The organism is Chryseobacterium angstadtii, assembly GCF_001045465.1.
Taxonomy (GTDB): Bacteria; Bacteroidota; Bacteroidia; order Flavobacteriales; family Weeksellaceae; genus Chryseobacterium; species Chryseobacterium angstadtii.
On the sequence record NZ_LFND01000009.1, the window covers coordinates 57672 to 112836 of the forward strand.

Genomic DNA, 55165 nt, shown 5'->3' on the forward strand with positions numbered 1-55165 from the left:
TAACGAAATATTCAAGACCTTTCTCTTCATAATCTGCTACATTCTCGAAAGTAGGTTTTCTAGGTTCGAAAGTTCCCAGACCTCCTGCAATAGCAATCGCTTTACATCTGTGTACCGTTCCTTTGTTGGTGATCACTTCAAACCACTCATCATCTACCTTTGTATAAGAAACTGCAGTTTCTCCCAAAGTGAATCCCGGCTGGAACTGCTTGATCTGCTCCATCAAATTATCTACTAATTCTCCTGCATTCACAGAAGGATATCCCGGAATATCGAAAATAGGTTTTTTAGGATAAAGCTCAGCTAGCTGACCTCCCGGCTGTGGAAGTGCATCAATAATATGACACTTCATTTTTAATAAACCTGCTTCAAAAACAGCGAAAAGCCCGGTAGGTCCGGCACCTATGATCAATATATCAGTGGTTATCATAATAATAAGATAATTTAATTATACATATAACTGCAAATTTACTAATTTTAATGCGAAGCATATTTAATTGATTCTAAATAAAAACCTGAGATTTATCAAATCCCGGTTAATACAATAAGAATCTTAAATTTGGCAGTGTTTTTGTTAAATTTCATATCATGAAGAAAATTTTAAGTTTTTTTGCAGTTTGTATGTTCCTGCTGAGTTATGCTCAGATCGACAATGTTGCTGATGGAGAGTCTATTACCTTTAGAATTCACTATGGAATTCTGAATGCCGGAACCGCCAATCTTACTGCAAAAAAAACAACCTATATGGGGGCTCCTCACCTCTATGTAAAAGGCACCGGACAGACTACCGGAGCCGTAAAAGCTTTTTTTAAAGTGGAAGATCTCTATGAAAGTTTCATCAACACAGAAACCGGATTGCCAAGTTTCTACGTAAGAAATGTACGGGAAGGAAGCTACCGCCAGCATTTTGAGACAGTTTTCAACCACAATGATCATACGCTCATCCTGACAGACAAAAAAACACCTGCCAACGGCTCTAAAGTACTGAAATCCGTAAAAGGGGTTCAGGATATGCTTTCCTGCTTTTATTATCTGAGAAGCAAAAGCACCAACGAACTGAAAGTAGGAACCGTAATCAATATGAATGTATGGATTGATGATGAAATGTTTCCGTTTCAGCTGAAAGTAACGGGCACGGAAGATCTGAAAACAAAATTTGGTACCATTAACTGCCTGAAAATTATTCCATCCGTTAAAAGCGGAAGAGTTTTCAAAGAAAAAGAAGGGGTAACCATGTGGGTAACGAACGATGCCAACCACATTCCTATGCTTTTGAAAGCTGAATTGGCCGTAGGTTCTCTGAAAGCCAGTATTGATGATCTTAAAAATGTAAAATATCCTTTAAAATACATCAAGTAAAAGAAAAATAATCAGTTTTTTACTATAATAAATGACCGGCGAAGAAATTTTGCCGGTATTTTTATGTTCAGGATGTAATATATATCAATTTCTGGTTGTCTTATTAATAACAGCAGACATAAGGAATTATAAAACGCTTCAGCTCCGCCCAGCGTGACAGAGTTTCAGAAAACTATGTTAAGATTTCTCTGCTCATAAATAAGACAATACACGTTGTAAATTTTCAATACAATCCGTTTTTAATTACGTTTTGTTTCTTAGGTCAGTAATTAAAAACAAAACCTCCGGAAATTCCGGAGGTTTATTTTTTATAGTGATTTAAACTGTTCTAAAGTTCTGATATCATTTTCGAAGAACATTCTGATATCGCTCATCTGGTAAAGAAGCATGGTGATTCTCTCAATCCCCATTCCGAAAGCATATCCTGAATATTTCTCAGCATCAATATTTACATTTTTCAAAACAGCAGGATCTACCATTCCGCATCCCATGATTTCCAGCCATCCTGTTCCTTTGGTAATTCTGTAATCGGTTTCAGAGTTTAATCCCCAGTATACATCAATTTCAGCACTTGGCTCTGTAAACGGGAAATAAGAAGGTCTCATTCTGATCTTAGACTTTCCAAAAAGTTCCGTTGTAAAGAACTGAATCGTCTGTTTAAGATCTGCAAAACTTACATTTTCATCGATATACAATCCTTCAATCTGATGGAATATACAGTGCGAACGTGAAGAAATAGCCTCGTTTCTGAATACTCTTCCCGGAGAAAGGATTCTGATTGGCGGCTGGTTTTCTTCCATATAACGGATCTGTACGGAAGAAGTGTGCGTTCTTAAAAGGATATCCGGGTTTTGTTCAATGAAGAAAGTATCCTGCATATCTCTTGCCGGATGGTATTCAGGAAGATTAAGCGCTGTAAAGTTGTGCCAGTCGTCCTCTATTTCAGGACCGTCTGCCACTGCGAAACCTATTGATTTAAAAATTTCAATGATTCTGTTTTTCACCAGATTGATTGGATGTCTTGATCCAAGATCCAATGGAAAAGCAGGTCTTGTAAGATCTTCTTTTTCTGTAATAACAGCAGATTGGGAAGCATCCTTCAGATCTTCCAGTTTCCCTGCAACAGCCTGTTTCAAAGAATTGATCTTCTGTCCGAATTCTTTTTTCTGATCGTTTGGTACTTCTTTAAATTTTTCAAAAAAATCATTCAGAACCCCTTTTTTACCATTATACTTAATTCGGAAGTTTTCAATTTCTTCTTTAGACGTAGCACTGAAGCTGTTTACCTCGGTAAGTAGTTCTTCTATCTTTTCTATCATTGTTTTACCCTTTCAAAATGTTTTGCAAAAATACGATTTTTAAGTTTAATAATGAATCTGTAATAAAAAAATCTGCCCCTTTATGGGAGGCAGACTTCAATCACTTATTTCACTTAAATAAAAAAATTATTTCTTTTCCAGAGCTTTAACGTTGATCTGAAGAGTTACCTCATCCTTGATCACTCCGTTTTCAGCAGGAGCCTGGAACTTTACGCCAAACTCTTCTCTTTTAATATCCTTAGGCTCAGTAGCTACACTTACTTCTCCATCTTTTACAGAAACATTGGCTTTAAACTGAACAGGTTTTGAAATGCCTTTGATCGTTAAATTACCATCAAGAAGCGTGTTGTAATCTCCTTCCGTAGCCGGAGTAACTTTTGTCACTTCAAAAGAGGCCGTAGGGAATTTTTCCACTTCAAAAAAATCGCCGCTTTTAAGATGACCATTGAGTTTACCTAACTGCTCTGCATCATCTTTCAGGTCTACTGAGGTAAGAGAATTCATATCAGCAACAAATTTTCCGCTTTCCAATTTTCCGTCTTTTACCGTAACATCACCACTTTCAAATTTAATGGTTCCGAAATGGCTGGTACTTTCAGATTTGAATATTTTATATCCTTTCCACTCCACTTTACTGTTCAATGTATCCAATGTATACTGATTCCCCTCTTTTGTAGTTGTTACTTCATTGCTTTCGTTGGTTACAGGTTTATCTTTTTTACAAGAAACCATTACAGCAGCAATAAATAAAGCAGGAATAGTTAATGAAAACAGTTTTTTTCTCATTTTTGATATATTTTTATTACTTCCGCTAATATAATAAAAAAAATTATTTTTTCATAAAAACCTTACATTTGTATTATGCTTTTAGAAATAAACAATTTATATTTTTCCCACACTCAAGATAAACCTCTGTTTCAGAACCTCAATCTGGCGTTTGAAGAGGGTAAAATCATCGCTCTTGCAGGAGAAAGCGGCTGTGGAAAGTCTACACTTCTCAACCTGATTTATGGACTTCTTGACTGGGAAAAAGGGGAAATTATTTTCAACGGAACGCACCTTTTGGGACCCAAAGGAAATCTTGTTCCCGGAGAAGCAGAGATGAAGCTGGTCGCTCAGAACTTTGATCTGATGCCTTATGCCACGGTTGCTGAAAATGTAGGAAAATTTATTTCTAATATCAATTTAGCACAGAAAAAAGAAACAGTTACGGAACTTCTGGAAGTAGTAGGACTTCAGGAATTCGCCCATATTCTGCCTAAATATTTAAGTGGTGGCCAGCAGCAGAGAGTAGCTATTGCCAGAGCACTTTCCGTACTTCCCAAACTGCTTATTCTGGATGAACCTTTCAGTAATCTGGATTTTCCCCGGAAAATTGAACTTCGTGAGCGGCTGTTCAGATATGTGAAGCAACATCAGATTTCCCTCATTATTTCAACGCATGAACTACAGGAAATTATGCCGTGGCTGGACCAGATTGTGGTTTTAAAAGATGGAAGACTGATACAGAACGACAGCCCGGAAGAAACCTACAGAAATCCTTATAATTCCTATGTGGCCAAACTTTTTGGTGAAGTGAATATTTTCAGTGAGGAAGAAAAAGCAGAGTTCCAGCTTGCAAAATTTTCATATTATCCTAAAGAAATAAAAATTACCGAAACCGGCCATGAAGTCCATCTTCTGGAAAGCCGGTTTGCCGGAAACCACTTTTGGAATAAAGTGAAATTTCATCATAAGGAAATCGTCATCTATACCGATGAGAAGATAGAGGGCAACATTAAGATATCATTTCTGTAAAGGCTAAAGGGCAAAGAAAGCTGAGAAGGCTTATAAGCAAATTGGCTTTCTAGGCTCTCTCAGCTTTCTTTGCCATCTTCACTCAAACATTTTGGCCATTTGACCCTTTCGCAATTTCACCATCCAACCCCATAACTCCTACATTCCCTTATACTTATTGTTAATTTGTGGATAAAAAAATACAAATCTAAGAAGCTGTATAAAACTTTTTCTTACATTTGTACTTCCACAAAATAAGGAAATTTTTGGTTAATTCTCTTTCTGCCTTGAGACGGACATTAGCATCTCCCTGCAATTAAGTCTTTCGAAAGATTACACTGTCCAATCTTTTCCTTTTTTTATTTTCTGCAGCCGGTCATATACTTTTTTAGGCCTTCTTTACAAATTCTGATTTCAAAGCCATAGAACCGAAACCGTCAATTTTACAGTCGATATTATGATCACTGTCCGGTCTTAAACGGATATTTTTTACTTTCGTTCCTGCTTTTACAGGTTTTGGAGCTCCTTTCACAGGAAGATCTTTAATGACCACTACAGAATCTCCATCCTGAAGCTCATTTCCGTTGGAATCCAGTATTTTTCCTTCATTAGCTGTTTCAGCAGCTGTTTCTTCGGGGCTCCATTCATAAAAACATTGAGAACAGACCATCATATTATCACTCGGATAGGTAAATTCGGAGCTGCATTTCGGACAAAGTACAGTATCACTCATATTTTTGATTTTTGCAAAGGTAGGATTTTTGGGATAAACGGAGGTTTTGAGTGCATGTGTTATGACTCTCTGGTGGCTGTGGCTCTCTGGTGGCTGAGGTTCTCGAAGCCACCAGAGGTCTGTACTTCATTGAATGTTTTCGAATTTACAGTTTTAAACTGGGTGGTGGCTTCGAGAACCTCAGCCACCAGATGCTTGCCCTTTATTTAATATTCCCATATTCACAGCCTGCGATCCTCAAAACCAATAATTCACATAAAAACTTATAACTCACCCAATCCCGAACCCCGAAACTCAAAACCCTCCCCCAACTCTCAACTATAATTCGTACTTTTGCAGATTCAAACAGCGAAGCAAATTTATGGAACTTATTCACAGAAACTTAGCGATCGGAATTCACGATGCTTTACAGGAAACATTTTTCGAGAAAAATAAATACGCCGATAAGGTTATCGAAAGACTTTTAAAAGCCCACAGAAAATGGGGCAGCCAGGACAGAGCCGTTGTTTCTGAGATTTTCTATAATATTATCCGCTGGAGAAAACGTCTTGAATATTATATGGGAGAAGGCGTAAAACCCAATAATATCTATAAACTGATCATCGCCTATTTGCTTTGGAGCAAAACCAATTATAAAAAGTTTGAGGAATTCGACGGAATTAAAATCGCAGACATCCTTACCAAACTTAAAAAGAACACCGTTCCTACAAAAGCGATCGAGCATTCTCTTCCTGAATGGCTGGCTGAAACTTTAGAAAAAGAATTAGGTCCAGGCTGGGAAAAGGAAATGCATGCTTTAAATGAGCAGGCTCCTACGGTATTAAGAGCAAACAGTCTGAAAACAACTCCTAAAGAATTGATCTCTGATCTTTCCGACGAAGGTGTAGTTGCATATACGGTAAGAAACTATCCAGACGCTGTACAGCTTGAAGAAAAGAAGAATGTGTTTCTTACCACTGCTTTTAAAGAAGGTTTATTTGAGGTTCAGGATGCTTCTTCCCAAAAAATCGGGTATTTCCTTGATGTAAAAGAAGGACAAAGAGTGGTGGATGCATGTGCCGGAGCAGGCGGAAAAACGCTTCACCTGGCGGCATTGATGGGAAATAAAGGACAAATCGTAGCATTAGATATTTTCGAATGGAAACTGGCTGAATTGAAGCGTCGTGCAAAAAGAGCAGGTGCCCACAATATTGAAACACGTATGATTTCTGACAATAAAGTAATCAAACGTCTTCATGATAAAGTAGACCGACTTCTGATTGATGCTCCTTGTTCAGGTCTTGGTGTTTTAAAAAGAAACCCGGACAGTAAATGGAAGATTGACCAGGATTTTATCGACAGAATCAAAAAAGAGCAGCAGCAGATCCTTCAGGACTATTCCAAAATGCTTAAAGTAGGAGGAAAAATGGTCTATGCAACATGTTCTATCTTACCCTCTGAAAACAATTTACAGGTAGAAGAATTTTTGAAAAACAATTCAGGTTATAAATTAATTAAGGATGACAAAGTAATGCCAAGTCAGGGTTACGATGGATTCTACATGGCTCTGATTGAAAGAGTTTCTTAATTTAAGATCACAATAAAATATCAAAACTACTCTGTTTTCAGGGTAGTTTTTTTATTGAAAAATTTAAATCACATCTATATTTTGAAAACATATTATTAATTATTTGTAACAAATAACAATCTAATCCCTACTTATTAAAGGACAAACCGTTTAAATCTTTACAGAATATTGCATCACAGATATTACCATTATCTTTGTCAAAAACCTGTACCTATGTATACAAAAGCTCTATTCAATTTTCTGGCCTTATGTTTATGCTGTATTGCGTACGCACAAACTTATGAGATTCAATACACGAGTTCTTACAACGGAAAAACTCTTACGGATCAGTCCCCTACTCTTGTCTGGGCAGATGGAAAAGAGAATTTCATCCTGAACAATACCATCAGAGAACAGAAAAGCAGCTATCCATTTGAAATCACTAAAATTGAAAAGCCTTCCAATACAGTAGTTTCCTATGCTTTCCTCAAACCCGGCGAAATTATTTCTTCTTCCGATGCAGAATCGATAGGAAAACAGACATTTGAAATGACCAATGAAACGAAAAAGATCCTCGGCTACACCTGTAAAAAAGCCGTTACCAAAATCAATTCTAATACCATTGAGGTTTGGTACACCGATGAATTGAAAATAAAGGGCGGACCTTCTGTTTTAGGACAAAACTTAGGCTTCGTTTTGGAAGTTGAAAGAAATAAAAATTCAGTCATCACAGCAAGTTCCATTAAAAAAGTAAAAAAAACGGATATGGATCAGCTTATAAAAGGTTCCATACAGTCTACTGATCTTTTAGGATATAAAGATCTCCTTTGGAAAAGCAGATTTACTACATTAAAGGTTTTTGAAAATGAAACCATCAATTTTTCAGAGGCATCAAAATCGGATGAAACCATAAAAAGATTTGCCAACGGAACCATTATTCTCAAAAAAATAAAATTTCCGGCCATCAAAGAAGGTGAAAATATATTTGTTGAAGTGAAGCAGCAATCCAACGGTGACGCTTATGACAGAACAGGAACAGTATTTTTTATTCCTCAGGATAAAACCTCTTCTTTTTTTGACGGCTTGGAAAAAGGAGCTAAAACCCTTCCGGTTTACGAGAATGGAAACGGAAAGCAGTATTATGGGGTAACCGCAACGGAAAACTACAGCCCGGCAATAGAAATGATGAGATTCTTTACGGCCTTCGGAATTCAGAAATTCAATCATATTCAACTGAAAGGAAAAGACTGGCAGACCATAAGCCCGTACCGTCAGGATATTACGGAACTAAAACCATCTCTATCCGAAAAGGAACTTTGGGTAGGAGCTTTCATCGGAAACTATGATAAAGGCGGCCACAAGATAAGCCTTGAAATTACTATTCATAAAAGTGATCAGACGGTTTATAAGAACAATACGGTAATTCCTCTGTTCAATACCTTAAATATTATGGAAATGGCGGGGCAGGATTATTCAACGATGTTCAATCAGGATAAAGGTCTTTTTGTAGAATTTACCTTAAAAAAAGATCTGAAAAACGCTCAGCTTAGATACATCACTACAGGACACGGAGGCTGGGAAAACGGGGACGAGTTTGTTCCTAAAGCCAATTCTGTATTTTTAGACGGAAAAATGACATTTTCTTTCATCCCGTGGAGATCAGACTGTGGCTCTTACCGACTTTACAACCCTGCATCCGGAAATTTCCCGGACGGGCTTTCATCATCAGACCTCAGCCGATCCAACTGGTGCCCGGGAACGGTAACCAATCCTAATTTCATTTCACTCGGAGATTTGAAAGCTGGAAAACATACTCTACAGATAAAGATCCCTCAGGGAGCTTCGGAAGGAACAAGCTTCAGTTCGTGGAATGTTTCCGGCGTTTTGTTAGGGTCCCAATAAAACAAAACCTTCTTGCAAAGAGAATTGCAAGAAGGTAAAAACACAAATGATGAAAAAAAATTATTTCGAGCCACAAAGTAAGGGCTAAAATTCATATAATAAATTACCATATATTAATAATTATTTCATTTTAATTTTGTATAGGATATAGGCCCGATTTTCCGTCAACGAAAAAAATTAATTAAATACGTGATAATTAGCTCAAATAATTAATATTTTTAATCAATTTAAATTATTTAATTAAAAATTTTAACTTTTATTTATTTTTTATTGTTATTTATAAACATCAAATCTATTTTTGTTTCAAATAAGTAACAATATGTGTGGAATTGTATGTTTGTTTGACGCCAAACAAAAGACCGAAATATTAAGACCTCAGGTTTTAGAAATGTCAAAAAAAATCCGTCACCGCGGTCCGGACTGGAGCGGTGTATTTCAGGATGACAAAGTTGTATTTTCTCATGAAAGATTGGCCATTGTAGATCCTACTTCAGGAAAACAGCCTTTATTCACTAAAGACGAAAAAATAGTTCTGGCAGTGAATGGCGAGATCTATAACCATAGAGAATTAAAAGAAGAATTTCCAGAATTTGAGTTTCAGACTCAATCCGACTGCGAAGTGATTCTGGCTCTGTATCAAAAATACGGAAAAGATTTTATTGAAAAACTCAACGGAATCTTTGCATTTGCCTTATATGATATAGAGAAAGGAATTTATCTGATTGCCCGCGATCATATGGGAATCTGCCCTCTTTATCAGGGTTGGGATAAAAACGGAAACTATTATGTGGCTTCTGAATTAAAAGCACTGGAAGGCATCTGCAAAACAATTGAGACATTTTTACCGGGACATCTTCTGTACAGCCCGGATGGGACAGAGCTTCAACAATGGTACACAAGAGACTGGGAAAGCTTCGACAGCGTAAAAGATAACGAAACCGATATTTCAAAAATAAGAAAAGGCCTTGAAGATGCCGTTCACAGACAGCTGATGAGCGATGTTCCTTACGGAGTTCTTCTATCTGGGGGGCTGGATTCATCTGTTATTTCAGCAGTGACTGCCAAATTTGCAAGACAGAGAATTGAAAGTGGTGATACTCAGGAAGCGTGGTATCCAAGACTTCACAGTTTTGCCGTAGGGTTGGTTGGATCTCCTGATCTGGCCGCAGCAAGGAAAGCAGCAGACCATATCAGATCTGTACATCATGAAGTTAATTTTACCGTTCAGGAAGGTTTGGATGCGGTACGCGACGTGATCTATCATTTGGAAACCTACGATGTCACGACCATAAGAGCTTCCACACCGATGTATCTTTTAGCAAGAGTTATCAAATCCATGGGGATTAAAATGGTGCTTTCAGGAGAAGGTTCCGATGAGCTTTTCGGAGGTTATCTGTATTTCCACAAAGCTCCGAACGCCAAAGAATTCCATGATGAAACGGTAAGAAAATTGGGCAAGCTGCATTTATACGACTGTCTAAGAGCCAACAAAGCGCTGATGAGCTGGGGAATTGAAGGCAGAGTTCCTTTTCTCGATAAAGAATTTATGGATATTGCGATGAACGTAAATCCAAAAGATAAAATGATCAACACTGCGGAAGGAAAAATCGAGAAGTGGGTTTTAAGAAAGGCTTTTGAAGATATTCTTCCTGATTCTATTGTCTGGAGACAAAAAGAACAGTTTTCAGACGGTGTGGGATATTCATGGATAGATACTTTAAAAGAAGTGGCAGAAAAAGAAGTAACGGACGAAATGATGGCCAACGCAAGATTCAGATTCCCGCTTAACACTCCTCAAAATAAGGAAGAATACCGATACAGAACAATTTTCGAAGAGCACTTCCCTAGCGAAACTGCAGCAGCAACCGTTCCTTCGGTTCCTTCGGTAGCATGTTCCACTCCTATTGCCCTGGAATGGGACGAGGCTTTCAAAAAGATGAATGATCCGAGCGGAAGAGCGGTGAAGGTACATGAGACGAGTTATGAGTGATGAATTTCGGGATGCAGGTTTAGGGTTTGAGAGTAAGAGGGTTTGAGAGTCGGAGAGTTTTGGAGTTGCTAGTTGACTGTTGCCCGTTCGAAACCCGAACCTCGCATCTTGTATTCCGAAACATGTCTGCAATCTGACATCTGGCATTAACAATTCACTTGCGAAGCAAAATTCACCATTGACCATTTCTACCTTAACTTAGTTTGAAATCTCGTGCCAACCCCTAACTTCTAACCTCTAATCTCTAACTTCTGATTTCCAAATTTTATCAATCCTGTAGCAATACGGGATTTTCTTTTGAATAAACGTTAATAATATAATATAATTTAACTGACAATCAAAAATAATATCTAAGAAATAATTATATTTGGACAACGAAAATATCAATTATAAAAAAATGAGAAGAAATCTTACTGTTTTATTTGCCTTACTATCCATCAGTTTTGCTTTCGGACAGGGAAAATATGGTAAATACTTAAACTCAAAAAAGCTTGCGTTATCTTATAAAAGCGTGAAAGATGTAGATAAGGATGACTATTATCAGCAATTCTACTGGCTGGTAAAAGCAGAACAGCTTAAAACGTATCCTCACCTTAAAGATATAAAGCCGATTGTTTTATATGAGTTCGTAAAAAAAGTAAATCCTCAGAATCCTACCAAAAAATTAGATGAAAGAGGAAAAGAGCTTAGAGCAACGGCAGAGCTGTCTTTGAATCAATATTTTAAAAACAAAAAATTCGAAAACAATTCGGTTTTAATGTACAACCTTGAAACCTATGTAGACCCTTCTAAAGGACAGTTCTACACAAAAGTAGATCCTGAAAAAATCAAAGAACTGGTTCCTAAAGAGCTTTTTGCCTTTAATTCTTTAAACAGAAATTTAGGAGAAGAAAAAACCTACTATCTATGGATTGATAAGAAAAAAGATGACCTAAATATTGTAGATATCATTCCTAACGAAAAAGAAGACAAAGATTTTTACGTAAGACTGAAACAATATCTTCCAAGCTATAAGTTTTCAAAGTATGTTCCTTCCGTGAAAAAAGGAAACAAATCAGACAAAACAGATATCGATTATTATTATATCATGCCGTTTGAGCAGAATACCGATAACATCGAATACAAAACAAAAGATTTCAAAACTTACATATTAAGCCAGTACAGAAAAGCCGGCAACGAATGGAAAGGAGTAGAAAAACCTAGAAAATAAATTGAAAAGTCCTGTGAAAATTCACAGGACTTTTTTAATTTTATATGAAATTCCTGATCTAAGGATTGACCTGTTTTAAAAACAGTCATTTCTTTCAATAAAAACAAATCTGGAAATAATTAGATTTTCAGTCTACATCGAATGACAGAAGCGAGACCTCAACAAACCTCAATAAAAAAAATACTTCCATTAATCCTGGCAACAGCCATTTTTATGCAGATGCTGGATTCTACCATTCTGAATACGTCCCTGCCCTCCATTGCAAAGGATCTTCATGAATCCCCGCTCAATATGCAGAACGCTATCATCAGCTACGTTCTTACACTGGCCGTTTTTATGCCTGCCAGCGGTTTTCTGGCAGACCGGTTCGGAACGAAAAAAGTATTTATTTTTTCTCTGGTTCTTTTCAGTTTAGGCTCCCTGTTTTGTTCTATGTCTCAGAATCTCACCCACCTTGTTATTTCAAGGGTGATTCAGGGAGTTGGAGGAAGCTTAATGACTCCGGTAGGAAAACTCGCTCTCATCAAGACTTTTGATAAAAGTGAGCTGCTGAAAGCTATGAATTTCGCTATTATTCCGGCATTGATCGGGCCTGTACTCGGTCCGTTGGTTGGAGGTTATATGGTAGATTATCTTTCGTGGCACTGGATCTTCCTTATCAATATTCCAATCGGGATTTTAGGAATTATTTTGGGACTAAAATATATGCCTGATTACAAATCCGCAAATGTAGATTTTGATTTAAAAGGATTTTTAATTTTTGCTGCCGCTTCCCTCCTGCTTTCCATTTCACTTGAGCTTTTTGGAGATATGCAGAATATAAGTCCCGTCCTTTTTGTATTTATTCTGGGCTTTTTATTTCTCTATTACTATTACAAACATGCAAAACGGGGTGGCAACCCTATTTTCCCGCTCAATCTATTTCAGGTAAGAACTTTCCGTGTAGGAATTGTCGGGAATCTCGCCACAAGATTAGGGATCAGTTCAGTTCCGCTGCTGCTTCCGCTAATGATTCAGATTGCTTACAAACAGTCCGCTGTTACTTCCGGATGGATTATTGCTCCTATGGCACTCACTGCTATATTCGGAAAATCATCAGTAATAAAAATTTTAGACAGATATGGCTACCGGCAGACTTTAATGGTGAATACTTTCATTATCGGAACCCTGATCTGCGTTCTTGCGATTCCCAACATTCACACTTCTTTATATTGGTTCGTTCCCATCATTGCTATATTGGGATTCTTCAATTCCATCCAGTTTACTTCAATGAATACCATTTCTATTGCAGACCTTAGAAACTTTCAGACCAGCAGTGGAAATTCCTTAATATCGGTCAATCAGCAGCTGGCCATCGGCTTTGGAATTGCTTTCGGATTAATTGTTTTAAAACTATTTGAAAACTCCGATTTGATTAAAGGTGAAATTCACAATGCATTCCGCTATACTTTCCTTACGGTAGGAATCTTGACTATCATCTCCGGATTTGTCTTCAGAAGGCTTCACATTTCGGATGGAAAAAATATGAAATCGAAGGAGGATTAGGCAAAGGAAGCGGAAAGGCAAAATTGCTGATTTACTGATTTACTGATTTGTTAATAAGCCAATTTATTCGCCATCTCAACCATTTCAGCCTCTCCACTCTAACCTTTTCACCATTTCACCCTTTTGCCCCTCTAACTTGTTACGAACTTAACACAGATCAATGTACCCCATTCTTCATCGCAGTATTTTTGTTGTATAAAATTCACAATATTATGACAGCGAAAAAAGTAGAAATCGTAGTATCTCCAAGACCTGCCCATTTTGTAGGCGATGGTTTTAGGGTTCATAATTTCATACCTGGGGTACACGGATTGGACATGAAAAGAATGGACCCGTTCATTATGCTTGATTACAATTCAAAATTCCACTTCAACGGTTCAGAGAGCCCCAGAGGAGTGGGTGTACATCCTCACAGAGGTTTTGAAACCGTAACCATAGCTTATCAGGGCAAAGTAGAACATCACGACAGCGCAGGCGGTGGCGGAATTATAGGCGAAGGAGATGTGCAGTGGATGACCGCTGCAAAAGGAGTGCTTCATAAAGAATACCATGAAACCGAATGGTCTAAAAAAGGAGGTATTTTTCAGATGGTTCAGCTTTGGGTGAATCTTCCGGCTAAAGATAAAATGAGCTGCCCGAAATACCAGGCTATTGAAAACGCAGCAATGGAACATGTAGATCTGGCTGAAAACGGCTTTGTAGAAATCATTGCAGGAGAATACAAAGGCCACAAAGGACCTGCTGATACTTTTACTCCTTTAAATATGATGAATGCAAAATTAAAAGCAGGCGGAAAGGCTGAATTTAATTTCCCCGCCAACTTTAACACAGCAGCATTAGTCATTGAAGGAAGTATAACCGTAAACGGAGCGGAAAAAGCAGCTTCAGATCATCTCGTTTTGTTCAGAAATGAAGGGGAAACGTTCAGCATTGAGGCTCTTGAAGATTCTGTAGTATTGATCATCAGTGGAGAACCTATTAATGAGCCTATTTATCCGCACGGACCTTTCGTAATGAATTCAAGAGAGGAAATTATGCAGGCTTTTGAAGATTACAACACCGGAAAGTTTGGTTACCTGGAAGATTAACAGAATTAAATTTATCTTAATCTTACATTATTCGTTTTTTAGTAACTTTATAATTGTGTTTGGTGAAACGCAAAGATTCAAATTGATTGATCAAACCTTATAGGTTTTAAAAGCCTATAAGGTTTAGTGAATTGTAACGCTCAATTGTCTGAATTTTTGCGATCCACCGGCACGTTTACCTATAAAATTTATGAAACCAGAATTTGAAAATATTCCTCTTGTAAAAACAGGAAAAAGATTTGAAATAGAAATCAACGGGCATTTTGCTTTTATCGACTACCGTGAAATGGGCCACCAGATTGCTTTAGTACATACGGAAGCAGAACCGGAATTGGCAGGAACTGGTGCAGCTGTGGCAGTTGTAGAAAAAACACTGGCTTATATTGAAGAAAATGAGAAAAAACTTCTTCCCTTCTGTCCTTATGTTTTTGCATACATCAAAAAACATCCGGAATGGAAACGCATCGTTGACGAAAGATTTGAAGGATATGACAAACTGTAATCCTGAAATTTAAAATCTATTTCATTCGTACTATTATCATTCAAAAACACTTAACTTTATTATGTCAAATATCGGACTTATCATAGAAGAAAAAGCAGCAGATATAGGAAATTTCCTGGTGGGAAGGCTTCTTCCGTTCCGCGAAAAAAGAGCGGTTGGACCATTTGTTTTCATTGATCATATGGGACCTTCTGAGCTGAAAGATTATCAGAATCTCGATGTTCCGCCGCATCCGCATATTGGTTTATCTACCCTTACTTACCTGCTGGAAGGATCTATTTTCCACAGAGACAGCATCGGAAGTGCCCTTGAAATAAAACCGGGCGCCGTGAACTGGATGACTGCCGGAAAAGGAGTTGTACACTCGGAAAGAACACCTGAATATCTGAGACACAGCGAAAAAAGACTTCACGGATTTCAGATCTGGGTAGGTCTTCCGAAACATCTGGAACAGACTGAGCCCTCTTTCCATCACATTGAAGCGGACGAAATTCCGGTGTGGGAAGAAGATGGAGTTCAGTATAAATTAATTGCCGGAGAAGCTTTCGGAAGAAGTTCTGCGGTTCCTGTTCACAGTAAATTATTTTTCATTGAAATAAAAACTAAAGAAGCAAAGAAAATAAGTATCGGAAAAGATCTTTACGGCGAAGCGGCCATGTATGTACTGGACGGAACCGTTTCCACAGAAGGAAATTCTTATGGTTCAAAACAGCTGATGATTGCTAAGGATACCAAGCTTTGCGAGTTTGAGATGAGCGAAAACGGCACCGTATATCTTTTCGGAGGAGAACCTTTTGATGAGGAGCGTTTTATATTCTGGAATTTCGTAAATTCAGATAAAGAAATGATTGATCAAGCCAAAGTGAACTGGAATGATCAGAATCATGATGCTTTTCCTTTGGTTCCGGGTGACGAAAAAGAATTCGTTCCGCTTCCTAAGGCTATTCTAAACAGAAAATAACGCTCAGCACCCCAGTAATACACCATGAAAATATTAGCATTTGCAGGAAGTACTTCTTCAACCTCGATCAATAGGGAACTGGTAAAATTTGTTCTGAAAGATTTTCAGAATGAGGAGATCAATTTTATTGACCTTAATGACTTTACCATGCCGGTTTTTTCTGTAGATCTGGAAAAGAAAGGATTTCCGGAGGAAGCCCACCATTTTTTAAAAGTGATTGAGGAATGTGATGTGATTATCTGCTCACTGGCAGAACACAACAGGTCTTACAGCTCAGCTTTTAAAAATGTCTTCGACTGGTCGTCCAGAATCAATGTAAAGGTATTTCAAAATAAGCCGATGCTTTTAATGAGCACTTCTCCCGGAGGTTATGGCGGCGGAAATGTAATGAATACCGCTAAAACATTTTTCCCGCAGTTTGCAGCAGATATTAAAGATACTTTTTCACTTCCCAAGTTTTATGACAATTTTGATTTGGAAAACGGTGTCATTAATCCTGACATGCTTAAGGAGCTTAAAGATAAAATAGGAAACTTTAAAAACGAGGTCAAAACCAATGACTAAAGGAAGACTGGAAGCTTTCAGTGATGGTGTCCTGGCTATCATTATTACCATCATGGTCCTTGAACTGAAGGTTCCGGAAGGGAGCAATTGGGCGAATCTCAAGCCTCTTATTCCTAAGTTTCTGGCTTATATTTTCAGTTTTATTTATGTAGGAATTTACTGGAACAATCATCACCATCTCTTTCAGGCGGTGAAAAAAATCAACGGAAGTATTCTGTGGGCGAATCTTCACCTTCTGTTCTGGCTGTCTCTGATGCCTGTTGCCACGGAATGGATTGGTGCCACCCATTTTGCTAAAAATCCCGTTGCAGCATACGGAATATGCCTTATTATGTCGGCGGTGGCTTATACTATTTTAGAGAATCTCATCATCCGTTGTGAAGGAGAAAATTCCAAGTTGAAAGAAGCTATTCACACGAAGTTTAAAGAGTATATTTCTATTGTATTTTATGTCCTCGGAATCGCAGTTTCATTTTTTTATCCTTATATTGCCATAGGTTTTTATTATATCGTGGCTCTTATATGGCTGATTCCGGACCGAAGAATCGAAAAAACATTAAAAGAAAATTGATATGGAAACACACGAATATCCTAACGGCAGTATCACTGTCATCTGGCAGCCCCAGAAGTGTATCCACTCGGCTGTCTGCGTAAAAATGCTTCCCAAAGTCTACAATCCTAAAGACAGACCCTGGATAAAAGCTGAAAACGCAAGCCCTGAGGAGCTTAAAAATCAGATAGACCAATGCCCTTCAGGAGCATTAAGTTATAAATTCAATACCAAACAATAATGGCGGTAACCGTAAAAGCAAGCTTAGGCAAAACAAAATATTATACTGAGGTAACGGCCGGTGAAAATCAGATCATTACCGATGAACCGGTAGACAAAGGAGGACAGAATAAAGGTTTCAATCCTATGGAAATTCTGGCCACCTCTCTGGCAAGCTGTACAGCTGCTACATTAAGAATGTACATCGAAAGAAAGGAATGGGATGTGGAAAACATCCATGTAGAAGTGGAACTTGAAAACTATCCTTTAACCAAAAGAGCAATTTTCAAAAGAGACATTACTTTCGAAGGTATTCTGGATGACGAACAGATGAAAAGGTTGCATACCATTGCAGATGCCTGCCCTATACACAAAATATTAACCAACGAAATAGAAATACTAACCAAATTCTCATAAGATGATCGAAGTAAAACAAAACAACGACGAGAAACACGGAAGTTTTGAGGCTTTCATAGACGGAAGACGCGCAGGTATGATGACCTACACCTGGGCGGGAGAAGAAAGATTTATCATTGACCACACCGAGGTGGAAGAAGCCTACAACGGAAAAGGCGTAGGAAAAGAAATGCTTCTGGCAGCAGTAGATTTTGCCAGGAAAAACAACAAAAAAATCATTCCTCTTTGTCCGTTTGCCAAAGCAAGTTTTCAGAAAAGTGAGGAGCTGCAGGATGTTTTAGTCAACTGACCTTAATTTCTATCCTTAAAATACAGGCCTTTCAGAGTTTAACATCTGGAAGGCTTTTTCTTTTTCAGCAGAACAGAAAAAAACTATATTTGCTAAAATTTTAATTAAAAAACTATGTCTCCAGTTATATTGCTGTCTATTATTATCGTCTACTTCGCATTGTTGCTGTGGGTAGCCTACAGAACAGGTAAAGGAAGTGATAATGAAAGTTTCTTTATTGGAAACCGTAAGAGTAACTGGATGCTGGTGGCTTTTGGAATGATTGGAACATCGCTTTCCGGAGTCACATTTGTAAGTGTTCCCGGGGCAGTAGGAAATGATAAATTCGGATACCTGCAGATCACTTTGGGATATCTTATCGGGTATATTGTGGTGGCGTATGTTCTTCTGCCTTTGTATTACCGTCTGAAGCTTACTTCTATTTACGGATATCTTCAGCAGAGAATGGGACAGCTTTCCTATAAATCGGGAGCATGGATTTTCATTGTTTCGAGATTGGTTGGAGCTACAGCACGACTGTATCTTGTGGTGAATATCCTTCAGATTTCTATTCTGGACAGTTTAGGCGTTCCATTTATTGTAACTACACTGATTATTCTGGCCATGATTATTCTTTATACTTATGAAGGCGGTGTAAAAACAATTGTCTGGACAGATACCTTACAGACTTCCTGTATGCTTTTAGGATTGATTATCTGTACGGTGTATATGCTTAATCATTTAGGTTTAAGTTTTGGAGAAAGTTTTACGGCAATGCAGGATAAAGGCTACACAAGAATCTTTGATTTTGATCCGAACCAAAAAAGTTTTTTCATTAAACAGATTCTTGCTGGAGCATTCATCACGATTACCATGACGGGAATTGATCAGGAAATGATGCAAAAAAGCTTATCCGTAACCAGACTGAAAGATTCACAGAAAAACATGGTGACTTTAGGCTTCATCCTTCTGGGTGTGATTTCACTGTTTCTTTATATGGGTGGACTTCTTCACCTTTACGGAGCACAGGAACATGTAACCAGCTCCGGAGATCAGCTTTTCCCTGATGTAGCCCTGAACCATATGCCCGGGTTTATTTCTATCATCTTTATTATTGCTCTTATTTCAGCCTTATTTCCAAGTGCAGACGGAGCGATGACCGCCCTTACTTCTTCATTATGTATTGATATTTTCGGGATGAAGGAAAAGACAGACTGGGATGATTCCAAAAAAGAAAAATTCAGAAAAAGAATACACCTTATTGTGGCATTATCTTTCCTGATCATGGTGATTATTTTTAAAGTCATCAATGACAATTCCATGATTGGTCTTATTCTAAAACTGGCCGGATTTACCTACGGACCGCTTCTTGGCCTTTTTGCTTTTGGAATTTTTACAAAATACAAGGTGAATGACAAGCTTGTTCCTTACGTGTGTATAGCTGCTCCTGTGATTTCGTTCTTTATTGACAAATACCAGGAAAAACTGTTCGGAGATTTTAAAATCGGGCTGGAATTGCTGATCATCAATGGATTGTTGACATTCATAGGGCTTTGGCTGATCAGAAAGAAATAATGATAGAGTAAACGGGATAAAGCCCGTTTCTATTGAATATTGGGTCCTGTAATAGATAACATTCAATATGAAAATATCAATATTCATAATATTTGGCTTGTTTTTAAGCCAGTTCGTCAACGCACAAAGCGCTGTTGATTTTGCTAATCTTGCCCGGTACAAGGAAGACAATTCGGTTCTTTTAAGTACCAGAAAAAAAATTGATGTGGTTTTTATGGGAAACTCCATTACTGAAGGATGGGTAAAAAGTCATCCGGAGTTTTTTTCTGAAAATAATTACACAGGCAGAGGAATCAGCGGACAGACTTCATCACAAATGCTTCTGCGCTTTCAGAATGATGTGATCGCTCTAAAACCGAAACTGGTGGTTATTAATGCCGGGACTAACGACATTGCTCAAAATGCAGGAATTTATGATCCTGAGTTTACTTTTAACACCATAAAATCAATGGTACAGATTGCTGAAAGCAATGGAATAAAAGTAATTATTGCTTCTGTTTTGCCTGCAGCTTCATTTCCCTGGCGTAAAGAAATCACAGATGTTCCCCAGAAAGTAGATGCCTTAAACAACAGGTTGAAACAATATGCCCAAAGCCGCAAAATTACCTTTGCAGATTACAACACTTCCATGCGGAACGAAAAAGGCGGTATGCGCGAGGGCCTTTCAATTGATGGCATTCATCCTAATTCTGCAGGATATGCCATTATGGAACCGATTATTAAAAAAGCCCTTAATAAAGCTTTAGGAAAAAAATAAAATCATTATTCATCATCAATCACTAAACTATAAACCATGAAAAAAATTATTTCTCTTTTTGTTTTTGTATGGACATTCAGCTGGGTGAGCGCTCAGGATTTTGAGATTTCCACTTTAAGAATGGGACCTTACAAAATTTTAATGGAAAAAGCTGAGATAGAAAAGCTTTCCGGAACCAAGCTGAAAATAACCTACGGTGAACAAAAAAACACGATAAAACACAATGGGGAAAACATTTCAATTGATCTTTATGAAAAATATCTGAGTGAAAGCCAACCCAGCGTTCCTGCTATTATGGGAATGATAACCACCAGCAAAAAATTTAAAACGAAAAGCGGAATCGGGATCGGAAATACCAAAGATGATCTGATTAATGCGTATAGAAATTATCCTAGCTTCAGTGTACATCCTGCCTGGAGCGACAAGAGTGAGAAACCACTTAAGGATACCGGATATTTCACTTTAGAAGACCTTGATGCCGGAACGCAGCTTTCTTTTAAATTTGTTAATAATATCATTACAGAAATATCGGTATACCTTACTGAAGGCTGTTAGAATCGGTATTTCCCTGAGATAATTCTAAATCCGGATCACAAGTCCGGATTTTTGCATTTCCATAAGCCGTTAAAAAATTGTAAATTCGCGTGCAAATAAATCGAGATATAATGAGTAAAAGTATTGAAGAGTTAAAATCTCTTACTACGCAGATCAGAAGAGACATTTTAAGAATGGTTCACGCTGTAAATTCAGGGCACCCGGGCGGAAGTTTAGGTTGTACGGAATTTTTCACAGCGCTTTACGGAAAGGTGATGAATTACAAGCTGCCTTTCACTATGGAGGGGAAGAATGAGGATCATTTTTATCTTTCAAACGGGCATATTTCCCCGGTTTACTATTCTACTTTAGCGAGATTTAACTTCTTTCCGGTAGAAGAACTGAAAACTTTCAGAAAACTGGATTCAAGACTTCAGGGCCACCCAACTACTCACGAAGGTCTTCCGGGAATCAGAATTGCTTCCGGATCTCTTGGTCAGGGGCTTTCTGTAGCACTTGGTGTAGCTCAGGGTAAGAAACTGGACGGAGACTCATCTCTTGTTTACACGCTTCACGGAGACGGTGAACTTCAGGAAGGTCAGGTTTGGGAAGCTTTCATGTACGCTGCTGCTAAAAAAGTGGATAATATCATTTCTACTATTGACTACAACGGACGTCAGATTGACGGAGATACAGATGATGTATTAAGCTTAGGAAATCTTCATGCTAAACTTGAAGCATTCGGATGGACAGTTTTAGAAGAGAAAAACGGTAACGATCTTGAAGCAGTAATTGCGATCCTTGAGAAAGCAAAAACTGAAACAGGAAAAGGAAAACCGGTAGTAATCCTTCTTCATACGGAAATGGGTTACGGAGTAGATTATATGATGGGAAGCCATGCATGGCACGGAAAAGCTCCAAATGACGAGCAGCTTGAAACGGCATTCAAACAATTATACCTGGAATCTCCTGCTGATTATTAGTCATCAATGATCAATAATAAAGGTAAATGATCATGCTTTTTATCTCTTTATAAACAGCTATCATTTATCAATTATCAAAAAAACTTTAGTAAAAAAAAATGAAATATACATATACAGAAAAAAAGGACACACGTTCAGGATTCGGAGCCGGATTAGCAGAACTTGCCGATAAAAACCCTAACGTAGTGGCACTTTGTGCAGACCTTATCGGTTCTTTGAAAATGGAGAAATTCATCGAGAAAGCACCTGAAAGATTTTTTCAGATAGGGATTGCAGAAGCCAACATGATGGGAATTGCTGCGGGTTTAAGCATCACTGGAAAAATTCCTTTTACAGGAACTTTTGCGAACTTTTCTACTTCAAGAGTATATGATCAGATCCGTCAGTCTATTGCCTATTCAGGTAAAAATGTAAAGATCTGTGCTTCTCATGCCGGTCTTACTTTAGGGGAAGACGGTGCTACTCACCAAGTTCTTGAAGATATCGGTATGATGAAAATGCTTCCTGGAATGACAGTAATCAACCCTTGTGACTACAACCAGACCAAAGCAGCAACTATTGCTATCGCTGAACACGAAGGTCCTGTATATTTAAGATTCGGAAGACCTACCGTTCCTGTATTTATTCCTGAAGACATGCCTTTCGAAATTGGAAAAGGAATTCTTCTTCAGGAAGGTACTGATGTAACGATTGTTGCTACAGGACACCTGGTTTGGGAGTCTCTTGTAGCTGCAGACGAGCTTGAAAAAGAAGGTATTTCCTGTGAGGTGATCAATATCCACACGATCAAACCTCTGGATGAAGAAATCATCATTAAATCTGTTGAAAAAACAGGTAAGATTGTTACGGCTGAAGAGCACAACTATCTTGGTGGTTTAGGAGAATCTGTAGCGGGAATGCTTGCCAGAAAAAGACCTACAAGACAGGAGTTTGTAGCAGTAAACGATACTTTCGGAGAATCTGCAACGCCTGCTGAGCTTATGAAAAAATACAAAATCGACGCTGCTGCTGTAAAAGAGGCTGTGAAGAGAATTTTAGCGAACTAAGTTACGCTATCAGATATACTGGCTCGGGCTGTTTCTTCGAAACAGCCCGAGCTTTTTTTTGGAGAATCAGGGTGTTTGTAGATTAGATTTCAGATGGATGGGATGGTGGCTTCGAGGGCCTCAGCCACCATGGGTATTAGCCGCCAGATTTCAGATGTGTCTTGGGATATGAGTTTAGAGATTTGAACTAGTAAAACAGCAACCAGCAACTCCCTGCTCTAAAACCCTCAAACGCTACTACTCTCCTACCCGAGACCCATACCCCGAAACATTTAACTCCAACGTACTACTGCGGTCTGTTCATAGGAACATTCAACGCATCCAGTACCGGAAATAATATGGTATTCTGAAATTCGTCTTCTTTTATGCGGGAGGCTGCAGATCCGGAAAAATAATTACTGATTCTATAGTTTTTAACAAACTGATTTCTCTTTTTACCGATCACGTAGTAATAACCTCCACTGTCTTCATTAATAAAATAGGTCATTTCATCGAAGTTCATGATCTTTTGGGTAAAAAATAATTTCCGGTAGATACATTTCTCTCTTTTATCGAAAATGTATTTTACAGGAACTCTGAAAAGCAGATCTATCAGAAAATATCCCATGTAAACCACCCAGAGGGAAACGGCAATAACCAATGCTTTTTCAGACAGTATATTTTTGAAATAATATAATACAGGGGCCACAAGAACACCGGCTGCCAGCCACCATTTCAGAGTACGCAGAAAGTTATAATTGGGCATAAAGCTTATTTCACTTCCATTTTCTTCGAATTTGTACTGATCTATGGTATTCATCGGATGTTTTCGTTTAAACTCATAATATCTTCGGTTTCGTTCACCATTTTCTGTATTCCTTTATGGGTAAGGGCCTGCCCGATGGTCAGTTTCTCCTCTTTTCCGTTAACGTTAAAGTGAATGGCAAGCATTACGTTGGTGGTGATAAATCCCATGTATTTCATTGCTACTACCCGAAAACCGGTAAAATCTGCGAAAGAATATGTTTTTGCGGGAACAAAAATACTGTGTTTTCCGGTTACTGTTTTCTGCACGGTATCTATGACCAGCTTTTTCGCGAAAAAATTGACGATGATCAGCACTCCAAATGCGATGAGTACTACTCCCAGTAAGGGAAGGCGAATTTTATAAACCATTCCTGCCGCAATGAACATCAGAATCGCCAGTATGAAAATAAATACAGGCTGGTTTTTAAAAATAAAAAGGGTTCCGTCTTTTCTGTAAAATTGATAATTCTTCATGATTAATAGTAATGTATAAATGGATATTTTTTATGATGTATAGCGTTCTGCAATTTCATCGTTATTCAGGCTCTGCAGCGTATTCAAATCTGTTTTAAAATAGCTGTCATGAATGGAGAAATAAGCATCTGTGCGGTTTTCTGTTTGTATTGACGCTTTTTTCCAGGAGTCGAAGAACCAGTTTTCAAAAATTTCATATTTCTCATCATTGTAATCATCCATCACTTCATCAAAATCTTCTTCGTCTTCATACTGTTCCTGAAAGTCTGAAGCTTCTGTCCATAATTTTTCAGGTATAAAAGCGGTCCAATCATCGGTTTCATTCTCCTGCTTTCTTCTTTGATCGCCCATCTTATATGTTTTAGTGAGAATGTCTCCGGCTTTATCTGTACCCCAAGCTATGATATCCAGATAATCGTATTCATATTCGAAATATAAAGCTTTGAGATCTTTTTCATTCTTCCCTTCAAGATAATTTAATCGGTCTCCGTCAATGATGTGTACAAGGTCTTTAATGAAAGATTCCTGAGCTTCCTCCAGATAATTTTTTAAATCAATATTAAGTTGTTTAAAGCTCTGCATACTTCAATTTTATGGTTTTGGTGATGATGATGGTGATCAAGATACAAAAATAGATGAAAAATTAAATAGTCGGAATCATCATCTATGATAGTTTCTGCGTTATTTTTTGCATGCATGTCATTTTACGACCCTATAACATAGGCCTATTATGTTATTTATCTAATGATTTAATCCTCAAAATCCGACTCTAAGATTCTCAGTTTTTACTTAATAAAATTTCCAAGCATGGGAATTTTCCGGTTTCATTTCAATGTGTACAATCTTACATCTTTCAGGGATAAATCTACAATAAACCCGCACGTTAATTCACATCAATGAGATGTAATAATCTATAGTTTTGAAATCATCAACGTTGATGTGGCATTCAACAGATCTCCTGTAAGTGTACAGTACATGAAGAAACAGCGAATGGCAAAACCCATGTCAGGGTTTATATGGCAACACAAATATTAATTATAAAATGATTCAATTATGAAAAAATTAAATGGAATGAAGAATTTTTCTTCATTGGAAAACAAGAAACTGAAAAATTCAAAAATGATTTTTGGAGGTGGTACAAATGTTAGAACTACAGAACCAACAGGGCCAAATGGCCAGCCTGGTAATACTGGTGATACCCGAATCTTAAATGATGGAAAGGCTCATTCTACCATAACGGTTGATTAAATATGAGAGGGGGAATTCCCCCTCTTTTTCATATGAAAAAATATATTCGGTCATGAAATATCGAAAAATCATTTTACTACTTCTATTTACAATACTAAATTTTCCTTCCTGCAAAAGCAAAAAGCTTAATTATATCAATTATTACAATAAAGTTTACGCTATTGACAGTACTCATAGAGTCGACAAAGATACATTAGCAACCATCAGAAATTACAAAAGACTATTCAGGAAATATCCTCCTATGCAGAATGAAAGAATGGAGGAATACGAAACTTACATCAGGTATGCTGATCAGCTTCATAAGAATTTCGGAGGAAAAAGAAGTCTTGACAAGCTTTTAGATCAGGTTGCTCCTAATTGGAAATACAAAAGACAAGAGCCTGAATTTTTTAAACTCTATAAAAAATACGGAATTGATAGCATTACTGTAGAAAGAAAAATTCTTCAATGGAAACAGAAATTAAACAGTGTATTAATTGATTCTTTTAGCATTGCTTTCAAGCGTAATCAATATAATGACCGCATAGGACCAATAGTTGAAATCAATGACAGAAAAAATGCAGAGCTTCTGATCTGGGTATTTAAAAATTATGGTTTTCCTTCAAGACAAAAAATAGGACTTTATGGAAACAATGAGCAATTTATGTTTATGGGGGCTCTCCTTAATCATATGGCTGGAACAGTACATTATGAATATTTTAAAACAAAATTACTAGAATATGTAAAATCTGGTGAATGCCTTCCGAGAGATTATATAGAGATGGTTGATAAATATCAGTACATTCATTATTATGATACTGTTTATCACATATTTGTACATTACAACAGACCTGATTTTAATGCTTCTGATTCTTCAAGAATAGATAGGAATAGAAAAGCAATAGGCTTTCCAACTCTTAAACAGTCATTGAAAATAACTAAAGATTTCCAGAAAAAAAACAACCGTTAGGCTTATCTGTTTAAGCAGATTTCAAAGATCCTAACTTGTTGATCTAAAACCAACATAACTATGATTCTGATTCTTTCTCAAAATAATGAAATTACCACAACTGAAGTTATTAAATATCTTATTCAAATGAAGAAAAAATTCCTCCGTATTCACGAAGATGAAGTTTTTGAGATCAAAACTCAAAACAAGAGGATTTTATTGGAAAGCAATCGTAATATTTTTTTTCTTGATGATATAAAAAGTGTTTGGTATCGGAGAGGAGGATTAAGTTTTAAAAGGTTAAAGTATGACAATAGGTCTATTCATCTGAATATGATAGAAACACAGTATTGGCTTGAGGACTATGTACGAAAAACACTGGAATCCAAAAGGAATATTAATAAAGAAAGTAACAGCGACATCAATAAACTTATCGTTCTAGACAAGGCAAAAGACATTGGATTTGATGTTCCTGAATATTTTTTGGCAGAAAATACTGACGATGTGGAAATAGAAAAGACCATTATAAAAACCCTGAACGGAAATGTCATGCTAAACGAAATAAAGAAAAATTTTGGCGGTTTCATGTATACATCTGTCATAAAAGGTCATGAAAATGGAAATTTTTTCATAACATTTTTCCAGGAGAAAATTGAAAAAGATTTTGAAGTAAGGACTTTTTATTTGAATGGCCATTGTTGGTCTATGGCAATATTCTCACAGAATGACACACAGACTAAAGTAGATTTCAGAAAATATAACGAAATAAAGCCTAACAGGAATGTTTCTTATCATCTTCCCCTCTATCTTGAACAAAAAATAAACCTGCTTATGCAGTCTTTTGATCTTAATTCTGGTTCCCTCGATTTTATAAAGAAAGGAGATAAGTTTTATTTTCTAGAGATAAACCCTATTGGCCAATTCATGGGAATGTCTAATACCTGTAATTATTTCCTTGAGCAAAAAATAGCCGAATACTTATGAAAAAACTGTATAACGAAAAAAACAAATTACCTCTTACATTTAAATATATTGAGATCTTTAAAACAAAAAACGTTGGAAAAATTCATAGTAACATGTTATATTTTGTCCAAAGCGAAAGCTATCAGACAGAACATCATGTAAGAGAGAAACCACTAAAACCACTCATACGAATTTTATGAAATATTTTAATTTATTCAACAATATTCTCGTTACAAAAGGGGTTAAACGTATTTTAATCTCAGATCTTCAAAGAAATTTTTCAGAGCTCTACGCTTTAGAGTTTTATGAAATTATAGAAGAATTGAAAACTAAGTCAATAGAAAACATTCTGAAAGATTATGATGCTGAATCCAAACTATTTATTCAGGAATATATTCATCTGTTGATTGAAAAAGAATACGGCTTTATAACGGAAAATGATTGGGACAAGAATTTTCCTCCTCTTTCTTATCAATTCCACGAACCTAACGAAATTTCAAATATTTTTATTGAAATTAATAACAACTCTATTCTGGACAACATAAAACAAAGTGTGGAAAACCTTGGAGTGAAGCATGTTGTTATTTACAGTCATAACAAACTTTTGCTAAAGGATTTCCGGGATATTGATTCCCAATTTAAAAGCTCAGTTTTAAATGGTGTTGAAATTATTTCGCCTTTCCATGAGAGTATAGACAGGAACTTTATTGATAGTCTTAATCAAACCGTAGAACTTATTTACAGTTTAACATTTCATAGCTGTCCGAAAATTCCATTCAGATCAAAAGATGAATTCAGATTTGCTTTACAATTCAGCCGTGAAGATTTAAAGATTTCCTCCTGCGGAAAGGTAGATCTGAAATATTTCAATACCAATCTTTCTAAGGTCCTTGAAGCATTCAATTATAATTCCTGCCTTTATAAAAAAATCGGAATAGACCTTCACGGCAACATCAAAAACTGTCCTCTTATGCCCGAAGTGTTCGGAAACGTTCATCATAACAGCCTGGAAGAAGCTCTGGCTAAACCAGGATTTAAAAAGTATTGGGAGATCACCAAAGACCAGATAGAAGTCTGTAAGGACTGTGAATTCAGATACATATGTACAGACTGCAGAGCTTATACGGAACGGAGCCACATCAATAATGACGGAGCAGACGTTTCCAAGCCTCTAAAATGCGGTTACGATCCTTATACAGGAAAATGGGAAGACTGGAGCAGAAACCCGCTAAAACAACAGGCTATTCGCTTGTACAAACTTAATTAGTACTCAGGTTACACTCTTATCTGAAAAATTTCCACTTCGGAATAATAGCCAGCATTCCAAATCCTGTAAAAAGGAAAAGATTCGTTACATCCGTATACAGGAATGTAGACAGGTAATAGTTGTGCATAAAGAAATGCAGAACCAGAAGAGCGGGAAACATGAAAATTCCTACTTTTTTGTAAAAGAACATCAGGACGAGCCCGATCATCATTAAAACATCAATGGAAAATATCACGAAGAAATACCATCTCGGGATCTGAAGATATTCGTGCTGAAGATACTCATCCACATCAATTCCCAGCCCCATCACGGTGAACAGCATCAAAGCTGCAAATGCTAAAATAAAGCCCCATCCTTTCTTTGGATCCTCATCAAAATAACTGTATTCTTCCATAGTACAAAAATAAAGAACTTATGAATATCTTCATAAGTTCTTCGCTATATTTATTCGTTTAAAATTTGAATTATATAGAAATAGCGTTGATCAATCTGTTTTTGTCGCTCAAGTACTCTTCCATGGAGATCATACTTTCGGTTCTCATTACATCTTGAATGTCGTCTATCTGATAGATAATTCTTTTAGCGTCATCCGTATTCTTAGCTCTTACTTTACAGAAAATGTTATATTTTCCGGAAATTACACTTGCCTCGATTACATTCGGAAGCGTTGATAATTCTTTCAGTACTTCCTGAGTACGGTTCGATTTTGTCAAAAGGATTCCAATGAAAGCTGTAAAGTGATAATCCAGCTTGCCATAATCGATATTAAGAGATGATCCCAAAATAATACCCGCATCCTCCATTTTTTTCACTCTCACGTGAATTGTTCCAGCAGAAACATCCATCTGCTTTGCAATTTCAGTAAAAGGCATTCTTGTGTTTTCTACTAAGAAATCAAGAATTTTCTTGTCTATTTCGTCCAGTTGATAGTTCATATTAGTTAAATTACAATTTTCTTAAAAAATCCATGTATTTTTTGCAAATTTATAAAAAATTATTTAACTAAAAAAATTATATCAAACATTAACAATAATTAACACAGATGATAAAAATCATTAAAATATTCAGATTATTTAGCATTCGATTTTATAGAATCTGTTTTTATTTGAGTTTTAGGTTCCTCTGGTTTTTTATCTTTTTTCTTCTTTTTAAATAGAGAATTGAAGCTTTTACTCCACACAACTCCCCCACCATACGCCTGATTTGCAGAACCATTCGTACTTACCATACCTATATTGGTAGGCTTGGAATACCCTCTCAGAACGAGACTTCCATCATTCTTTTTAGAAATATCGTATTCAATAGATCCTTCTCCGGAGAGATAATTGGCCTGTGTACCTTCGGTTTTATTCAAAGGAATTCCCAGTCCGGTCTTTATATTTATTCTTGGTGAAACCGCTACACTTACTCCCGCGTTGGCCCTGTCTCCAGTGTTAGAATTCTGATCCCCTTTCACATAATTCAGGTCAATCTGAAATTCGTTACTCATGGTATTAAGAACAGATCCCAACTGTTTCAGAAGCATATTATATCCGGAAGATTCGGCGACTCCGGCAACATCGAAATCTACGCCTCCACTGTTGGAAACGTTAAAGGTGCTCAACAACAGTATGGAACCGAACTGAAGTACTTTTTCACCCTCCTGGCTCATTTTGGCTGCCAGGGTTTCTTTTACCTGGCTGGATACATCAAGAGCGGTCACATTCAGGTCTATTTTCGGATTGATCAAGGATTGGGTGATATTCGCCTGCAGCAATACACTGATGGGCTGTAGTTTCCCCATACTCAGATATTCGCCTGCATTAGAAACCATTCTTACATAATTGGCTGTAATATCCAGTGCCGGCTTCATAGCATCACCATCCCATCTTATGCTGCTGTTTTTCTCAATCTGGAAGGTTTTATTAAGAATCGCTTTCGAAACAAAAGTTCCGTTATCTACCTTATATGTTCCATTCATGGCAATAGCTCCCTGTCTGCTCATCTGGAATCTTAATCGGTCTGCCGTTCCTTTTACCGTAATATTTCCTACATCATCTCCTACCAGTACATTTACGGTAGTTCCTTTATCTACATCAAGACTGAAGTCGATATTCATATTCGCTCCCGTCTTTTTCTTTTCTTCCAAAGTAATCAGTCCGTCTTTTCCTTCTTTCAGGAACCTCAGCATTTTAAACTCTTCTACATTGGAGGTGGAACTGGAATTGAAGGTAAATGTACTTCCGCTCAATGCTTTCATATTCGGGGTGGAAATACTCAGTCCGGAAACAGGTCCGTCCACATAGAGATCTCCCTGCCCGTATACCCTTCCCCAGAAAAGGTCATAATCCTTCTGTGTGGTATTCAGCATCAGAAGATTATCTGCTCTCATAACCAGGTTGACCCCCATTGAAGAAATGGTTTCAAACTGTATCGCCCCGGAAATAGCTCCTTTGGAATTCGATCTTCCGTCATGAACTTCAATATTGTTAAGAATCGCCAGACCTTTTGAAAGCGGAATCACCGTATCATCAAATGAATAATCTACTCCGGTGAAGAGAAGCTTCAATCCAAAACCTTTCAATGCAATATCACCACTGTAGTCAAGATTGCTTAATTTCCCGTTAATTTTTAAATCTCCAGTTGCTTTTCCTCTGATATTTCCAAAAATAGTCTGAACAAACTGCTGGGTAAAGGCCAGATCAAAATCACGCATTTCTGCTGTGAGATCTATCGTTGGAGAAGCCGTATTATTGTTTACGGTACCTGTTACATGCAGGTTATTGTTTCCGAGAACTCCGGCAGATGCTACTTTCACATCTACATCATAAACATTCAGAGAGAACCCGTTTGTCGCGGAAATGGTAAGGTCACCCATCTCATTGCCATTCATCACAATATTGTCTACGGTAAGGTCTACAAGAGGCTGCAGCGTACTTTTATCCATCTTGATCTTCACACTTCCGTTGGCCAGCCCTTTGATACCCATAGGATTTCCTCCGGACTGCATTTCAAGAAGCTTCTCGATGGCAAATTCTTCAATATCTGCATCTATATAAAAGTCTTTGGCTGATTTAAACTGCGCTTCCTTAATAAACAGCGCACTTTTATCCGAAAATACCCGAAGGTTCCTGATATCAAAATCTCCTGCGCTTTTCCTATAGGTAATCGAATGATCCAGCTCAGGACTTGTATCTATGGCCCAGGTTACATCATTGAACTTAACTTCCGTAGGTTCAAATTTAAAAACATAATCTCCTGCTGCGTTGGTAGACTGATCTACATTAATGGCATAGGCTTTAAGGTTGTCATCCAGCTCGTCTTCCGGGCTTCCATGCTTGAATGTGGTAGCCAGGTGAAGCGCTGTATTGTTTTCGTTTTTTCCTTTAAGCTCAAAATCTTTAATGACATTTTTATTATACACCAGCTTGCTGACCCTTGCATACAGCTGCTGATCAAGATTCGCCGTATTAATTCTCACCATGACACTGTCAATCATGGCACTGTCCCTAGAGATATTCTTTCTGTCATTAATTTTATATTCAGGATTTGCTGATGCCAGTGCTTTGTCTGCATCCGAAATCTCTTCCTCTTTCGTCATGATGTATTTCAGTGCCGCGGCGTCCAGATTCAGAACCAGATCATTTGAATCTCCGTTGTATTCCCCTTCTACCACAGCACCCTGAGGAAGTTTAAGATCAGGAAGAAAATAATTCACAACGCCCTGCTGAACATCGAAATTCATTTTAAAATTCTGCCCTCTGTACATTTTTCTCGGCGGCGGGCCTACCAATATTCTTCCTATCCCGTTTTCTACCATTCCGGCCAGGTCGGCAAGATTGTATTTTCCGGAAATTTTTCCACTGGCTGCTCCTGGCGCGTCCACATCAATTACACGTCCGCCAGCTTCTATAAAGGTTTTTATTTTCGCCTTAGGAATATTATATTTCTGAGTGGCTGTAGCAAAATTAAGATCGCTGGCATCTACATCCAGAGTCAGATCATTAATAGAAGACATGGACATTTTACCTTCCACCTGACCGCTTACAATCTGACTGCCGGGCTTATTTGTAAAATAATTCATATTCAGATGGTTCACATCTGCATTTACATTCATAACAATCCTTGAGGTACTGAAATCAATGAGTCCCTTTATGGTCGCTTTTGCCTGTTCATCATTCACCGTGATCAGACCGTTGTATTTTTTATGATCCAGTAATCCGTCCAGATACAGATTACTGATCTCTTTATCCATGATTTCAATGCTGGTGATCTGCGATTTAGTAGTAAGACGCATGGTATTCACATCAAAGCTCTGCCCGTTAAGATCAAATTTCCCGGAAATAAGACCTACCGATTTATTCTTGGTAATAATAGAAGTATTCAGATCTTTTACTTCCAGATTTCCTGAATACTTAGGCATTGCCGTACTGTATCCGGTAAGGGAAAGATTGGAGATTTTGGCCTGCCCTATTCCCGTCATCAGATTTCCATTCGCTACATATACCTGATTAGGATCTACTTTTGCAGTTCCGTTATATTTCAGTTTTCCAAAATCATCTGCAAAATTCTTCATCTTTTTGGAAATAAATGAAGGCATCATTGCTTTCAGATCCTTGTAAGTAAAATCTGTAGAAAGATCATTGGTTTCAATAGAGAAATTACCTTTAAGCAATCGGTCTACCTTCATTGTTTTGGTCGCAATATTCACATCCGGATTGCGGATCAGGAAGTTTTCCAGGTGAAATTTATTCAGAGGCCCGGTCATTTTTCCCGCCAGATTGAAGGGTTTAAAATTGTCCCAGTTGGTTACAAAATAACTGATATCATATCCGCTCAGCTGGCTTCCCTGCTTGATTTCCATATCCCAACGCACGCGGTCTGCAAACTCTGACCAGGAACCATCATGAAGGTTGAATTTAATATTTCCCTGTAGTAAAGAATGATCTGTATTCAGGGTAAGATCTTTTAATGAAAGGAATTCGTTCGTTAAAGAAAGTTCCGTAGAAAAAGTGTCTACCAAATGAGATTTGCCCCATCTGGAAGTGACGAAGGACATATTATTGATCATAGCCGAAATATTCGGTCCATTGATTTTTACATTCGGCGCCTTTAAATTAAATTGGGTAGCCGTAAGCCACTTTCCCGGCTCTCCCGGAGAATTCTGACTGGTGATGGATACTTTAGAATCTATAATCTGAACCCGCGAATTCAGCTGGAAAGGAGGTTTTTTAGGATCTCTCTTTTTTCCGCTGTCGAAAAGCTGGGTAAACCTGATAAAGTTGGAAATACTGTCGCCTTTGTATGTGATTACTTTTACATCCGCATTCACAAGGGTAAGGGAATTAAAGCTTAATGAATTGCTGTTCCCCGAAATGGCATTATATGCAAGTGACATCCAGTCTGAATTAGCCCGGAACTCTCTCGCTTTGATGAATTCGAGACCTTTATAATCCTTGATCTTGAGTCCTTTTATCGTTACATCCCCAAAATAATCTACCTCTACACTCTCGGTAGTCATGTCGGCTTTAAAGTCTTTATTAACGATCTGAAGTGCCTGATCTGCCGCCCATTGTTTGGTTGCCGGAAGATTGATGGCCGTAAGTATACCTCCAATCAGAATAACTCCCAACCAGAAAAGAATCAGGAGAAGCTTTGCCCACCAGGAATAGCTGGTCACATCTTTCACGGCCTGTTTTCCAAATTCTTCAGCTGTTTCCACGGGATGATGGATAGCATCCGAAGCCAGTTCGGAAGCTTCCTTAACCGTTTCTTTTACAGCCCCTTCTACATTCTCAACAGTCTTTTGTACCTGATCACTTAGGTTCTCAGCTACTGATTTTTTATTCTCATTCTCGTTATTATTCTCTAACTTTGCCATTATTATGAGCGACTCTATAATTTTAGGTATTGAATCGTCCTGCGACGACACCTCAGCAGCTATCATCAAGGGGAACTGTATTCTGTCGAACATTGCTGCGAACCAAGCCATCCATAAGGAATATGGAGGTGTAGTTCCGGAACTCGCATCACGAGCACATCAGCAAAATATAATCCCCGTTGTTGAAAAATCTTTTACTAAAGCAAATATACAACAAAATGCTATTTCAGCTATAGGATTTACACGCGGCCCCGGACTTTTAGGGTCACTTCTTGTAGGAACATCATTTGCTAAATCCTTGGCAATGAGCTTAAATGTTCCGTTAATAGAAGTAAACCACCTCCAGGCCCACATTTTAGCCCATTTTATTGAAGATGCAAATCCTATGCCGCCTCAATTCCCTTTTCTGTGTCTTACGGTAAGCGGAGGCCATACCATGATTGTATTGGTAAAGGATTATTTTGATATGGAAATTATCGGAAAAACAATTGATGATGCCGCAGGTGAAGCTTTCGACAAAATCGGAAAAATTTTCGATCTTGATTACCCGGCAGGACCTATCATAGACCGACTGGCCAAGGAAGGAAATCCTGATGCTTTTACGTTCAACAAACCAAAAATGGAGAATTATGATTATTCATTCAGCGGTATCAAAACATCCGTTCTCTATTTTATCCAGAAAGAAGTCAAAAAAAATCCGGATTTCATCAAAGAAAATCTCAACGATCTCTGCGCTTCCGTTCAAAGAACAATCATTGAAATTCTGATGAATAAGCTTGAAAAAGCAGCCAAAGAACTCAATATAAAAGAAGTGGCCATCGCCGGTGGAGTTTCCGCCAATTCTGCCTTGAGAAAAGTAATGCAGGATAACCACGAAAAACTAGGCTGGAATATCTACATCCCCAAATTTGAGTATACCACAGACAACGCAGCGATGATTGCCATGGTTGCCCAACTGAAATATGAACGCGGAGAATTTACGGATCTGAGGACTTCTGCAACAGCAAAATATGATTTATGAAAATACTTTTAGAAGAAAAAGTACTTGGAACGCAGTCTAAAAAAAATTCAAAATATTATTGGGTTTTAGAAACTGTTATAGGAAAAAATGAAGTGACAGAAGGATCTGAAGATGAAGATTTTTTAATGATATGTTCAGAAATTGGATATGTTCAAAATATAAAGGAAGAGATCATAGAGAAAATCAATTCAGAAAATGTATTTAGTTTTACTTACGAGCCCAAAGAAGGAGATTATTTATCCATCAAAAATAATTTAAGAAAAAACGAATACTTAAATTTAATCTTTATGAACAATAAATGGCTTGAAGAAATTTATGCATGTTCCTATAGAGACTGTGAAGGTGATATTTATACCACAATAAAAACGGGTGTAGCATTTTTAAGCGATAATGAAATTTTCTTTTAATCATCAACGTGAGTTTAGGATGATGTAAGGAAGTCAGAAGCTCGAAGAGGGAAGTTATTGAAGTCCAAGAGATAGAATATAGGCGTTTTTATTCATATTTTTAAAACAGCTTCAATCCATTAAAAGGAATTTTTAAATGTTTCCCGTGCAGTAGTAACTTCCAGCTTCCATCCTCCAGCTTCCTATCTTTTAATACCATTCAGGCGCATTCAAAATATCAATATATGAAACTTTTTTTTGGCGAAATCCATAACGGAAAAGCAATAATCAACGACGAAGAGCAGCAGCACATTGTGAAAGTTCTCCGGATGAAAGAAGGTGAAGATATTCACGTAACAGACGGAAAGGGAAATATTGCTTCCGGAAAATTAGTGATTGAAGGAAAAAAAGCCAGCCTCGATGTTTCGGAAATTAAAACAGATACTCCGGATTTTAGCCCTCAACTTCATATTGCCATTGCTCCGACAAAAAATATTGACCGCATTGAGTTTTTTGTGGAAAAAGCAGTGGAAATGGGAATTTCGGAAATCAGTATTATCATTACTGAGAAAACGGAACGTAAAAACATTAATATTGATAAGATTCGAAAACAGGCTATTGCCGCTTCCAAGCAGAGTTTAAGGTTTCATTTCCCTGTTATTCATGATGCCATAAAACTTACAGATTTCTTAAAAGGCATTGATACTGAACATACTTTTGTGGCCCACTGCCATGAAAATCTGGAAAGGATTGAGCTTAATCATATTCCCTCTTTGGAACAGATCACTTTTTTAATTGGTCCCGAAGGAGATTTTTCTGAAAAGGAAATTCAGTTTCTATCCGATAGTAATGTAAAAGCTGTTTCATTAGGAAACCAAAGACTGAGAACTGAAACGGCCGGAGTGTTTGTGGCGGCCTGGAATTATTTTAAGATGATGAGAGGCTAGGGATTAGGGATTAGGGATTAGGGATTAGGGATTAGGGATTAGGGATTAGAAGTTAGGAAATGGGGAGAAAACACATTATTCTACAATGATTTTCCCATTCTTTCTGTATATCTGGATTTCCTCACCTTCTTCAACAATATGTGCACTCATCATCAAAAGTTTTCCATTTTTCCATTGATAAGTTTTGCTGTAGGTATTAGCCGGACCAATGTGATAATTTGAAGTAATTTCTCTTCTCCCGGCGTCAATCTTAATATTCTGAATCGTATCCAGGGGTTTGTAATGATCGTATTTTCCTGTTTTTTGATTGTAAAGCCAAAAGCTTGATGAGTAAGAATAATTTCCAGCCCAGTTAATGAGTTCTACATCTTTATACCCATCGAAATTGGCATCTTTATCAGCACTAAAAACTACTTCCCTTTCGTTCAGAACAGACACCGTATCGACAATAATTTTCTGATGAAGTTTGTTTTTATAAAATATGTTGATGGATTTAAAATTGATTGCTCCGTTAGGACTTTCGAGTCCTTTAAGCGTATACAAATATCCATTTTCTTTGAGAGATTGGGAAAAAGGAAGTGATGCTGTATCTTCTTCCTTCTGTGCCTGTATTTCTATGTTTTGTACCACAGTATCTTTATTCTCAATGCTTTTTGTTTCAGCTGCCTCTTTTTTGCTGCAGCTGCTTAAAACTATTAAGATAAAGACTCCTGTTCTGTTCATATTGTAAGGTTATGATCTCTCAAATATTTTTCAAAAATCTGGTGGCCGCTTCTCATTGAATTGACGGCCCATCTGATCTTCATTTTCATTTGCTTTTCTTCACTCAGCTTATAATCGATATCTGATTTCAGAAGTTTCTGTTTGAGTTCATACATACAGATTCCCGCTGCCACAGAGACATTATAACTTCTGGTAAGGCCGTACATTGGGATGGCCAGCGTTTCATCCGCAAAATTGAGCACTTCCTCGGATACTCCTTCTTTTTCGGTTCCGAATACAAGAGCAATCGGTTCTGTAATCTTGTAATCCGGAAGCATCACTGCATTTTTTTCCAGCGAAACTGCCAAAATTTTATACCCTCTGTTTTTAATATTCTGCAGTGAAGCTACATTTTTAGGCATTTTCTCTACTTCTACCCATGTTTCTGCTCCTTTTGTGACGGTAAGATTGGGATCGAATACATTCTCCTCCTCCATCGCAACCACTTTATGAAAAGCAGATGCTTCCACCGATCTTATAATGGCTGCCGCATTTCTGAACTGATAGACATCATCCATCACCGGAAGTACAAAATCGGAACTTTCCTGAGAAAAGTGTTCTATTTTTGAGAGTCTTTCGTCTGTTAAAAACTGTTTTAAATATTCAAAAGTTTGCGCTAAATCTTCCATTCATTTTCAAATCTTTGCAAATTAACGTAATTTTGGGCTATGAACCTGAACGAGGCTCAATTTCTTACTAAAAAGTGATTCATGAAGCGAAAAGTCCTGCTCATTTATACCGGAGGAACCATCGGTATGGAAAAAGATTATGAAACCGGAAGTCTCCGTGCATTTGATTTCGGAAATATTTTCGAAAAGATGCCCGAGATGAAACTCATGGAATGTGAAGTATTCGTACATCCTTTCGCAAAACCTCTGGATTCTTCGGACATGGGACCTGAAGAATGGAAAGTGATTGCCAACTATATTCTCAAAAATTACGAGCTGTATGACGGCTTTCTGGTTCTTCACGGAACCGATACTATGTCTTATACGGCTTCTGCTTTAAGCTTCATGCTAAAAGGGCTGAAAAAACCGGTTATCATGACGGGTTCACAGCTTCCGATCGGAGATCTGAGAACCGATGCCAAAGAAAATCTTCTGACGAGCCTTTATTATGCCAGCCTTTATGAAAATGATGAAGCGGTAATTCAGGAAGTCGCAGTTTATTTTGAATATAAACTTTTAAGAGGCAACAGAACTTTAAAATATTCTGCCGAGTATTTCGATGCTTATGCAAGTCCTAACTTCCCTATTCTGGGACAGTCTGGAGTGCATTTAAATATCGTTAAAGACAATCTATACCGCTGCGATCCTGAAGTAGAGTTCCATGTGGACGAACATATTTCTGAAGATGTTCTGTTCTGGAGAATTTTTCCGGGAATGCATCTGAGCCATTTTAAGGAAATCCCTAAAATGAAGGTGCTAATCCTTCAGGTTTTCGGTTCAGGAACGATTTTCAGCAGTGAAAAAACGCAGGAAACGCTTCAGGCCATAAGAAACAACGGAACTGAAATCGTGGTGGTAAGTCAGTGTATTTCAGGGGGTATCTCTTTCGGGAAGTATGAAAACAGTAATATCTTTTCAAGGATAGGCGCTATCAGCGGAAAGGATATCACAGCTGAAAGTGCTATCACCAAAGCGATGCACTTGATAGACAATCCGAATTACCCCGGAACATTCGCTGATAACTTCGCCAAAAGCCTTTGTGGAGAAATAACTGACTAATTTTTCAATAATAATTTGCAGATTCCAGAAATTACCCTATTTTTGCAATCTCAAATAGAGAGGTGTCCGAGTGGTTGAAGGAGCTACCCTGGAAAGGTAGTATACGGGTAACTGTATCGAGGGTTCGAATCCCTTCCTCTCTGCAGAATGTAAAAGTCTTAAACTTAATTGTTTAAGGCTTTTTTGTTTTTCGTAAAAACTGATTATTTGTAAAATTTGTGGAACAGATAATTTTTTTTAACGCAAATAAAATTACTATACTATCTATAAAAGGGAAGCAAACGTGGAATCAATTTCATTGATTTTGATGAAGATTGGATCTATTTTTATTCTAAAAAAAATTTCACGCGGATTACGGAGATGATACAGATTTTTACTTTTATTAATCAGGTCTATCTGTATCATCTGCGGGAGTTATTAATTTTTGTTGAATCCACAAATTTTGCGCCTAGTACTTTCTGTTCCTAAAATATTCCTAAATCAAGTATTTAATTTGTCCTGTTTATCAACAGTATTAAAATCATTTACACAATTATTTCATGAAGAAAGGAGCTGCATTCGTTAGGATCAATTATCGTTTTCCAGTATCACTTAGGGTTCAATTTAATCTTATTGTTAAACATATACTCAGGATACCATTCAAAAGATTTTACAGGATGCACGGGACAGGAAAAATGGTTATCGGAATATCTTTATTGGGTTTATACAGTTCATTATACGCACAGATCAGCCCACCCGGTCTGGGAGAGGCCAATACCGCTTCCTGGCTGGCCTTTGGAGTTAAAAGAAAGCTGGATTCTTTAGGAAAGAAACAGACATTAAGCTATATTGCTTTGGGGCGTAAAAGCAGCCCTGATGATTATAATTTAGTATCGAAACAAGCCATTATCGTATTAAATCACGAGATGTACCATTCTTTTGCTCCTAATCAGCAGTATAGCTATGCGGTCAGTTACCGCCGGCAACCCAAATATGAAAGTTCCGCCCCTTATGAAAAAGAAGCTATAGAGCAAGAAGTTAGGGTTTATGGAAGATATGCCTATACTTTTGCGCTTGGGAAAAGGTGGAAACTGAAAAATACAATCCGTCAGGAATTCCGGAAGTTTTTTGATTCCGATTTCCATCAGACGGAAGAAAATTTTCAGTTGAGAACGAGAATAAAAAGTCAACTCACTTATAATGTATCTCCGAAAAACAATCATAAGCTGGCTTTAAGTGCTGAAAGCTTATTTTCAACAAGCTATCTACATGATTCGGAACAGAAATGGACTCCTTTTGGCTATAAGGAGGTGCGTATTGCTGCTTATTATATGTTCAGTATCCCTCACTCCCCTTTTACAGTGGATATCGGATATGTGGATGATCTGATCAGAGGCAGTAAGAGTATAAGGAAAGGCGGTGTTCATTATCTGGCGGCGGACCTGATTTGGAATTTACCACTCTAGTAATGAGTAATGAAAAATAATGAATGATAAATGATAAATGATGAGTGATGAGTGAAGAATAGATAGTGGGTGAAATTAAACAAAATCCCGGCGTTTCTGCCAGGATTTGTCTGGAAGACCCGTCACGGTATTCCGTTAATATAATTTAGATATGAATGTTGGTGCAAAGTTTTAATTGCAGATGGTGAGAAACTGATGACTCATCTGTACTCTGAATTTGGCTTCCGATTTTAATTTAGCATAAACAGTGTGTTCAAAAGCCTGTACGGATTTCAGCTTTATATCAATATATTCTGCAATCTGTGCTACTGAAAAGATAAAGTCTCTGTATGCCGAAATATTCACAGTCTGCCCGTAATGAGGCAAGTAAGCTTTCAAAAACGGAACGACAGCCTGATGTTTGGTATAGTTAACGCAGTATCCGGTACCTTGTCTTGAAGTGATGATTTCAAAGTCGTTGATATAATCCAGAATTGTTTTGTTACGATCCGGAGAACCTGCATTTTTTAAAAGATGCCTGTTGATTTTATCCAGAATATGCTGGGCGTATTCCATCATCGTAATGGTTTTCCATTCAAATATGTGGTTCATGCCTTTAACTGTTTTGGGATCTTTGCCATTTTCACAGCTTGTACAGAAAGACAATCCGATTTTTTCATGATAAGGGAAAAAGCAGTCTTTAATTTCTAAAGAAGCATCCGCCATCAGCCTGTCATCGGCAAAACTGTAGTACAGATAAGGGCTGTAAAGATCTGCAAGAGCCTTTAGAAAATCAATTTCGCTGGCGTTGTGGTATTCTTCAAACCATTTTTCAAGGGTATCGTAATAATGGCTTTCAAACTCTTTCAATGTTAAGTAAAACGGCAATTCCATAACTCTGTAATTTTGATATGACAAAGCTATAGCTGTAATGCGTCAAAACTTGACGTGTTATTTTTTTTGTTTTTGTTTTAGATGTGTTTCGGGATACGGGATACGGGTTGGAGGGTTGGGGAGTTTGAGAGTCTGGGGGTTTGAGGGTTTGAGGGTATGGAAGTTGCTGGTTGACGGTTGCTCGTTCAAAACTCGAAACCCGTACCCCGCATCCCCGCAACTAATAACTCTCTGATGACGAAACCAGCAATTATTTATTTTTAAAATTTCACGAATGGTGGCTTCGAGAGCCTCAGCCACCAGCTCTCGTACTCTAAAACTCTCCGACTCTCAAACCCGTACCTATTTATCATAATTCGTCATCATATATTCAAAGTAGTGGATCATTTTCATGTAGTTTTCGATGCTGATGTATTCATTGGTGCTGTGGATGCTTTGTTGTTCCGAGCTGTTGATTTTAATCGGCATGAATCTGTAGATGTTTTTGCTTACGATCTGGTATTTGTAAGCGTCTGTAGCGGCCATCGTAAGGTAGGGTGAAACAATGGCTCCCGGATTGATTTCCTTCACACCTGCTTCTATCAGTTTGTAGGCTTTTGTATTGGTTGGAGAGACTGCAGAAGCTTCTCTTGTATTGTCGATATCTTCAACTTCTACATCGAAACCTTCTGTGGCTTTTGCAATATGGGCACGAACTTCTTTGACTGTATTCCCAGGAAGAAGTCTGAAATTAACGACAAATTCCACTTCGGGAGAAAGTACGTTGGCTCCGTCGCTTCCTTTCATCATGGTAAGGGCGGTTGTTGTCCGTACCAATGCGTTGGTTGTATTATTTTTGGTAAGCTTAGACAGCAGAAGGGGTTTTAAAAGCCATTGGTTGGCAATAGCAAGTCTGTTCGAAAACGGCATCGCTCCTCCGATGTTATCGAAAAATTCTTTGATCAGCGGGGTTATCGTAGGTTTCATCTGATGGTCTTCGAGACGCTGCATAATGACTGCTGCTTTTCCGATGGCACTTTCCATAGGAGGCATCGAGGAATGTCCTCCAAGTCCTTTGACTTTTATTTTTGCTGAAAGAAAACCTTTTTCGGCACAACCTACAACGGCTACATCGGAGTCTATTCCGGCCACATTTCCTTTTTCCATGATCAATCCGCCTTCATCGTATACCGCATCAAAGTGCAATCCTTTTTTTCTGAAATAATCTGCAATCTGGACAGCTCCTTTTTGCCCACCTACTTCCTCATCGAAACCGAAAGCCAGATAAATATCGCGTTTAGGAAGCTTTTTACTTTTAATGATGGTATTCATGGATTCCATAAGGGAGAAAAGCATTCCTTTCATGTCAATGGCTCCTCTTCCGTAAATTCTTCCGTTTGCAACAGCTCCAGAGAAGGGTTCAAAGTCCCAGTCTTCTGCTACTTTGGAAACCGGAGGCAGGGGTTTATCATCAGGTCTGAAAACATTCAGGTCATTATTTTTCACATCGGCATCTCCGGGAGTCACTACATCTATATGGGAAAGGAAAAGAATGGGCTCCAGTGAAGAATCGCTTCCTTTAAGCCGGAAAACCAATGCATGGGTATTCACTTCATTGTTTTCCGTGTTCTGATAGACGAGCGGATAAGAGGCTTTGAGGTATTCTTTAAACTGATCAAACGGAGCATAATTGAATTCTCCGAGGCTTCCTACAGAAACCGTAGGGATTTTGATCCCGCCCGACAGACGCATCACTGCTGAGTCGTTTTTTACGGGTTTCCATCCTTCAGAATTTCCTGCCGTATTCTTTTTAAATGGGTAAGTATACATTTTAATTAAAAGTACAGCAACTAAAATAATCAGAATACCGAGAATGATAAAAAGGAGCTTTTTCATGGTTATGCAATTTTGTGTTGTGAATGCCTAACAAATATAACAAACAAAATGTCTATCATAGTATTAAAAGATCAATATTTCCCCGATATTAGATATACAATATTAATTCAGAATCCAAAGTCTGGGATTGAGTTCAAAAAATAATTTGCTATTCTCCAGTCTGAATTTATCAACGGGCTGTTTTGCGGAATTATTTATAGAAATAAAGCGAATCACTCCTTTTTCCTGCTGTCTGTAGCATTCCATAATAGAATAGCCATTGTATTCATAGGCGTATACAAGACCGTTCTGCATTTCTTTTTCAGGAGTTTTGACGGAGAAATTATCCTTTATTTCTGCTAAAGATTTCCCTTCATAGTAGAATCCCAGCATATTATTAAAAATACTGGATCTGGTATAGGTAAAAAGAACCTGCGATGATGGTTTTATTTTAAGATTCCTAAGAATATGGCTGATATCTTTGTTGGTAAAAAATATAAAGTTTTTATCTACCTTATCAAAGATATAATCTGCATAGAAATTGACATCGAGTGTTTCGTTCTGAAGGATCAGTTTCTTGGTTATATTTTCGGACTCTGGTACCGGTTCGGTGTGGATGGTTTTTATGTAGCTTGTGCAGGAAAATGTGATAAAAAGGAGGGTAATGGTAAAGATGCAGGAGATTGTTTTTATCATGGATTTTGTCTTTTTATGGATGCTTTTTTTGTAGTGAGTTTAAAAAATGCTATAATTTAAAGGTATAAAATTATTAATAGAAATGCCGTAGGAAAGGTTTGTGCGGCAGCGAGGGGTTTTATTTTTTAGAGGAAAATTTCTTTTCTTTTGGAATCCAGCAGGACCATGGCATAACGGAAATAAGTAAAAAAATCATTAAAAGGTATATTCTCCCCTTGTGATTAGGAGTTTTAACAATATATAAAAATAAATCCCTTTTTTTGTTATATTCGACTTTGATTCTGCTTCCTTCAGGGTATTCTGTACATGTATTATGAGCAAGCTTTATCCAATATAATTTTCCTTTATCCTTAACTGTGACCGAAGAAGATAATTTATAAGCATGACAGTTTTGCCTGATCACAATTTTTTCTACGACAACTCCGGTTTCAACAGTTTCTTTATATTCAAAATACAAATAGAAAGCATAAAATAAACCTGCTATTATTAAGACTATAATAAGTATCTGATTTTTTGAATAAAGATTGGTTAAGTTATTTTTTTGGAGCATTCTTTAATAGAAAAATTAAAAGTACATTTTATAAATCATTATTGGCGTAACCGAAGATCTTTTTGGCTAAAATAATAAAACCCCCACGCTACCGCACGAATCCTTTCGCGTGGTTCATACATTCTAAAAAATAAATATACATGACTAGATAGATATGCCAAGCATGAATTTCTTCTCATAAATATATATTTTATTTAAAGATATACAATGTGATAGCATTATTAATAAAACTACCACACGAAAGGATTCGTGCGGTAGCGTGGGGGTTTTATTATTTATTCTAGAATCTTTTGATAACAATTTTCCCCTTCGTGATATCCAAAACAAAGTACAATATTTTTATTCTTTTTTTCAAAAAAAGTTGTGTAAGTCATATCGATATCATTAACATCTTCGGGAAAAGCAATTAAATCTTTATCTAAATTCAAATAAAAATCAGAAAACTTTATTGAAGAACCATCTAATTTATATTTAGAATTGTAATTCAACAATTTCTTCCCTTTTATATTGTAAATTACCCTGTTATAAAACCCATCCTTGCTAATTGTTAGAGTATCATATGTATTCTTGTATGATATGGGTGAATATTTTCCATATATATCTTCATTACTAATATTTTGGCACGAAAATAAAAAAGGTAATAAAATTAAACTTATACTTTTTATCATATTTATTAAATTTAACATCCCACTCTCCTGCAGCTCCTTCCCATTGTATTTATACTTATATGCAGGATTCCCCAACAAAACATTATATCCTTCATGCTTTAATCCAAACGGATAGTAATTATTTTCTTCAATGATCTCAGCTCCTGAACCGTTTTTAAAGTAGCTCAGTCTGGTATTTCCAAGATGATCGGTGTAGTTGTATACATATTTTCCGGTTTCAAAGTTAAAATAGCCTTCTGCGGTGGGTAAGAACTTCAATGTGCTGTTTTCATACTGGAAACAGTCTAAATAATCGGTGGTATCTGTACCGAAGATCTTTTTGGCTAAAATAATAAAACCACTGCAAAAAACAGTGGCTTATTTTTATTGATAGTGCGAATGTCCCAGGCTAAAGTTGAGACGAATTCTATATTATTAACACTTAATTATTTTTACTTAATTTTTTACATTTACAGGGCGGAGGGGCGCCATCAAAATTCTTACTATCAAAATACAAATAATATTTTTTATTCTGACCTTCAATAAAAAGTGTTAGACTGTTTTTTTCTTTAGAAACATGATCCCCTATTTGAATTTTATTTTTCCATTGGTCAAGCATAGGCAGGCAAATTTCACCAAAATTCATATAAGCATTCATATGATTTGTGGTATCTGCAACTTCGCCTAAATATTTATTTTTTCTCATTTCAATAGGAGAAAATTCATTTATAAACGATTCTTTCCCCGATTTGAAAAGATCAGACATATTATTGCTTTTTGAACTAAAATAGATAAACAAAATTATGAATCCGACTAAAGAGATGAAGAATAATATTTTATTATTTTTTAACATTTTAACATTAATTTTTAACAGGTGTGGTTCCAAAAAGTTTCGTTGCTCCGTATTGATATGATAAGCCTAAGCCAATTGGATTAGTACCAATACCAAAAGTTGTATAACCTCTTGCCCCACGTTCCCGCACGAATCCTTTCGCGTGGTAAAAAACTACAAATCATACATTCTAAAAACTAAATGTATATGACTAGACAGATACACCAAGCGTGAATTTCTTCTCATGAATATATATTTTACGTAAAGATATACATATGATAACATTATTAATAAAAATGCCACACGAAAGGATTCGTGCGGCAGCGGGAGGGTAGCTGTACCGAAGATCTTTTTGCTAAAATAATAAAACCACTGCAAAAACAGTGGCTTATTTTTATTGATGGCATGAATGAGGTATTCTCTATAAATCAGGATTCGGCAGCGAGAGGTTATTTTATCAGCTGAAAATTACAGATTTTACACATGAATCTATTTGAACATCAATGAAATATTACAGAAAATAGTACCATAAAGAAAATATACAGAAAATACAAAATAGTACATATCAATGGAATAATAGAAATTATTTTATTATTTAAATTACTTTCTTTGATGCTTTTTTTCAGATTATAGATAAACACTAACATAAACATAAATAAAGTTGGTATAAAATATAAAAAAATTAAACCAACTCTTATTTTCTTATACTTATAAGGATCTATCTGATAAATACAACCAACACTAATAATAAATAATATAAATATTAATAATGTTCTCGTGGGAGTAAAAAAATGAAATACTTTTCTCATAGCTACTTATTACTTAATAGTTACGCCCGTTAAACAAAGCCCTTTCATCTGCATCTGTATCTGCTTGGCCATTATAAATATACTCATAAGCATTGACACCACCTCTAACTTCATGATCAAACAATCCAATAAATTTCGACCATACTCCCCACATAAAATTGCCGGCATCCATTAAACTGTAAATAGTATTTGTACCTTCAAATCTGACATGGTAGGAAGAATCATTTTGATTAACATTACTACCAACATCCAATTTTCTTGATAAATAATGTGCAGAAAAATCTGCTTCCCCTTGGGTAGATTCATAGCCGATCAAACCATAAGCTGCAATTTGAGCACTTGGAGATATAAGAGTATTCCCTACCCTTGCTTGTGTTAACAAACGTATAATAGAGTAATTGCTTCCAACACTATTTATACCATCTCTAACCTCCTTCCTGCTAATTGGATAATAAATCCGATCGCCCATATAATAAGTTTTATTTTGAGCAGATTTATCTACTTTTCTCGGATCGTTAAAAAATAACTGTTTTCCAGCTTCATCAAAAAATCTATTTTCTCCTTGTTTTCTGGTGTAATTTATAACTCTTCCATTTTTTCCCACTGTTATATCATCTTTAAGAGCTTTTGTGCTCATTGAGTTTTGTAATAATCTAAAAGCGGACTGAGCATCTGCTCCTGTATAAGTAGTTCCGCTTGAAGTCTCTTCCACACCTCTTCCGTCTGGATCAATAAAACGGATAGGATTGTTAACAGCGTAGTTATATACAGAATGTCTGCGGTATTTCTCCGCCAACGGATCCACCACACCCCATCTTCCCAAATCCGGCATATAAAACCTCGCCCCATAATCATACATGCCACTCTCCTGAAGCTCCTTCCCATTGTACTTGTACTTATACGCAGGATTTCCCAACAAAACATTATATCCCTCATGCTTCAATCCAAACGGGTAGTAATTATTCTCTTCAATGATCTCTGCTCCTGAACCGTTTTTAAAGTAGCTCAGTCTGGTATTTCCAAGATGATCGGCATAGTTGTATACATATTTTCCAGTTTCAAAATTAAAATAGCCTTCTGCGGTGGGTAAGAACTTTAGGGTGCTGTTTTCATACTGGAAACCGTCTAAATAATCGGTGGTATCTGTACCGAAGATCTTTTTTACTTTTACACCATCTGCTCTGTACGTGTAATCCGTTACTTTAGCATTTTGGGTAATCTTTCCCGGTAAATTTAAATAATTATATTGAATGGAGGAAATACCTTTATCCGGCTGGGTGGTCATATTCCCGTTCACATCATAACTAATGGTACTTCCGGTACTTCCTGATGAAAGCGGATAACCGCTTAAAGCATTACCGGTTCCTACTTCTTTAAGGTAGGCTAACTTATTACTCTGTTCTCCATTTTCATAATGGTATTCGAGATCATCCATGACTTCGGGAGCGGTATAGCCTGGAAGCTGTTTTCCTCTTCTGAGCAGGGATTTGATATTTCCGTTCAAATCATAGGTAAGCTGCTCATGGTATTCTCCGCGGTCTAAATTCATGGCATCCCAGAAACGTCCTTCTTTAAGACGGTTGAGAGCATCATATTCATAGGAATAATTTCTCAGTACGGCATCGTTTTGGGTAATCCACGACATCTGGGAGATGTTTCCATTGTATCTTGCAGAACCGGAGAACTGGCTGTCCGGTTTATTGTACCTAAGTTCGTAAGCAAAGAATTTATTCTGCAGACTGGAAGGATCATTCAATTTGGTAAGCCATCCTCTGATGTTGTAGGCATACTTAACACTCTGTAGGGGACTTCCGGCTGTATTTCCTACATTCTTGGTCTGTATCTGACCTAAATCATTATACAGGTTTTCAGCAAGAAGCTCTTTAGTTCCGCCGTTTACCTCATGCCAGTGCCTTACCAGTCTTTCCTGATGATCATAATCAAATGTTTCTTTAATGTTTATTTTCGTACCGCCTGCCACTCTTTGATGTTCGGTAAGGGTATATTCCGGTACGCCTGAAAATTTCAGGAAGCTTTCGGTTTTGGTATAGCCTCCGAGATGATTCACAGAATAGGTAGATAGGGCTCTTCCTTTTTTATCATAGTAGGTATAGGCTTTCGTCCAGCTGTCATTCTCAATATTTCTTACGTAAGAGGCTGTTGGAAGGCTTTTGGTACTTACTCCGGAGGTCTGGGCAACCTGGGGCAATACTTCCTGACCTAAAATGATTGCGGAGGCTGCGGGTGCACCCTGAGGGTAGGTATCATAATAGCTTACACTAAGAATTTTATCAATGCTTGTTGGATAAGAAACGTTTCCATATTCGGTGTTGATGCCGTTCAGGGTAAAACTTCCGCCTCTGGTTTCGTAGGAGACATTGGCTGCCTGGTTATCAATAAAAGTCTGGATATTCTGTCTTGGAGTTCCATCTCTTGAAATTCCGGTATATACGACTCTTCCAAACTGATCATATTTGGTGAAAGTCCATGACTGATCTGCCGTAAAGTTGGATATTCCATTTTCCAGGGCGGTATCACGGTACAGGACGATCTGATCTTTTTTGTTGTAGACCATCTGTTCTCTTCCTTTTCCGGGAAGTTTCTTTTCTACCAGTCTGTTTCTACCATCATACTTGTATTGATAGCAAAGATGTTGCAAAGCGGAAGCAGAAACGGATGCTGAAGCTGAAGCGAGCGGAGGAATGACAAAGGCCAGCTGATCGTATTCATTATACACATAATAGGTATCTGCATTTTCTGATGCGCTTATGACTTTTCTAACCAACAGAGTTTGTCCTTTACCATTTTTAAACTCTATGGTTTTACCGTTGTCTTCATCGGTAACGGTATTTTTATACAACTGTGCATCTCCGTAAGTTCCGGACATTGTTAATTCGGAAGAAGTAGCTCCATCTACCCAATTGGTGACAGTGGTGTATTTCTTTACTTCACCTGCTGTATTGGTATCATACCCGAAAACAACGGGTTTGTTCTGCCAGTCGGTACCGGGGTTTTTCTGACTCAGAATTCTGTCGAGCGGTGAATTTTCCAGATTTTTATGGGCAAAAGGGTAAGAATCATTAATTCCATTGGCCTGATAATAGGCATTGGTACTTCCTTCGACTCCGGTCTGGATGTTTCCGCTCTGGGATGACATAGGCACGGGAAGCCAGCTGTCTACCTGCCTGCCAAATCCATCATACGGAATATGGGTCACGAGATCTTTCCCGGTAGGGGTAGATTTAATGCTCACGGACTGTTTGGGTCTTCCTAAGCCATCAAAGAACTGAACGCTCTGTATTTGCTGCAGAGATCCGTTTGATACTTCGGTAGGCACCAGATATTGTCTGGTGTAGACGTAGTTTTCAGTATTGGCAATATTGGCTGAATAATCAACAGTAATGGGAGTATAGGTATTCCCGGGATTGCTGGTCGTTCCTCCGATATAGGCCCGAAAGGTCCCGTTTACAGAATTGAATTTAAATCCGGGAAGCATCCGTATGCTTTGGGGATCTGCCACCTCGGTATTGGGAGCGGGAGGAGAAGTCAGCACCACCTGTCCGTAGTGATGAATTCCCCACAGCAATCCTATGCTTACATATATTTTTTTATACATAATTTCAAATTAATGGGTGGTACCGGATTTCATTTTTAAAAACTGTTCTTTCAGCTGCTTAATTTCTGAAACGGCATTCCCTAAATCTGCATTCTCAGTTTCGAGTTTCTGAATTTTTTTCTGCTGATTTTTCAGCTGTCTGTTTTGTTCAATGACATACAGGGTCAGTTCTTCAATCTTCTGTAATAATTTAATCTGAAACTCTCCCACGTTCACCCCTTCTTTTTCCATGACTTTGGCGGAAGCTATTTCGGGTAGGTGTTTCTTCTCTTTAATATGTTGAGCTACTTCTTCCAGCTTGGGAAGATCGTAGTTTTCTTCAAAGACGAAATCGGCTGTTGGCGAAAGGGTTACTTTTAGTTCTTTAGCTTCCAGTTTTCCCTGTAGTAAAGCATTTCCATTCGGAGTAATTTTCATGATTTCTGTCATGGTTACCGGAGAATCCAGAGCGATCATCTGTATTGGTGAACTTAGGAATCTAATCCCTTCATCACTCATGGTCATAGCCACTTTAGAAAAATTCAGGGTTCCATTGGAAGACAGCCAGCTGTTCGCCATATTAGAATCTGCCTTAACTCCAAAACTCATATAAGAGGCTGCCGAGCTCCTTAAAGAACCCCAGTTACTTAAAGATCCATTTTCATACCGTATTGCAAGAGCATTAATTCCCTCGGTGGAACTACCACCACCAACCAGGATATTACCGGAAACATCCAGTTTTTCTCTAGGGGTGGAAGTTCCTATTCCGACATTTGCAGATGCAGGATCCGATGACTGATTAACAACACCGGAAGGAGTATATAATTGTGCTGAAGTAAATTGAGCAGCAAAAAGAGTCGTAATGAATAGTGTTTTTTTCATAATTTGAGTTTTTATTGTTTGTAATTGTATTTGAATTCTTTAAGGATTTTGTATACGGGACTTCCTGAAGCATCTTTATCCAATTGCTTGATTTCCTTCAATCGGTTAGCATTATCGTATACATAAATTTCTCTGATACCAGAAGGTGGAGTAATACTTTTTACACCAATTAACGGATCGTAAGTATAGGTGCTGATTTGATAGGCAGACAATGCGGTATTGTTTCTGAAAGTGTTTAAAGCATCAATCAGGTTTTGCTCTGAAGCATCAGTGCCCTGCTGGGCATCATTAACAGATGCGGTAACTACTGCATCAATCAACGACTGCGGAATGTCTGAAAGTTTAGCACCTTCTATCTTGGCAATAGGCTGGGTTTGATTATAGCCCCAGATAATGGTGGTGGAAACTCCGTTTTTTCCGGTGTACTGCTGGAGATTGCCTTTGGAATCGTATTTATCATAAGTGACTTCGATAGATGGGGATGCCCCTGTCTGAAGATCGTATGAAAGAGCAGATTTTGGAAGAACCAAAGAAAAATTATTATTGGTTATTTCTGCAACCGTTTTAGGATAAATCGTTTCAGTCTTTGACAATATTTTTGTAATACTTCCTTTGGTTTGTGTTGTTGAAGTTTCCAGCGGAATACCTATCATATTCTTATCTATCATGAGCTGGTTGCCTTTTTCATGAGCATATTGATAAGTACTTTCTTGGATGGACTGATCAGGCTGATTTGTTTTTTGGGAAGTCACCTGATAATGGTTGGGGTTGTTATAAAAATATTCAGTCTCTGTTTTTACAGTTTTCCCATTCAAATAATCTATAGTTTCAGATTTATCTATATTGAAGACATCCGTAACAAAAGGGTAAAAGAAATAGCGGTAAAGCTGGTTTTCTATTATATTTGTAGGATTAAGTGCACCCGTCATTTCTCTTGGCTCAAAAACAGCTCCGAAATTTTCAATCCGAATTTTGTTTTTACTTGAATAGCTATTCAGCAATGTACGAACTTTATTATCAAATTTATCATAATCCCTTTTATAAATAAGAAGACCATTTCTCCAACCCAAGACAAAATCCGTTTTATCTCTCAATGTGTTCGTATAATTACTAAGCATATCAAACCTTTCATCAAAAGTATACCCATATTCTGTATTACCTAAATGCAAACTATTCTTATCTGTCCTTTTTTCTACCACATGAGTATAAATTACAGCCGAAGATGACAGATTTGACAGAGGAAAAATGCTATTGCTGGAAATTTTCAATGATTTAGGTAAATAAATATAATAAGGCATTTCAATAAATATTGGATAATTCAGAATTTTACCGCTGGATTCCATTTTATTATCTATGTTCTTTTCCATGTACTCATAAGTACGGGAATATAAATATTCATTATTATTATCATTGAAATTTATTTTTTTTACTCTAAGCCCCCCAATCTCTAGATTTGTATTATCAATATCCTCCATTTCATCCCAATAGGCAGTAATAGTAAATCCTGAAACCTGGCTGTTCCCATTTCCGGTCTTTACTGCCACAATATCATATTCTCCAGTGGGAAGATTTATAGACAGTGTAGATTGTGTTATCGTTGTAAAAGTAGGGTTGCCTACCCCTATAATCTTTATAGTATACATACAGCTGCTATTATTAAGCTGTGTTGTACATCCTTCTACATTGACATTAAAATTGATAAATCCACTTGGATTAGTAATAGACATTCTTGCTCTATATTCAGGTTTATCTATAACCGTTACATTGACAGGACCAAACTCTTTTTCAGCCTCAAGCCAGAAATTCTTGGTCACAGTACTAGAAAATAAGTGATTGGGATAATCTTGGATATTTATTACTCGTCCTATTCTGTTCGACTCATATTCGAAAGTTGTTGAACCTCCTGTAGGATATATTATTTTATTCAAGATACAAGCCTGAGCATGAGAGCTGGAAATACTTCTATCCGCTGAACCTATCTGAGATGCAATATTGAATACCGGATAAAGACTTAGTTTAGGGATAAGTTCACTATTTGATTTTCCATTGAAGAATCCCCAAGCATCCTGAGCATAGCTGAATCTATTAGGCAGGTTGATGGTATTATATTCAAATTTATAATTTCCAGCTTCTCCAACCGCCCCATATAAATATAATCCTTTGAGTTTCAATCGATAATTATCATTTTGTTGGTAATAATAACTATCATATTGATAGCTATTGTTTGACGCAAAATAGTCGTAATCAAAAACTATTTTCTGAATTTGCTTGTCCGATTTTTTTACCAATACTTCTTTAAGGGCTCTACTATTAATAAAATCTTTTCTTTCGTTGATATCATCAATGAAAAGAATTTCTATATTATCTGCTTCTATTTTTTCCAACACCTTTTCAGATATAGATGAAAAAGTATAAGATCTACTTTTATAAGCATTTTGAGCTATAACTGGAACACCTGTTGAAACAGTACTTATGTTTTTAACATATGATTCTGAATTTTTATTATACATTTGATACGTGGGTTTCGTTTTGTATGTAAAATTTATTGTGTTTGATTTTGTATCTTCAATTTTCACCAAGTACCACGCAATAATATGACTATCAATAATATTACTATTCTCAGAAGCACTGTCTTCTAATGTAATAAACTTCGTAAAATTAGATACATCTACCATGTTGTTATTTCCAAAATAATATTTAATCCCATTAATATCCGTGACTATCCATGAGACAATACTACCAGCACTATTATAACTTGGTTCTAATCTAATATTGCTTAAAGGAGCCTGAATAAATTTTTGAGTTTGTTTATTATAATAAAATTTAAAGTTCAATCCGTTTGCATTGACAATATATTCATCAGGTTCAAAATCATAGGTTTCTGATAAATATTTCATATTCAAATCATAATTACTAAAAAGTGTTTTGATATTATCAAAATCCTGGGTATGATACATATATCCACTTCCCTGAAAGTCATCAGGTTTATCCTTTACTGTACGGGTAATTACTCCTGTATTGTTTAAGTTCCATCCTAGTCCTGTTTTACCTGCTATTTCATTAACTCTTATACCTCCTGATTGATATTGCAAACTTATAGGGTATGAAAGTTCGCTACTTACTGCCAAATTATATATAGGAATAGATGTTTCGGGAATTCCTCTGCTTAGGGACATAGGTTGGTCTATGAATTTCCCCATTGAAGCCATTTCTGGTGTTGGAGGAAATACATTCGATCTGTCTGCCTGACCAGATAGCTTAATCATGGTCAGTACAATAGAGATCAATAATAATATTTTTGTTTTGATTTTCATTTGCACTACTTTTTAATCAATTTACCATTCGCCATTTTCCCCGCATCCGTCTTTATCGTCACCAGATAAGCCCCCTGAATTAAATTCTGAGTATTCATCTTAGTCACTTTATTCTTGGTCTTTAAGCTTTGAATCTGTCTTCCACCCATATCGTACAATAAAATATCTGCTTCTTTAAAATCATATCCAATTTCCACATACGCATAATCTGATACCGGATTCGGATAAATTTTGATGTCCTGCCTTTCAATCAGCTTATTAATCTGACTATCTCCAAGTTTCACAATTTTCCAGTTTTCTTTTCCTAGTTCTTCGGCACTGGTTCCGGCTAGAATAATAGAACCGTCTCTGTTTAATTTGATATCTGAAAGCCTTTCCTCTCGTTTTCTGGATTCTCCTTTCACGTGCTTTCTCCATTGCTCATTACCTTCTTCATTTAAGTAAAGCATCCAGAA

The 55165-nt window shown here is 37.2% G+C and carries 50 protein-coding genes, 1 tRNA gene and 1 pseudogene (1 of these 52 running past the window's edge); 30 read left to right on the plus strand and 22 right to left on the minus strand.

Annotated elements, in window-relative coordinates:
• Positions 1-430, minus strand: partial view of an NAD(P)/FAD-dependent oxidoreductase gene (locus ACM46_RS22380; RefSeq protein WP_048508896.1) — the 5' end (the start) only. Its footprint begins 626 nt before the window's first position; 430 of the gene's 1056 nt are visible here — the first part of the coding sequence; the start codon lies at positions 428-430; the stop codon falls past the left edge of the window.
• 158 nt (positions 431-588) lie between these two features.
• Here ACM46_RS22380 and ACM46_RS22385 point away from each other — a divergent pair, with 158 nt between their 5' ends.
• Positions 589-1359 (plus strand): DUF3108 domain-containing protein, encoded by a 771-nt coding sequence (locus ACM46_RS22385; RefSeq protein ID WP_048508897.1) that lies wholly within the window; start codon positions 589-591, stop codon positions 1357-1359.
• A 308-nt stretch (positions 1360-1667) separates the two neighbouring features.
• Here the strand turns inward: ACM46_RS22385 and pheS are convergent, their stop codons facing one another.
• Together pheS and ACM46_RS22395 are read right to left on the minus strand one after the other, a co-directional pair.
• Complete coding sequence (gene pheS, locus ACM46_RS22390; RefSeq protein WP_048508898.1) at positions 1668-2678, minus strand: phenylalanine--tRNA ligase subunit alpha; 1011 nt, start codon at positions 2676-2678, stop codon at positions 1668-1670.
• Between the two features lie 126 nt (positions 2679-2804).
• Positions 2805-3464 (minus strand): YceI family protein, encoded by a 660-nt coding sequence (locus ACM46_RS22395; protein WP_048508899.1) that lies wholly within the window; start codon positions 3462-3464, stop codon positions 2805-2807.
• 75 nt (positions 3465-3539) lie between these two features.
• Between ACM46_RS22395 and ACM46_RS22400 the strand changes: the two genes are divergently transcribed.
• Positions 3540-4475 (plus strand): sulfate/molybdate ABC transporter ATP-binding protein, encoded by a 936-nt coding sequence (locus ACM46_RS22400; RefSeq protein WP_048508900.1) that lies wholly within the window; start codon positions 3540-3542, stop codon positions 4473-4475.
• 367 nt (positions 4476-4842) lie between these two features.
• On the opposite strand, the gene ACM46_RS22405 is transcribed toward ACM46_RS22400, so the two are convergent.
• On the minus strand, positions 4843-5187 hold the full coding sequence (locus ACM46_RS22405; RefSeq protein WP_048508901.1) for a zinc ribbon domain-containing protein YjdM: 345 nt from the start codon (positions 5185-5187) through the stop codon (positions 4843-4845).
• A 361-nt stretch (positions 5188-5548) separates the two neighbouring features.
• On the opposite strand from ACM46_RS22405, the gene ACM46_RS22410 reads away from it, so the two are divergent.
• The 18 genes from ACM46_RS22410 (at position 5549) to ACM46_RS22495 (ending at position 22844) form a co-directional block, all read left to right on the plus strand.
• Positions 5549-6754: an RsmB/NOP family class I SAM-dependent RNA methyltransferase gene (locus ACM46_RS22410; protein WP_048508902.1), complete on the plus strand. Its 1206-nt coding sequence runs from the start codon at positions 5549-5551 to the stop codon at positions 6752-6754.
• A gap of 213 nt (positions 6755-6967) precedes the next feature.
• Entirely contained in the window at positions 6968-8635 is a 1668-nt protein-coding gene (locus tag ACM46_RS22415) for a GLPGLI family protein (RefSeq protein ID WP_048508903.1), read from the plus strand.
• Positions 8636-8954: 319 nt separating this feature from the next.
• On the plus strand, positions 8955-10625 hold the full coding sequence (gene asnB / locus ACM46_RS22420; protein ID WP_048508904.1) for an asparagine synthase B: 1671 nt from the start codon (positions 8955-8957) through the stop codon (positions 10623-10625).
• Between the two features lie 397 nt (positions 10626-11022).
• Positions 11023-11835 (plus strand): hypothetical protein, encoded by an 813-nt coding sequence (locus ACM46_RS22425; RefSeq protein WP_048508905.1) that lies wholly within the window; start codon positions 11023-11025, stop codon positions 11833-11835.
• A 141-nt stretch (positions 11836-11976) separates the two neighbouring features.
• On the plus strand, positions 11977-13380 hold the full coding sequence (locus ACM46_RS22430) for an MFS transporter (protein WP_048508906.1): 1404 nt from the start codon (positions 11977-11979) through the stop codon (positions 13378-13380).
• 212 nt (positions 13381-13592) lie between these two features.
• The gene (locus ACM46_RS22435; protein WP_048508907.1) at positions 13593-14468 is read left to right on the plus strand and encodes a pirin family protein; all 876 of its coding nucleotides are present in this window, start codon (positions 13593-13595) and stop codon (positions 14466-14468) included.
• 190 nt (positions 14469-14658) lie between these two features.
• A complete protein-coding gene (locus ACM46_RS22440; protein WP_048508908.1) occupies positions 14659-14970 on the plus strand; it encodes a GNAT family N-acetyltransferase in 312 nt (103 codons plus the stop codon).
• Positions 14971-15031: 61 nt separating this feature from the next.
• A complete protein-coding gene (locus ACM46_RS22445; protein WP_048508909.1) occupies positions 15032-15931 on the plus strand; it encodes a pirin family protein in 900 nt (299 codons plus the stop codon).
• Positions 15932-15955: 24 nt separating this feature from the next.
• Positions 15956-16495: an NADPH-dependent FMN reductase gene (locus ACM46_RS22450; RefSeq protein WP_048508910.1), complete on the plus strand. Its 540-nt coding sequence runs from the start codon at positions 15956-15958 to the stop codon at positions 16493-16495.
• Positions 16488-17066 (plus strand): TMEM175 family protein, encoded by a 579-nt coding sequence (locus ACM46_RS22455; RefSeq protein WP_048508911.1) that lies wholly within the window; start codon positions 16488-16490, stop codon positions 17064-17066. Before ACM46_RS22450 ends, ACM46_RS22455 begins: the two co-directional genes overlap by 8 nt.
• 1 nt (position 17067) lies before the next feature.
• Positions 17068-17286: a (4Fe-4S)-binding protein gene (locus ACM46_RS22460; RefSeq protein ID WP_048508912.1), complete on the plus strand. Its 219-nt coding sequence runs from the start codon at positions 17068-17070 to the stop codon at positions 17284-17286.
• On the plus strand, positions 17286-17681 hold the full coding sequence (locus ACM46_RS22465; protein ID WP_048508913.1) for an OsmC family protein: 396 nt from the start codon (positions 17286-17288) through the stop codon (positions 17679-17681). The genes ACM46_RS22460 and ACM46_RS22465 overlap by 1 nt, the downstream gene beginning before the upstream one ends.
• Position 17682: 1 nt before the next feature.
• The gene (locus tag ACM46_RS22470) at positions 17683-17970 is read left to right on the plus strand and encodes a GNAT family N-acetyltransferase (protein ID WP_173426515.1); all 288 of its coding nucleotides are present in this window, start codon (positions 17683-17685) and stop codon (positions 17968-17970) included.
• A gap of 114 nt (positions 17971-18084) precedes the next feature.
• Positions 18085-19524, plus strand: a complete 1440-nt coding sequence (locus ACM46_RS22475; protein WP_048508914.1) for a sodium:solute symporter — start codon at positions 18085-18087, stop codon at positions 19522-19524.
• Positions 19525-19591: 67 nt separating this feature from the next.
• Entirely contained in the window at positions 19592-20281 is a 690-nt protein-coding gene (locus ACM46_RS22480; protein ID WP_053082736.1) for an SGNH/GDSL hydrolase family protein, read from the plus strand.
• Positions 20282-20317: 36 nt separating this feature from the next.
• A complete protein-coding gene (locus tag ACM46_RS22485) occupies positions 20318-20836 on the plus strand; it encodes a hypothetical protein (protein ID WP_048508915.1) in 519 nt (172 codons plus the stop codon).
• 95 nt (positions 20837-20931) lie between these two features.
• Positions 20932-21798, plus strand: coding sequence for a transketolase (locus ACM46_RS22490; RefSeq protein WP_420911842.1), 867 nt, complete (start codon positions 20932-20934; stop codon positions 21796-21798).
• A 98-nt stretch (positions 21799-21896) separates the two neighbouring features.
• On the plus strand, positions 21897-22844 hold the full coding sequence (locus ACM46_RS22495) for a transketolase family protein (protein ID WP_048508917.1): 948 nt from the start codon (positions 21897-21899) through the stop codon (positions 22842-22844).
• Positions 22845-23130: 286 nt separating this feature from the next.
• Here ACM46_RS22495 and ACM46_RS23760 read toward each other — a convergent pair whose 3' ends face one another.
• The 3 genes from ACM46_RS23760 to ACM46_RS22510 are packed head-to-tail and all read right to left on the minus strand — an operon-like array spanning position 23131 to position 24686.
• A complete protein-coding gene (locus ACM46_RS23760; RefSeq protein WP_241486077.1) occupies positions 23131-23643 on the minus strand; it encodes a hypothetical protein in 513 nt (170 codons plus the stop codon).
• Entirely contained in the window at positions 23640-24104 is a 465-nt protein-coding gene (locus ACM46_RS22505) for a hypothetical protein (RefSeq protein ID WP_048508918.1), read from the minus strand. The genes ACM46_RS23760 and ACM46_RS22505 overlap by 4 nt, the downstream gene beginning before the upstream one ends.
• Before the next feature lie 30 nt (positions 24105-24134).
• The gene (locus ACM46_RS22510; RefSeq protein WP_048508919.1) at positions 24135-24686 is read right to left on the minus strand and encodes a hypothetical protein; all 552 of its coding nucleotides are present in this window, start codon (positions 24684-24686) and stop codon (positions 24135-24137) included.
• Positions 24687-25157: 471 nt separating this feature from the next.
• Between ACM46_RS22510 and ACM46_RS22515 the strand changes: the two genes are divergently transcribed.
• The 4 genes from ACM46_RS22515 (at position 25158) to gwsS (ending at position 28510) form a co-directional block, all read left to right on the plus strand.
• Positions 25158-25352, plus strand: a complete 195-nt coding sequence (locus ACM46_RS22515) for a grasp-with-spasm system A modified peptide (RefSeq protein WP_048508920.1) — start codon at positions 25158-25160, stop codon at positions 25350-25352.
• 52 nt (positions 25353-25404) lie between these two features.
• Positions 25405-26301: a hypothetical protein gene (locus ACM46_RS22520; RefSeq protein ID WP_048508921.1), complete on the plus strand. Its 897-nt coding sequence runs from the start codon at positions 25405-25407 to the stop codon at positions 26299-26301.
• 60 nt (positions 26302-26361) lie between these two features.
• Positions 26362-27264, plus strand: coding sequence for a grasp-with-spasm system ATP-grasp peptide maturase (gwsG, locus tag ACM46_RS22525; RefSeq protein ID WP_048508922.1), 903 nt, complete (start codon positions 26362-26364; stop codon positions 27262-27264).
• Between the two features lie 175 nt (positions 27265-27439).
• A complete protein-coding gene (gene gwsS, locus ACM46_RS22535; RefSeq protein ID WP_048508924.1) occupies positions 27440-28510 on the plus strand; it encodes a grasp-with-spasm system SPASM domain peptide maturase in 1071 nt (356 codons plus the stop codon).
• 16 nt (positions 28511-28526) lie between these two features.
• Here gwsS and ACM46_RS22540 read toward each other — a convergent pair whose 3' ends face one another.
• From ACM46_RS22540 to ACM46_RS22550, 3 genes are all read right to left on the minus strand, one after another.
• The gene (locus ACM46_RS22540) at positions 28527-28904 is read right to left on the minus strand and encodes a hypothetical protein (protein ID WP_048508925.1); all 378 of its coding nucleotides are present in this window, start codon (positions 28902-28904) and stop codon (positions 28527-28529) included.
• 70 nt (positions 28905-28974) lie between these two features.
• Positions 28975-29445, minus strand: coding sequence for an Lrp/AsnC family transcriptional regulator (locus ACM46_RS22545; RefSeq protein ID WP_040996736.1), 471 nt, complete (start codon positions 29443-29445; stop codon positions 28975-28977).
• Between the two features lie 134 nt (positions 29446-29579).
• Positions 29580-34370, minus strand: coding sequence for a translocation/assembly module TamB domain-containing protein (locus ACM46_RS22550; RefSeq protein ID WP_048508926.1), 4791 nt, complete (start codon positions 34368-34370; stop codon positions 29580-29582).
• Positions 34371-34374: 4 nt separating this feature from the next.
• Between ACM46_RS22550 and tsaD the strand changes: the two genes are divergently transcribed.
• From tsaD to ACM46_RS22565, 3 genes are all read left to right on the plus strand, one after another.
• On the plus strand, positions 34375-35391 hold the full coding sequence (gene tsaD, locus ACM46_RS22555; RefSeq protein WP_048508927.1) for a tRNA (adenosine(37)-N6)-threonylcarbamoyltransferase complex transferase subunit TsaD: 1017 nt from the start codon (positions 34375-34377) through the stop codon (positions 35389-35391).
• Positions 35388-35798 (plus strand): hypothetical protein, encoded by a 411-nt coding sequence (locus ACM46_RS22560; RefSeq protein ID WP_048508928.1) that lies wholly within the window; start codon positions 35388-35390, stop codon positions 35796-35798. The genes tsaD and ACM46_RS22560 overlap by 4 nt, the downstream gene beginning before the upstream one ends.
• A gap of 224 nt (positions 35799-36022) precedes the next feature.
• Entirely contained in the window at positions 36023-36724 is a 702-nt protein-coding gene (locus ACM46_RS22565) for an RsmE family RNA methyltransferase (protein WP_048508929.1), read from the plus strand.
• A gap of 75 nt (positions 36725-36799) precedes the next feature.
• Here the strand turns inward: ACM46_RS22565 and ACM46_RS22570 are convergent, their stop codons facing one another.
• Together ACM46_RS22570 and ACM46_RS22575 are read right to left on the minus strand one after the other, a co-directional pair.
• Positions 36800-37447, minus strand: coding sequence for an XAC2610-related protein (locus ACM46_RS22570; protein WP_048508930.1), 648 nt, complete (start codon positions 37445-37447; stop codon positions 36800-36802).
• On the minus strand, positions 37444-38115 hold the full coding sequence (locus ACM46_RS22575; RefSeq protein WP_048508931.1) for a TrmH family RNA methyltransferase: 672 nt from the start codon (positions 38113-38115) through the stop codon (positions 37444-37446). The genes ACM46_RS22570 and ACM46_RS22575 overlap by 4 nt, the downstream gene beginning before the upstream one ends.
• 81 nt (positions 38116-38196) lie before the next feature.
• Between ACM46_RS22575 and ACM46_RS22580 the strand changes: the two genes are divergently transcribed.
• From ACM46_RS22580 to ACM46_RS22590, 3 genes are all read left to right on the plus strand, one after another.
• Positions 38197-39213, plus strand: a complete 1017-nt coding sequence (locus tag ACM46_RS22580) for an asparaginase (RefSeq protein ID WP_048508932.1) — start codon at positions 38197-38199, stop codon at positions 39211-39213.
• Positions 39214-39269: 56 nt separating this feature from the next.
• Positions 39270-39356, plus strand: a tRNA-Ser gene (locus tag ACM46_RS22585).
• 513 nt (positions 39357-39869) lie between these two features.
• Positions 39870-40658, plus strand: coding sequence for a DUF2490 domain-containing protein (locus ACM46_RS22590; protein ID WP_048508933.1), 789 nt, complete (start codon positions 39870-39872; stop codon positions 40656-40658).
• Positions 40659-40829: 171 nt separating this feature from the next.
• Here ACM46_RS22590 and ACM46_RS22595 read toward each other — a convergent pair whose 3' ends face one another.
• From ACM46_RS22595 to ACM46_RS22650, 10 genes and pseudogenes are all read right to left on the minus strand, one after another.
• Complete coding sequence (locus tag ACM46_RS22595) at positions 40830-41531, minus strand: hypothetical protein (RefSeq protein WP_048508934.1); 702 nt, start codon at positions 41529-41531, stop codon at positions 40830-40832.
• A gap of 342 nt (positions 41532-41873) precedes the next feature.
• Complete coding sequence (locus tag ACM46_RS22600; protein ID WP_048508935.1) at positions 41874-43406, minus strand: M20/M25/M40 family metallo-hydrolase; 1533 nt, start codon at positions 43404-43406, stop codon at positions 41874-41876.
• 102 nt (positions 43407-43508) lie between these two features.
• Positions 43509-44081, minus strand: a complete 573-nt coding sequence (locus ACM46_RS23220; RefSeq protein WP_131707649.1) for a hypothetical protein — start codon at positions 44079-44081, stop codon at positions 43509-43511.
• Positions 44082-44199: 118 nt separating this feature from the next.
• The gene (locus tag ACM46_RS22615; protein ID WP_048508938.1) at positions 44200-44631 is read right to left on the minus strand and encodes a hypothetical protein; all 432 of its coding nucleotides are present in this window, start codon (positions 44629-44631) and stop codon (positions 44200-44202) included.
• Positions 44632-45314: 683 nt separating this feature from the next.
• A pseudogene (locus ACM46_RS23905) lies at positions 45315-45620 on the minus strand (hypothetical protein); the annotation flags it as partial.
• A 100-nt stretch (positions 45621-45720) separates the two neighbouring features.
• Positions 45721-46044 (minus strand): hypothetical protein, encoded by a 324-nt coding sequence (locus ACM46_RS22625; RefSeq protein ID WP_048508940.1) that lies wholly within the window; start codon positions 46042-46044, stop codon positions 45721-45723.
• An 888-nt stretch (positions 46045-46932) separates the two neighbouring features.
• Complete coding sequence (locus tag ACM46_RS22635) at positions 46933-50535, minus strand: DUF6443 domain-containing protein (RefSeq protein ID WP_053082737.1); 3603 nt, start codon at positions 50533-50535, stop codon at positions 46933-46935.
• Positions 50536-50544: 9 nt separating this feature from the next.
• A complete protein-coding gene (locus ACM46_RS23770) occupies positions 50545-51396 on the minus strand; it encodes a hypothetical protein (protein ID WP_053082738.1) in 852 nt (283 codons plus the stop codon).
• Positions 51397-51407: 11 nt separating this feature from the next.
• On the minus strand, positions 51408-54710 hold the full coding sequence (locus ACM46_RS22645) for a hypothetical protein (protein ID WP_048508942.1): 3303 nt from the start codon (positions 54708-54710) through the stop codon (positions 51408-51410).
• A 5-nt stretch (positions 54711-54715) separates the two neighbouring features.
• The coding region (locus ACM46_RS22650; RefSeq protein ID WP_131707650.1) for a T9SS type A sorting domain-containing protein at positions 54716-55165 on the minus strand (450 nt) is incomplete at its 5' end.

Excerpts from the sequence above, each read along its gene's own strand:
- ACM46_RS23760 (WP_241486077.1), bottom strand. The coding sequence starts at position 23,643 with ATGAATACCATAGATCAGTACAAATTCGAAGAAAATGGAAGTGAAATA.
- ACM46_RS22540 (WP_048508925.1), bottom strand. The coding sequence starts at position 28,904 with ATGGAAGAATACAGTTATTTTGATGAGGATCCAAAGAAAGGATGGGGC.
- ACM46_RS22615 (WP_048508938.1), bottom strand. The coding sequence starts at position 44,631 with ATGCTCCAAAAAAATAACTTAACCAATCTTTATTCAAAAAATCAGATA.
- ACM46_RS22435 (WP_048508907.1), top strand. The coding sequence starts at position 13,593 with ATGACAGCGAAAAAAGTAGAAATCGTAGTATCTCCAAGACCTGCCCAT.
- ACM46_RS22560 (WP_048508928.1), top strand. The coding sequence starts at position 35,388 with ATGAAAATACTTTTAGAAGAAAAAGTACTTGGAACGCAGTCTAAAAAA.
- ACM46_RS22495 (WP_048508917.1), top strand. The coding sequence starts at position 21,897 with ATGAAATATACATATACAGAAAAAAAGGACACACGTTCAGGATTCGGA.
- ACM46_RS22550 (WP_048508926.1), bottom strand. The coding sequence starts at position 34,370 with ATGGCAAAGTTAGAGAATAATAACGAGAATGAGAATAAAAAATCAGTA.
- ACM46_RS22480 (WP_053082736.1), top strand. The coding sequence starts at position 19,592 with ATGAAAATATCAATATTCATAATATTTGGCTTGTTTTTAAGCCAGTTC.
- ACM46_RS22485 (WP_048508915.1), top strand. The coding sequence starts at position 20,318 with ATGAAAAAAATTATTTCTCTTTTTGTTTTTGTATGGACATTCAGCTGG.
- ACM46_RS22445 (WP_048508909.1), top strand. The coding sequence starts at position 15,032 with ATGTCAAATATCGGACTTATCATAGAAGAAAAAGCAGCAGATATAGGA.
- ACM46_RS22600 (WP_048508935.1), bottom strand. The coding sequence starts at position 43,406 with ATGAAAAAGCTCCTTTTTATCATTCTCGGTATTCTGATTATTTTAGTT.
- ACM46_RS22415 (WP_048508903.1), top strand. The coding sequence starts at position 6,968 with ATGTATACAAAAGCTCTATTCAATTTTCTGGCCTTATGTTTATGCTGT.
- ACM46_RS22505 (WP_048508918.1), bottom strand. The coding sequence starts at position 24,104 with ATGAAGAATTATCAATTTTACAGAAAAGACGGAACCCTTTTTATTTTT.
- ACM46_RS22510 (WP_048508919.1), bottom strand. The coding sequence starts at position 24,686 with ATGCAGAGCTTTAAACAACTTAATATTGATTTAAAAAATTATCTGGAG.
- ACM46_RS22405 (WP_048508901.1), bottom strand. The coding sequence starts at position 5,187 with ATGAGTGATACTGTACTTTGTCCGAAATGCAGCTCCGAATTTACCTAT.
- ACM46_RS22385 (WP_048508897.1), top strand. The coding sequence starts at position 589 with ATGAAGAAAATTTTAAGTTTTTTTGCAGTTTGTATGTTCCTGCTGAGT.
- ACM46_RS22570 (WP_048508930.1), bottom strand. The coding sequence starts at position 37,447 with ATGAACAGAACAGGAGTCTTTATCTTAATAGTTTTAAGCAGCTGCAGC.
- ACM46_RS22545 (WP_040996736.1), bottom strand. The coding sequence starts at position 29,445 with ATGAACTATCAACTGGACGAAATAGACAAGAAAATTCTTGATTTCTTA.
- ACM46_RS22410 (WP_048508902.1), top strand. The coding sequence starts at position 5,549 with ATGGAACTTATTCACAGAAACTTAGCGATCGGAATTCACGATGCTTTA.
- gwsS (WP_048508924.1), top strand. The coding sequence starts at position 27,440 with ATGAAATATTTTAATTTATTCAACAATATTCTCGTTACAAAAGGGGTT.
- ACM46_RS23770 (WP_053082738.1), bottom strand. The coding sequence starts at position 51,396 with ATGAAAAAAACACTATTCATTACGACTCTTTTTGCTGCTCAATTTACT.
- ACM46_RS22465 (WP_048508913.1), top strand. The coding sequence starts at position 17,286 with ATGGCGGTAACCGTAAAAGCAAGCTTAGGCAAAACAAAATATTATACT.
- asnB (WP_048508904.1), top strand. The coding sequence starts at position 8,955 with ATGTGTGGAATTGTATGTTTGTTTGACGCCAAACAAAAGACCGAAATA.
- ACM46_RS22515 (WP_048508920.1), top strand. The coding sequence starts at position 25,158 with ATGAAAAAATTAAATGGAATGAAGAATTTTTCTTCATTGGAAAACAAG.
- pheS (WP_048508898.1), bottom strand. The coding sequence starts at position 2,678 with ATGATAGAAAAGATAGAAGAACTACTTACCGAGGTAAACAGCTTCAGT.
- ACM46_RS22475 (WP_048508914.1), top strand. The coding sequence starts at position 18,085 with ATGTCTCCAGTTATATTGCTGTCTATTATTATCGTCTACTTCGCATTG.
- ACM46_RS22625 (WP_048508940.1), bottom strand. The coding sequence starts at position 46,044 with ATGTCTGATCTTTTCAAATCGGGGAAAGAATCGTTTATAAATGAATTT.
- ACM46_RS22645 (WP_048508942.1), bottom strand. The coding sequence starts at position 54,710 with ATGAAAATCAAAACAAAAATATTATTATTGATCTCTATTGTACTGACC.
- ACM46_RS22635 (WP_053082737.1), bottom strand. The coding sequence starts at position 50,535 with ATGTATAAAAAAATATATGTAAGCATAGGATTGCTGTGGGGAATTCAT.
- ACM46_RS22595 (WP_048508934.1), bottom strand. The coding sequence starts at position 41,531 with ATGGAATTGCCGTTTTACTTAACATTGAAAGAGTTTGAAAGCCATTAT.
- ACM46_RS22400 (WP_048508900.1), top strand. The coding sequence starts at position 3,540 with ATGCTTTTAGAAATAAACAATTTATATTTTTCCCACACTCAAGATAAA.
- ACM46_RS22520 (WP_048508921.1), top strand. The coding sequence starts at position 25,405 with ATGAAATATCGAAAAATCATTTTACTACTTCTATTTACAATACTAAAT.
- ACM46_RS23220 (WP_131707649.1), bottom strand. The coding sequence starts at position 44,081 with ATGATAAAAACAATCTCCTGCATCTTTACCATTACCCTCCTTTTTATC.
- ACM46_RS22455 (WP_048508911.1), top strand. The coding sequence starts at position 16,488 with ATGACTAAAGGAAGACTGGAAGCTTTCAGTGATGGTGTCCTGGCTATC.
- ACM46_RS22450 (WP_048508910.1), top strand. The coding sequence starts at position 15,956 with ATGAAAATATTAGCATTTGCAGGAAGTACTTCTTCAACCTCGATCAAT.
- ACM46_RS22460 (WP_048508912.1), top strand. The coding sequence starts at position 17,068 with ATGGAAACACACGAATATCCTAACGGCAGTATCACTGTCATCTGGCAG.
- ACM46_RS22425 (WP_048508905.1), top strand. The coding sequence starts at position 11,023 with ATGAGAAGAAATCTTACTGTTTTATTTGCCTTACTATCCATCAGTTTT.
- ACM46_RS22590 (WP_048508933.1), top strand. The coding sequence starts at position 39,870 with ATGCACGGGACAGGAAAAATGGTTATCGGAATATCTTTATTGGGTTTA.
- ACM46_RS22565 (WP_048508929.1), top strand. The coding sequence starts at position 36,023 with ATGAAACTTTTTTTTGGCGAAATCCATAACGGAAAAGCAATAATCAAC.
- ACM46_RS22440 (WP_048508908.1), top strand. The coding sequence starts at position 14,659 with ATGAAACCAGAATTTGAAAATATTCCTCTTGTAAAAACAGGAAAAAGA.
- tsaD (WP_048508927.1), top strand. The coding sequence starts at position 34,375 with ATGAGCGACTCTATAATTTTAGGTATTGAATCGTCCTGCGACGACACC.
- ACM46_RS22430 (WP_048508906.1), top strand. The coding sequence starts at position 11,977 with ATGACAGAAGCGAGACCTCAACAAACCTCAATAAAAAAAATACTTCCA.
- ACM46_RS22580 (WP_048508932.1), top strand. The coding sequence starts at position 38,197 with ATGAAGCGAAAAGTCCTGCTCATTTATACCGGAGGAACCATCGGTATG.
- ACM46_RS22395 (WP_048508899.1), bottom strand. The coding sequence starts at position 3,464 with ATGAGAAAAAAACTGTTTTCATTAACTATTCCTGCTTTATTTATTGCT.
- ACM46_RS22575 (WP_048508931.1), bottom strand. The coding sequence starts at position 38,115 with ATGGAAGATTTAGCGCAAACTTTTGAATATTTAAAACAGTTTTTAACA.
- ACM46_RS22470 (WP_173426515.1), top strand. The coding sequence starts at position 17,683 with ATGATCGAAGTAAAACAAAACAACGACGAGAAACACGGAAGTTTTGAG.
- gwsG (WP_048508922.1), top strand. The coding sequence starts at position 26,362 with ATGATTCTGATTCTTTCTCAAAATAATGAAATTACCACAACTGAAGTT.